56 protein-coding genes, 1 tRNA gene and 1 pseudogene (2 of these 58 cut by a window edge) are annotated in these 57671 nt (G+C 38.0%); 44 read left to right on the top strand and 14 right to left on the bottom strand.

Features of this window, described 5'->3' with window-relative positions:
• The 7 genes from J2Z82_RS04325 to J2Z82_RS04295 all read left to right on the top strand — a co-directional run.
• Positions 1-1228 carry the 3' portion of a S41 family peptidase gene (locus J2Z82_RS04325; RefSeq protein WP_209479558.1) on the top strand. 233 nt of this gene lie to the left of the window's left edge, so the window shows 1228 of its 1461 coding nt (coding positions 234-1461); its start codon lies beyond the left edge, outside the window; it ends in the stop codon at positions 1226-1228.
• 134 nt (positions 1229-1362) lie between these two features.
• Positions 1363-2553, top strand: coding sequence for a PDZ domain-containing protein (locus tag J2Z82_RS04320; RefSeq protein WP_209479557.1), 1191 nt, complete (start codon positions 1363-1365; stop codon positions 2551-2553).
• Positions 2554-2937: 384 nt separating this feature from the next.
• Positions 2938-3459 (top strand): cupredoxin domain-containing protein, encoded by a 522-nt coding sequence (locus tag J2Z82_RS04315; RefSeq protein WP_209479556.1) that lies wholly within the window; start codon positions 2938-2940, stop codon positions 3457-3459.
• Between the two features lie 23 nt (positions 3460-3482).
• Entirely contained in the window at positions 3483-4955 is a 1473-nt protein-coding gene (locus J2Z82_RS04310) for a cbb3-type cytochrome c oxidase subunit I (RefSeq protein WP_209479555.1), read from the top strand.
• Positions 4956-4978: 23 nt separating this feature from the next.
• Positions 4979-5536 (top strand): hypothetical protein, encoded by a 558-nt coding sequence (locus J2Z82_RS04305; protein ID WP_209479554.1) that lies wholly within the window; start codon positions 4979-4981, stop codon positions 5534-5536.
• Between the two features lie 481 nt (positions 5537-6017).
• A complete protein-coding gene (locus tag J2Z82_RS04300) occupies positions 6018-7037 on the top strand; it encodes a multicopper oxidase domain-containing protein (protein ID WP_209479553.1) in 1020 nt (339 codons plus the stop codon).
• Between the two features lie 129 nt (positions 7038-7166).
• A complete protein-coding gene (locus J2Z82_RS04295; protein ID WP_209479552.1) occupies positions 7167-7709 on the top strand; it encodes a YkoP family protein in 543 nt (180 codons plus the stop codon).
• Between the two features lies 1 nt (position 7710).
• Here the strand turns inward: J2Z82_RS04295 and J2Z82_RS04290 are convergent, their stop codons facing one another.
• Entirely contained in the window at positions 7711-8547 is an 837-nt protein-coding gene (locus J2Z82_RS04290) for a metallophosphoesterase (RefSeq protein WP_209479551.1), read from the bottom strand.
• Positions 8548-8638: 91 nt separating this feature from the next.
• Here J2Z82_RS04290 and J2Z82_RS04285 point away from each other — a divergent pair, with 91 nt between their 5' ends.
• The gene (locus J2Z82_RS04285; protein ID WP_209479550.1) at positions 8639-9751 is read left to right on the top strand and encodes an MGDG synthase family glycosyltransferase; all 1113 of its coding nucleotides are present in this window, start codon (positions 8639-8641) and stop codon (positions 9749-9751) included.
• A 116-nt stretch (positions 9752-9867) separates the two neighbouring features.
• On the opposite strand, the gene J2Z82_RS04280 is transcribed toward J2Z82_RS04285, so the two are convergent.
• Positions 9868-10605 (bottom strand): FixH family protein, encoded by a 738-nt coding sequence (locus J2Z82_RS04280; protein WP_209479549.1) that lies wholly within the window; start codon positions 10603-10605, stop codon positions 9868-9870.
• A 230-nt stretch (positions 10606-10835) separates the two neighbouring features.
• Between J2Z82_RS04280 and uvrB the strand changes: the two genes are divergently transcribed.
• From uvrB to J2Z82_RS04185, 19 genes and pseudogenes are all read left to right on the top strand, one after another.
• Entirely contained in the window at positions 10836-12818 is a 1983-nt protein-coding gene (gene uvrB, locus J2Z82_RS04275) for an excinuclease ABC subunit UvrB (protein WP_209479548.1), read from the top strand.
• Between the two features lie 7 nt (positions 12819-12825).
• Positions 12826-15702 carry an excinuclease ABC subunit UvrA gene (uvrA, locus tag J2Z82_RS04270; RefSeq protein ID WP_209479547.1) on the top strand — a complete coding sequence of 959 codons (2877 nt, stop codon included), beginning with the start codon at positions 12826-12828 and terminating at the stop codon, positions 15700-15702.
• A 421-nt stretch (positions 15703-16123) separates the two neighbouring features.
• Positions 16124-16477 (top strand): YojF family protein, encoded by a 354-nt coding sequence (locus J2Z82_RS04265; protein WP_209479674.1) that lies wholly within the window; start codon positions 16124-16126, stop codon positions 16475-16477.
• 23 nt (positions 16478-16500) lie between these two features.
• Positions 16501-17169 (top strand): bacillithiol biosynthesis deacetylase BshB2, encoded by a 669-nt coding sequence (bshB2, locus tag J2Z82_RS04260; RefSeq protein ID WP_209479546.1) that lies wholly within the window; start codon positions 16501-16503, stop codon positions 17167-17169.
• A gap of 23 nt (positions 17170-17192) precedes the next feature.
• On the top strand, positions 17193-17387 hold the full coding sequence (locus J2Z82_RS04255; protein WP_092491995.1) for a PspC domain-containing protein: 195 nt from the start codon (positions 17193-17195) through the stop codon (positions 17385-17387).
• Positions 17387-17743 (top strand): phage holin family protein, encoded by a 357-nt coding sequence (locus J2Z82_RS04250; protein ID WP_209479545.1) that lies wholly within the window; start codon positions 17387-17389, stop codon positions 17741-17743. The genes J2Z82_RS04255 and J2Z82_RS04250 overlap by 1 nt, the downstream gene beginning before the upstream one ends.
• Before the next feature lie 225 nt (positions 17744-17968).
• Positions 17969-18907, top strand: coding sequence for an HPr(Ser) kinase/phosphatase (gene hprK / locus J2Z82_RS04245; protein ID WP_209479544.1), 939 nt, complete (start codon positions 17969-17971; stop codon positions 18905-18907).
• Between the two features lie 11 nt (positions 18908-18918).
• On the top strand, positions 18919-19758 hold the full coding sequence (gene lgt / locus J2Z82_RS04240; RefSeq protein WP_209479543.1) for a prolipoprotein diacylglyceryl transferase: 840 nt from the start codon (positions 18919-18921) through the stop codon (positions 19756-19758).
• Between the two features lie 20 nt (positions 19759-19778).
• Complete coding sequence (locus J2Z82_RS04235) at positions 19779-20738, top strand: nucleoside recognition domain-containing protein (protein ID WP_209479542.1); 960 nt, start codon at positions 19779-19781, stop codon at positions 20736-20738.
• Positions 20713-21348, top strand: a complete 636-nt coding sequence (gene ppaX / locus J2Z82_RS04230; RefSeq protein WP_209479541.1) for a pyrophosphatase PpaX — start codon at positions 20713-20715, stop codon at positions 21346-21348. The genes J2Z82_RS04235 and ppaX overlap by 26 nt, the downstream gene beginning before the upstream one ends.
• A 3-nt stretch (positions 21349-21351) precedes the next feature.
• The gene (locus J2Z82_RS04225) at positions 21352-21864 is read left to right on the top strand and encodes an acyltransferase (protein WP_209479540.1); all 513 of its coding nucleotides are present in this window, start codon (positions 21352-21354) and stop codon (positions 21862-21864) included.
• Between the two features lie 20 nt (positions 21865-21884).
• Positions 21885-22430 carry a glycerol-3-phosphate responsive antiterminator gene (locus tag J2Z82_RS04220; RefSeq protein ID WP_209479539.1) on the top strand — a complete coding sequence of 182 codons (546 nt, stop codon included), beginning with the start codon at positions 21885-21887 and terminating at the stop codon, positions 22428-22430.
• 127 nt (positions 22431-22557) lie between these two features.
• Positions 22558-22879, top strand: a pseudogene (locus tag J2Z82_RS04215) (formaldehyde dehydrogenase, glutathione-independent); the annotation flags it as partial.
• A 234-nt stretch (positions 22880-23113) separates the two neighbouring features.
• Complete coding sequence (locus tag J2Z82_RS04210) at positions 23114-23944, top strand: MIP/aquaporin family protein (protein WP_209479538.1); 831 nt, start codon at positions 23114-23116, stop codon at positions 23942-23944.
• Positions 23945-23957: 13 nt separating this feature from the next.
• Complete coding sequence (gene glpK / locus J2Z82_RS04205) at positions 23958-25451, top strand: glycerol kinase GlpK (protein ID WP_209479537.1); 1494 nt, start codon at positions 23958-23960, stop codon at positions 25449-25451.
• An 86-nt stretch (positions 25452-25537) separates the two neighbouring features.
• Positions 25538-26530 carry a dihydroxyacetone kinase subunit DhaK gene (dhaK, locus tag J2Z82_RS04200; protein ID WP_209479536.1) on the top strand — a complete coding sequence of 331 codons (993 nt, stop codon included), beginning with the start codon at positions 25538-25540 and terminating at the stop codon, positions 26528-26530.
• Between the two features lie 13 nt (positions 26531-26543).
• The gene (dhaL, locus tag J2Z82_RS04195) at positions 26544-27167 is read left to right on the top strand and encodes a dihydroxyacetone kinase subunit DhaL (protein ID WP_209479535.1); all 624 of its coding nucleotides are present in this window, start codon (positions 26544-26546) and stop codon (positions 27165-27167) included.
• A complete protein-coding gene (gene dhaM, locus J2Z82_RS04190; RefSeq protein ID WP_209479534.1) occupies positions 27167-27541 on the top strand; it encodes a dihydroxyacetone kinase phosphoryl donor subunit DhaM in 375 nt (124 codons plus the stop codon). Before dhaL ends, dhaM begins: the two co-directional genes overlap by 1 nt.
• Before the next feature lie 203 nt (positions 27542-27744).
• Positions 27745-29403 (top strand): glycerol-3-phosphate dehydrogenase/oxidase, encoded by a 1659-nt coding sequence (locus J2Z82_RS04185; RefSeq protein ID WP_209479533.1) that lies wholly within the window; start codon positions 27745-27747, stop codon positions 29401-29403.
• Positions 29404-29474: 71 nt separating this feature from the next.
• On the opposite strand, the gene J2Z82_RS04180 is transcribed toward J2Z82_RS04185, so the two are convergent.
• Complete coding sequence (locus J2Z82_RS04180; RefSeq protein ID WP_245251095.1) at positions 29475-30509, bottom strand: nuclease-related domain-containing protein; 1035 nt, start codon at positions 30507-30509, stop codon at positions 29475-29477.
• 78 nt (positions 30510-30587) lie between these two features.
• Here J2Z82_RS04180 and J2Z82_RS04175 point away from each other — a divergent pair, with 78 nt between their 5' ends.
• From J2Z82_RS04175 to J2Z82_RS04135, 9 genes are all read left to right on the top strand, one after another.
• A complete protein-coding gene (locus J2Z82_RS04175; protein ID WP_209479532.1) occupies positions 30588-31037 on the top strand; it encodes a hypothetical protein in 450 nt (149 codons plus the stop codon).
• Positions 31038-31256: 219 nt separating this feature from the next.
• Positions 31257-32921 carry an acyl-CoA dehydrogenase family protein gene (locus J2Z82_RS04170; RefSeq protein ID WP_209479531.1) on the top strand — a complete coding sequence of 555 codons (1665 nt, stop codon included), beginning with the start codon at positions 31257-31259 and terminating at the stop codon, positions 32919-32921.
• A 256-nt stretch (positions 32922-33177) separates the two neighbouring features.
• Entirely contained in the window at positions 33178-34182 is a 1005-nt protein-coding gene (locus tag J2Z82_RS04165; protein WP_209479530.1) for a tetratricopeptide repeat protein, read from the top strand.
• Between the two features lie 85 nt (positions 34183-34267).
• Positions 34268-35221, top strand: coding sequence for a thioredoxin-disulfide reductase (gene trxB, locus J2Z82_RS04160; protein WP_209479529.1), 954 nt, complete (start codon positions 34268-34270; stop codon positions 35219-35221).
• Between the two features lie 324 nt (positions 35222-35545).
• Positions 35546-36010 (top strand): NUDIX hydrolase, encoded by a 465-nt coding sequence (locus J2Z82_RS04155; protein ID WP_209479528.1) that lies wholly within the window; start codon positions 35546-35548, stop codon positions 36008-36010.
• A 15-nt stretch (positions 36011-36025) separates the two neighbouring features.
• Positions 36026-36910, top strand: coding sequence for an RNase adapter RapZ (gene rapZ / locus J2Z82_RS04150; RefSeq protein ID WP_209479527.1), 885 nt, complete (start codon positions 36026-36028; stop codon positions 36908-36910).
• 1 nt (position 36911) lies between these two features.
• Complete coding sequence (locus J2Z82_RS04145; protein ID WP_209479526.1) at positions 36912-37871, top strand: gluconeogenesis factor YvcK family protein; 960 nt, start codon at positions 36912-36914, stop codon at positions 37869-37871.
• Positions 37872-37896: 25 nt separating this feature from the next.
• Positions 37897-38844, top strand: coding sequence for a DNA-binding protein WhiA (gene whiA / locus J2Z82_RS04140; RefSeq protein WP_209479525.1), 948 nt, complete (start codon positions 37897-37899; stop codon positions 38842-38844).
• A 239-nt stretch (positions 38845-39083) separates the two neighbouring features.
• Positions 39084-39338 (top strand): HPr family phosphocarrier protein, encoded by a 255-nt coding sequence (locus tag J2Z82_RS04135; protein WP_092492017.1) that lies wholly within the window; start codon positions 39084-39086, stop codon positions 39336-39338.
• 84 nt (positions 39339-39422) lie between these two features.
• Here J2Z82_RS04135 and clpP read toward each other — a convergent pair whose 3' ends face one another.
• The 9 genes from clpP to J2Z82_RS04090 all read right to left on the bottom strand — a co-directional run bounded on the left by clpP (position 39423) and on the right by J2Z82_RS04090 (position 49027).
• Positions 39423-40016: an ATP-dependent Clp endopeptidase proteolytic subunit ClpP gene (gene clpP / locus J2Z82_RS04130; protein WP_209479524.1), complete on the bottom strand. Its 594-nt coding sequence runs from the start codon at positions 40014-40016 to the stop codon at positions 39423-39425.
• A 160-nt stretch (positions 40017-40176) separates the two neighbouring features.
• On the bottom strand, positions 40177-40788 hold the full coding sequence (locus tag J2Z82_RS04125) for a response regulator (protein WP_209479523.1): 612 nt from the start codon (positions 40786-40788) through the stop codon (positions 40177-40179).
• A complete protein-coding gene (locus tag J2Z82_RS04120; RefSeq protein ID WP_209479522.1) occupies positions 40763-42154 on the bottom strand; it encodes a sensor histidine kinase in 1392 nt (463 codons plus the stop codon). The genes J2Z82_RS04125 and J2Z82_RS04120 overlap by 26 nt, the downstream gene beginning before the upstream one ends.
• A 26-nt stretch (positions 42155-42180) precedes the next feature.
• Entirely contained in the window at positions 42181-42774 is a 594-nt protein-coding gene (locus tag J2Z82_RS04115) for a DUF6305 family protein (RefSeq protein ID WP_209479521.1), read from the bottom strand.
• A gap of 79 nt (positions 42775-42853) precedes the next feature.
• Entirely contained in the window at positions 42854-43768 is a 915-nt protein-coding gene (gene nikC, locus J2Z82_RS04110; RefSeq protein ID WP_209479520.1) for a nickel transporter permease, read from the bottom strand.
• Positions 43769-43797: 29 nt separating this feature from the next.
• Complete coding sequence (locus J2Z82_RS04105) at positions 43798-44802, bottom strand: ABC transporter permease (protein WP_092492022.1); 1005 nt, start codon at positions 44800-44802, stop codon at positions 43798-43800.
• A 119-nt stretch (positions 44803-44921) separates the two neighbouring features.
• Entirely contained in the window at positions 44922-46589 is a 1668-nt protein-coding gene (locus J2Z82_RS04100; RefSeq protein WP_209479519.1) for an ABC transporter substrate-binding protein, read from the bottom strand.
• A 459-nt stretch (positions 46590-47048) separates the two neighbouring features.
• The gene (locus tag J2Z82_RS04095; protein WP_209479518.1) at positions 47049-48032 is read right to left on the bottom strand and encodes an ABC transporter ATP-binding protein; all 984 of its coding nucleotides are present in this window, start codon (positions 48030-48032) and stop codon (positions 47049-47051) included.
• On the bottom strand, positions 48029-49027 hold the full coding sequence (locus J2Z82_RS04090) for an ABC transporter ATP-binding protein (protein WP_209479517.1): 999 nt from the start codon (positions 49025-49027) through the stop codon (positions 48029-48031). Before J2Z82_RS04090 ends, J2Z82_RS04095 begins: the two co-directional genes overlap by 4 nt.
• 220 nt (positions 49028-49247) lie before the next feature.
• On the opposite strand from J2Z82_RS04090, the gene J2Z82_RS04085 reads away from it, so the two are divergent.
• The 3 genes from J2Z82_RS04085 (at position 49248) to J2Z82_RS04075 (ending at position 51508) form a co-directional block, all read left to right on the top strand.
• A tRNA-Arg gene (locus tag J2Z82_RS04085) sits at positions 49248-49321 on the top strand.
• A 303-nt stretch (positions 49322-49624) separates the two neighbouring features.
• On the top strand, positions 49625-49900 hold the full coding sequence (locus tag J2Z82_RS04080; RefSeq protein WP_209479516.1) for an atypical membrane-integrating protein (Mistic protein): 276 nt from the start codon (positions 49625-49627) through the stop codon (positions 49898-49900).
• 114 nt (positions 49901-50014) lie between these two features.
• Complete coding sequence (locus J2Z82_RS04075; protein ID WP_209479515.1) at positions 50015-51508, top strand: BCCT family transporter; 1494 nt, start codon at positions 50015-50017, stop codon at positions 51506-51508.
• Between the two features lie 134 nt (positions 51509-51642).
• On the opposite strand, the gene J2Z82_RS04070 is transcribed toward J2Z82_RS04075, so the two are convergent.
• Positions 51643-52563 carry a prenyltransferase gene (locus J2Z82_RS04070; protein WP_245251092.1) on the bottom strand — a complete coding sequence of 307 codons (921 nt, stop codon included), beginning with the start codon at positions 52561-52563 and terminating at the stop codon, positions 51643-51645.
• A gap of 15 nt (positions 52564-52578) precedes the next feature.
• Positions 52579-53076: a hypothetical protein gene (locus J2Z82_RS04065; RefSeq protein WP_209479514.1), complete on the bottom strand. Its 498-nt coding sequence runs from the start codon at positions 53074-53076 to the stop codon at positions 52579-52581.
• A gap of 383 nt (positions 53077-53459) precedes the next feature.
• Between J2Z82_RS04065 and rpoN the strand changes: the two genes are divergently transcribed.
• The 5 genes from rpoN to J2Z82_RS04040 form a co-directional block, all read left to right on the top strand.
• Positions 53460-54731, top strand: coding sequence for an RNA polymerase factor sigma-54 (gene rpoN, locus J2Z82_RS04060; protein WP_245251091.1), 1272 nt, complete (start codon positions 53460-53462; stop codon positions 54729-54731).
• Between the two features lie 16 nt (positions 54732-54747).
• The gene (locus tag J2Z82_RS04055; protein WP_209479512.1) at positions 54748-54990 is read left to right on the top strand and encodes a glutaredoxin family protein; all 243 of its coding nucleotides are present in this window, start codon (positions 54748-54750) and stop codon (positions 54988-54990) included.
• Between the two features lie 124 nt (positions 54991-55114).
• Positions 55115-56143 (top strand): sugar-binding transcriptional regulator, encoded by a 1029-nt coding sequence (locus J2Z82_RS04050; RefSeq protein ID WP_209479511.1) that lies wholly within the window; start codon positions 55115-55117, stop codon positions 56141-56143.
• Positions 56144-56182: 39 nt separating this feature from the next.
• Positions 56183-57193, top strand: coding sequence for a type I glyceraldehyde-3-phosphate dehydrogenase (gene gap / locus J2Z82_RS04045; RefSeq protein WP_209479510.1), 1011 nt, complete (start codon positions 56183-56185; stop codon positions 57191-57193).
• Between the two features lie 120 nt (positions 57194-57313).
• A protein-coding gene (locus J2Z82_RS04040; RefSeq protein ID WP_209479509.1) for a phosphoglycerate kinase crosses the window boundary here: on the top strand, positions 57314-57671 show its beginning. 824 nt of this gene lie beyond the right edge of the window; only the first 358 of its 1182 coding nucleotides appear in the window; it begins with the start codon at positions 57314-57316; its stop codon lies beyond the right edge, outside the window.

Below are 57671 nucleotides of genomic sequence, written 5' to 3'. Positions count from 1 at the left end.
AAAAGATAAGCAGTTAATTGAAGGTGCTATCCAAGGCATGCTCACAACGTTGGAGGATCCATATAGTTCTTATATGGATGTGGAAACAATGGAACGGTTTAACGAAACAATTGAATCTTCATTTGAGGGAATTGGTGCTGAAGTTAGTACAGTCAATGGGAAGGTGACAATTGTTGCCCCTATTAAAGATTCTCCTGCGGAAGAAGCAGGACTTAGGCCAAATGATAAGATCCTAAGCGTTGATGACGAAAGTGTCGTTGGTATGGATTTATATGAAGCGGTCGAAAAAATACGGGGAGAAAAGGGCTCAGAAGTTGTACTTGAAATTCAACGTACTGGTGTATCAGACCCATTTGATGTGAAAATTGTTCGCGATGATATTCCAGTGGAAACGGTGTATTCAGAGGTGAAGACAGTTGACGGCAAGAAGACTGGTGTTATTGAGATAACAACTTTCTCTGAAAATACTGCAAAGGATTTCTCCAAGGAGCTTAAAAAGCTGGAAGGTAAGAACATAGAAGGGTTAGTTATAGATGTACGAGGTAACCCTGGTGGACTATTGACAGCCGTTGAGGATATTCTGAAGTACTTTATTCCTAAGAATATGCCTTACTTACAAATTGAAAATCAAAAAGGTGAAAAATCTAAGTCATTTTCGGAACTAGAAGAGAAAAAACCATATCCAATTAGTGTGATTATTGATGAAGGAAGTGCCTCAGCATCTGAAATTCTTGCTGTTGCGATGAAGGAAGCAGGCTATGATGTAGTTGGTACTAAAAGTTATGGGAAAGGGACTGTTCAACAAGCAGTTCCAATGGGTGACGGTAGTACAATTAAACTGACTTTCTTCAAGTGGCTCTCACCGGACGGTACATGGATTCATGAAAAGGGTGTTAAACCAACAGAGAAAGTGGAGCAACCAGATTATTATTTCACAAATCCTGTTCAAGTTGAAGATTCTATCGCTTATAACCATACGGGTGATAAGGTGAAGAATGTCCAGGTAATGCTTAAAGGTTTAGACTATAAGCCTGGCAGAACAGATGGATATTTCAGTAGAAAAACTGAAAAGGCTGTTCAAGCGTTTCAAGCTAACAATGATTTGGAAGTTACTGGTGAAATAAATGAAAAGACTGCTGGGCAAATACAGGCAAAAATAGTTGAGAAAGTTCGGAATGGTGATGACGATCGACAAAAGGAAAAAGCATTAAACGTTTTATATGAATAGATATGCTGTCCGCGGGTAATGCCCGCGGATTTCCTTTTTTAACAAAGATTTAATTCTGGCAGGAATTGAATCGACAAATATCGAATATAGGTAAAGAAGACTATGTATTGCATCCGTGCTGGAAGGTGATTATATTGGCAGAATCTTGGTTTATAGAAATAGCAAAAGGTATAGGAAGGCTTTTTTTGAATCCCGTGTTCTACTGGACATTTGTATTGATTTTATTAGCTGGATACAAACGGATTCACAGAGAGCGAATTAATTTTGGGTTTAAATTATTTGATGTGTTTTCAGAATGGAAAAATACGTGGTTCCTATCCATTTTCTCAGGATTACTCATTTCCATCGTCCTTGTTGGTTCTGGTATGATTTTTTCCTATGAGACAATTATTCTCTTGAGTATAGTGACGATTGGGCTGAGTATAACTTTGCGATTCTCAATGCTTTCAGCAAGTTATACTATTGGTATTACATATATGATTCTTTTATTAATGCCATTTATACTTGAACAACAAAATATTGTAGAGGATGACATGTTTTCAAATACAAATTTTGTCGGTTTAAGTTTACTAGTTGCCATATTTTTATCTGTTGAAGCATTTCTTATGAAACGTATCACCCGCAATACAACCTTTCCGGATCTGGAACTTGGACGTCGTGGAGTATGGACAGGTATGCATCATATTAAAAAGTTAAGTATAATTCCATTCTTTGTTGTGATACCATCTGGACTTATTACACCAATTGTACCATTTTGGCCATATTTTGGAATGAATGGTGAAACTTATAGTTTGTTGCTTGTACCGTTTTTATTGGGCTTTGATCATATTGTAAGAGGATCTATTCCAGAAAAAGCTGCAGTACATATCGCGAGATCAATTCATATTCTGAGTTTGTTTGTATTGATGCTTGCGGTTGGAAGTATTTATGTAGGCTGGCTATCGTTAGTTGCAGTGGTAGTGGCGATATTAGGGAGAGAGTATATCAATTACAAGCATCGCATATCAGATAAAGAAAAACCTAATTATTTTAATAAAAATGAGCGTGGTTTAAAAGTGCTGGCAATCATTCCAGGAACTCCTGCTGATCGATTAGGAATTCTTGTTGGTGAGACAATTGTTAAGGTGAATCGCCAAAATATAAATAATATGGATGAGTTCTATTATGGGTTACAGGATAGTGGCGCATTCTTTAAGCTAGAAATTATTGGTGATAATGGAGAAATACGATATGTGCAAAGTGCATTATATGAAGAGGATCATCATGAATTAGGAATTATTAGTACAAGTAATCGCTACCAGAACAATCAGACAGAAGCAAATTGATTTTCAGTTGAATCTTAATAGAGGTAATGAAGTATATGCGCAAGTACTTCATTACCTCTTTTTTTCGCAATTAAAATTTATAAATACATAAGTGAACGAAGGAACTCGCCATTAAGAGTTGCACTCCAATGTATAAGGGGTTCTAAGACAGCAGAATTGATCTTCTAAGAAACCCCGTTAAAGAATGCTTGGATTTATAGTGAAATAAGAGTTAAACACTATTATAACAGTAAAAACAAATATAACTGTTTATTCACAAAATAGTTTTAAATCAGTGATTTGAATCACTCGTGAATGTCTTTAATTTTCGTATGATGAACCAGATCATAATACTAATGATTTAGTACTTTATGATTAGGTAACATATACGGGAGGTTATTTAATATGGTGCAAACAGTTGCGTGGATTGTTAGTTTATTCTTCATGCTTATGGTTGTAGCGGTTTTTAGCTTTGTAGCGTGGAAGTCCAAGGAAAAGAGAGAGTATGAACCAATTAAGAAGAAATGGTATAAGGCTCGTACATTTTATGGAATCACTTTAGTATCCTTAATGTTGATCATCACTATTTATACGTTAAGAGAATTACCTTATAATCAACCAGTTTATGGTGCTGGAAATGATCCAACAATAGTTGATGTAGAAGCACTTCAATTTGGCTGGAATATGAGTCAAACAAAATTCTTAGTAGGTGAACCTGTTGAATTTCACGTAACAAGTAAAGACGTTAATCACGGTTTTGGGATTTATGATGAAGAGATGAATATGATTGCTCAGACACAAGCTATGCCGGACTATACCAACAAAGTGTATATTACATTTGATGAACCCGGAACATATGAAATTTTATGTCTGGAGTACTGTGGTACAGCCCATCATTTAATGAAAACAAAAATTGAAGTTAAGTAATAAAAAGGTGGAGGTGCAAAAAGATGGAAACAACAATGAAGTCTCGTAGTAATTTGGTTGTAAGTTATATAACTGTTGGTGGAATTGTAATTATAGTCATGATGATTTTTGGAATTTTAATGCTATTAGCTCAGGGTGGAGTATTGGATTTACCTGCTACTTCATTTTATCAGTTTCTGACAATTCACGGGACTGGTATGGTTGGTGCTGCGGCATTAGCAGCTGCTGGTGTTATGTGGTATTTCCTTAGCCATTATGTAGATCTGTCAAAAAAGGTTATGTCAATTAACTTAGTACTGTTCCTTGTAGGAGTAGTTATGGTTATCATTGGAGTATTTTCATTTAAGTATGCTAGCTCATGGACATTCCTATACCCATTGCCAGCGCTTTCTGCAAGTGCCTGGGGGACTGTCGGAGCATTGCTTTACTTGTTCGGTATGCTTATATTGGGAATTGGTTTCTTATTATTTTATTTGGATTCTGGTAGAGCTATTATAAAAAAATACGGAAGCCTAGCAAAAGGTTTGGGATGGGATGTTATCTCTGGTAAAAAGTCAGAGAAAGATGCTCCATCAGGTGCTGTTGTGGCAAGTACAATGGTAACAATCGTTAACATAACAGCACTAACAGCAGGTGCAACCGTACTAATTATGAATATAATCAATGTGATTAATCCTTCGATTACATTTGATCCATTATTGGCGAAAAACCTGACATATGCATTCGGACATATTTTTGCTAACTCCATTATTTACATGGGTGTAATAGCGGTATATGAAATACTGCCACGATATACAAATCGTCCTTGGAAATCTAGTAAAGCATTTTTGATTGCATGGACAATGTCAACGGTATTCACGTTAATAATATATACACACCACTTGTTGATGGACTCGGTAATGCCTAATTGGATGTTAATTATGGGACAGATTCTATCGTATGCAAATGGGCTGCCAGTACTTGTTGTAACAGCTTATGGTGCATTAATGATTGTATACAAATCAGGTATTAAATGGGATATAGCTTCAGGTTTAATTTACATGTCTATGTTTGGCTGGATAGTCGGAGTTGTACCTGCAATCGTTGATGCTACCATCGTTGTTAACCATGTTATGCATAACACAAAATGGGTTCCGGGACATTTTCACATGTATATGGCACTCGGAGCATGTGCAATGATTTTTGGATTTATGTATTTTCTTGCAAAGGAAGATAGTAACATGAAGACAAATATGTTGGATAAAATTGCGTTTATTGCCTTTACCCTATCTATTGTTGGGTTAAGTGGATCATTCCTTGTATCTGGGGCATTAAGTACACCAAGAAGATGGGCAACGCACATTCCTGAGTGGATGGCTCCTGCTGTATTTGGAGCAGTTGCGGGTGTGTTTGCAGTTCTATCTGTTACCGTATTTGTAATTCACTTTGTTCGTTATATTAATAAGCGAAATAAAGTGGGCGCAAAAGAAGATTTTAAAGATAAAAAATTGGCGTGACTTGTAGGAGGGGGGATGATCTGATGTTACAGACAAAGTATGGGTTTCTATTGTTCGTATTATTGATCATTCCGCCTATACGTAATTTGATGGAATCCGTAATGGTAGTCCATATGCTTGTACAAATTCCGTTATTGATTATATCTGGTTTGTTGATATCCGGCTATTTTCAGTGCAAGTTTCCAGGCTTTTTTTCTAAGTGGAACAGTAATGGTGTTCCGGGAATTATATTGGTTGTATTTCTTATAACCTATTGGATGATCCCGCGTACATTGGACGAAGCACTGAATATGTGGAATATTGAGCTATTCAAATTTGTCAGTCTACCATTTTTAGTTGGAATTCCGCTTCAGGATAGCTGGAAAAAGCTTAATTCTCTTGGCAGAAGTTTTATTATTTTTACTTTCATCCCAATGTCTGGTTTAATGGCATGGCTGTATATAGACGCTCCTGTTCGCTTATGTAACAACTATTTGGAGGTCGAGCAAAAAGTGCTTGGGTGGGGATTTTTAATTATTACAGTGAGCATTGTTTTGTACATGCTTCAAAATGTGTTTACCGATCATTCGGAAGGCACATAACTAGGGAAATATCTTGGATGAACTATAAATAATAGACCTGTCGGGGTATTTTTTTATTTGGCTCTCTTCATGGATTTTGTTGCTCTTTAATTTGCGACGGTTATGAGGACGCAAAAGCTGTTTAAATTAATTGAAGTGGGTATTCGTAGGACGTAAAAGACCCTGTTGATTGTCGCGATTAATGCTTTTTTGTTAGAAACAACAATTTTGTAGACAATAGCCTTTATATTTTTATACGCGTTTCCATCAATGCTCATTTACGCACAAATTAAGCTTGCAATAATTATTATTAACACTTTCACACAAAGGATTTACACTATATTTACTATTGACATAGATTGTTCACAAATTCACAAGGATTAGTGATTTGAATCACATGTAGGGCTTTAGGTCTATCGTAAACTTAAATTGTAAGGGAGAGATAGTCACAGAATGAAAAGTGAATAGTCACTCCATATACTAAAACAGAGGGGTGTTTTGAATGTTTTTGAAAAAGTTTGGAGCAATTGTTATTGTACTGGTTTTATCCTTATTAATTACCGCATGTGGGTCAGATCTAGTGAAAAATGATGAATCAAATGTGGAACAACAAGAAGACATAACTGTTCAAGCTGCAGCTAAACAAAAGGCAAAAACACCAGAAATTGAAAACATCGGACCACATGAAGGTATTGACCAAGCCCCAGTACCAATTAACGTAGAGCGTGTTGGTGAACATGAAGTAAATATTGAAATGACGTCTCAGATTACCGATATTGAGCTTGATAAAGGAAAAATGTATAAAGCTTGGACATTCAACGGAACTGTTCCTGGACCAGTAATTCGTGTTCAGGAAGGCGACAAACTTACATTCACACTCAAAAACATGGACCCTAAAGTAGATCATTCAGTTGACTTTCATTCTGTATATGCTGCTCCAAATAAAGACTTCACAGACGTGAAACCAGATGAATCAGGAACATTTACTTATGAAGTGGGTTCTCCAGGTGTTTACATGTACCATTGTGCAACAGAGCCCGTTTTACAGCATATCGCAAATGGAATGTACGGAACAATGATTGTTGAGCCAAAAGATGGTTATCCAACAGATAATGAAATTGACAAAGAAATTACAGTTGTTCAAAGTGAGTTTTATAAAGATGGTAATTACAGTGACATGTTAGATGGTGAGCCTGAATATGTTTTATTTAACGGAAGCACACAAGCCGTAAAAGGGGAAATGATTCAAGCAAAAGTTGGCGATAAAATACGTATCAATTTCCTTGATGCTGGGCCAAACGAAGTTTCTAGCTTTCATGTAATTGGTTCTCAGCTTGAAACGGTTTATATTGATGGCGATCCTAGAAATGTACTTAATGGCTTACAAACAGCAATGGTTCCGGTTTCTGGCTCTATGGTTGTTGAATTCACAGTTAAGGAAGCAGGTATTTATCCTTTCGTAACACACGCGTTTGATCATGTTACAAAAGGAGCACTAGGAAAAATTGAAGTTACTGAATAATAGTTAACAAATATTGGTTATGCAAAGGCTCCTGCTCAGTTGAGTAGGAGTCTTCTTCATTGGATTAAAATTCCTTCTATAATATTGCTTTTACTTAAGCAAACTAGATAAAAAAGAAGGGGAAATAAGATGAAGAGCTATATATTGGGTGTATGGAATGCGATTGACCCTATTTATTATAATGTTTCAAGACTTCATTACGTACCTGATAACGACAAGCGCAATACCTTATTTCGGGTCAGACTTACGAGATACAAAGGGGCGACGGTTATACTTAAGGATGGAACAATTATTTATAAAAATGATCTGCTATTGAAGATACATTTGCATAATGTAAGGATGTTAAGCGATCTATTGCCAATCAGAAGTGATATAAAGCGAGCAGTTCTTTTTTACCACATGATTAAAGATGCGTTACCCATCCTTTCCCGTTATGTTTTATCTCATGACAAAAATAATGAGATAAAAGGAATAATAGGAATTACGACATTGTATCGAGGTGCAAATCGACTTGGCTTTGAAAAAGTTCCTATAAGAAATCCTTATTATCGTCTGTATAAGAAGGTGACATTTCTTCCTATAAACCACATAGCAAAAACATCATACCACGCATTACCTGCATATTTATTTATGTCGAAAGAGACATTGCATGAAAAGTATAATGTGAAATAAATTAACTAGCTTTTACTCCAACAGCTACATCATGAAATGTTATTTCGGGTCTGCTGCCAATACGGATATTGAGTCCTGTTTGACCAAGACCTTCACTTATATAAAATGGTGTGCTGTTATGCGAATGCAACCCTTTTATAACATTTTTACGCGCTAGTTTTCCCATTTTTGCAAGGTGATATGCCTTAGGGTAACAAATTTGTCCACCATGAAAATGCCCGGCCATTAAATAGTCAAACGAATATTCATGCATATCAAGTACAATAGTAGGATCGTGTGTTAACACAATATTTTTGCCTTGTTCGATATGCTTATATGCAAGGGATAAGTTGCTTCGGTTTGTACTATAGTCATCAATCCCAATTATATTTATTGCTTCTCCGTTTACTGAAATAGTCGCACTTTCATTCTGTAATACGTGAACATTATTATCCTCAAGCAATGTTTTTAGTTCATTCAAGTCGTCACCTTTTAGCACGTAATCATGATTTCCAAATACCGCATAGGTGCCATGTGTGGGTTCAAGGCGATTTAACACTCTCAGATACGGAAGTAATTTCGGTATAGAACGCTTGCGGTCTAGGAAATCACCGGTTAATGCAATGAGATCAACAGATTCATTCTCTAGCTTTCGTTCCAGTTGCATGGGGCTTAACGAGATGTTTTCGAGATGTAAGTCGGATAGATGAAGAATCGATAATGTAGAGTCATTGATTATGCCTGATTCGGAAGCTACGTTAATTTTATTTATTTTAATATCTTGGGTGTTTTTATAGGCTTTAAAAAGCAGAAAGCAAATGAAAAATATAATAATAGTAGTAATGAATAGATATGTCATCGCGATTACTCCTTTCTCTCACGAATAAAAGTATATCATGCTGACAGCGACTCTATCATTGGTAATTGAAGCCAAATGGAGGCAATGAAAAATGGATCAGAAAAAGGCTTTATTTCTACCCTTTATGCAAATCCCTACAGGGCACCATCATGTGGCAGATGCATTAATAAATGAGATTCATACGACTCATAAGGAAATCGTTTGTGATAAAGTAGATATTTTATCGTATAGCTATGGAGGAGTTGAGAAAGTCGTTTCGTCTACATATTTAGCATGGATTAGAAAGTTTCCAGATGTATATGACTGGCTGTATAAACAAGCAGCGTATAAGAAAACATCACCACATAACCGGCAATACCTGTATGAAACAATGTTTACTTATTTTTTAAAACGACTAACCAATCAACAAAATCCTAGCGTTCTATTCTGTACACATGCACTTCCATCGAATATTGCCGCAGTCTTAAAAAAGAAGAATAAATTGCAATCTATTACGGTAAACGTGTACACGGATTTTTTTATAAATCGAATATGGGGAATCGATGGAATTGATTATCACATGGTTCCAACAGTTTCTGTAAAGGAATACTTGTTAGAAAAAGGTGTTGCAGAAAGACGAATTTTCATCACAGGAATTCCAATTCATCAGGTATTTCACTCGGGGCAAGAACAACAAACGAAAGATGAAGGAATATCAGTATTAGTTACCGGTGGAAGTCTAGGGGTTGGTGCTATAAAGAAATTGCTTAACTATTCCCATTCGGACAAGATTCATTACTATGTGTTATGCGGAAAAAATGAAGCACTTTATGAACAATTATTACGGAAAGACAAACCAACCGTTACTCCGCTACCATATATAACAAGTAAAGAAGAAATGAATATATTATATAATAAAGTGGATGCGGTTTTAACAAAGCCTGGTGGGGTGACAGTCAGTGAATGCTTAATGAAGCGAAAGCCAATATTTGTTTATGACCCATTACCTGGACAGGAGAAAATCAACGTTAATCAGCTGAATCAAATAGGTGTGGTATCTACTGTTGATTTAGAAAATAATTTATTGGAACAGCAAATCCTTGAATTTTTTTGTGATGAGAGAAGACAGCGTATTTACAGGCAGAAGATTGATGCATATCACCGGAACTTAGACGAAAGGCCACTGTCGCTGTTAATAGAGGAAATAATACAAAAAAAACATTAGCAATTTCAGCAAATGTTTTTTTGGGCAGGTAAGAAAGTTACTGCATAAGCGCAACTAAGTCTTATCTATATTAAAACTTGGCGATAAGCCAAGTTTTCTAATGATAGTTTTCTGTTTTATTTTACATCTGCAGTGAACTCTTTATGGTCATGGATATCCTCTTTTTTAACATGAACATTAACATTATATATCCCGCTGTCGTTAAAGGTTGCAGTAGATTGATACGTGCCAGAAGAAGTCTCGCTCATATCGTTCCATTCATGGTTCTCTTTATTTTCTTGCCAAATTTCCAACGTTACGGAAGCCTTTTCTAGTAATTCCTCTTCTTTTAGCACCTTGACTGTAAACTCAGCTTCCTCAGTCGCTTTAATTGTATCGGGCTGTTGTAAGTCTATAGATAAGTGTGTATGGTTTTGGTCATCTTCTTTCTGGTTTTCACTTGTTGTGGTACTAGCTTTTGGATCGCCAATGGTTATTTCCTTTTTAGGCATCGTATGCATGGTACGGGCGGTAACGTGTGACTGAACATGATATAGACCATCTTCTTTAAATGATTTTTCTATAGTATATTTGCCGTCGCCAGTATGTTTTGCCTTGATCATTTCGCTATCATCTTTTAATCCATCTTTCCATATTTCAAACTCCACTTCACTTGCATCCTCAACTGGTTTGCTGTCCTGTGTAACTGTTACAGAAAAGGTTATATCCTGATTTTTATCACCTTTTTCAGGGACTTCCAAATTAGCTTCAATCGCCTTAACAGCATTATCAGTTGTCCCATTTTCAGTGTCTTCACTTTGACCACATGCTGCCAGAACTATTATGATGAATAGTAATGTCATCATTTTTTTCATGAATAAAATCCTCTCTAGAGCTATGTTACCCCGATTATAAGGCATTCAACTAAGCTAAACAATATATACGTGTGAAACCTTTGTGAATGATTTTCCGTTAATTAAAACGGGTAAAATGTAACAGTAGACAGGGAGAAGCATAATAATCGAATATTTGTTCGCTTATATGTTAAAATTAGATAATAAATATGGTAAACTAGTAAGCAGAGTGATGAACGGAGGTTTGCTTTGTGGAAAATCAATTTGATCTTGTTGCACAATATGAACCAAGTGGCGATCAGCCACAAGCTATTAAAGAAATAGTAGAAAAGGTGAAATCCGGGCAGCGCCATCAGACGTTACTTGGAGCAACGGGTACCGGGAAAACGTTTACGGTATCAAATGTAGTTGAGGAAATTAACCGTCCAACGCTTGTGATCGCACATAACAAAACATTGGCAGGTCAATTATATAGCGAATTCAAGGAATACTTTCCAAATAATGCAGTTGAATATTTTGTAAGCTATTATGATTATTATCAGCCTGAAGCATATGTACCATCAACTGATACTTTTATTGAAAAGGACGCAAGTATTAACGATGAGATTGATAAACTGCGCCACTCAGCAACATCAGCATTGTTTGAACGACGTGATGTTTTGATTGTTTCGAGTGTTTCCTGTATTTATGGCCTAGGTTCCCCTGAAGATTACGAAAGTCAGGTCCTTTCATTAAGAATGGGAATGGAAAAAGACCGGGATCAGCTGTTGCGTGACTTGGTTGATATACAGTATGCGCGAAATGACATTAATTTCCAACGTGGAACTTTCCGTGTTCGTGGTGATTCTGTCGAAGTAATTCCTGCCTCTAAAGAAGAACATTGTATTCGGATTGAATTTTTCGGTGATGAAATTGACCGAATCCGTGAAGTAGATGCGTTAACTGGTGAAATCGTTGGTGACCGCGAACATGTGGCAATATTTCCAGCTTCTCACTTCGTTACACGTGAAGAGAAACTAAAAAAGGCAATTGTTAATATAGAATCAGAACTTGAAGAACGTTTAAAGCAACTCCGTGCGGAAAATAAATTACTGGAAGCGCAACGGTTGGAACAACGTACAAATTACGATGTGGAAATGATGCATGAAATGGGATTCTGCTCAGGGATTGAGAACTACTCACGGCATTTAACATTTCGTGAAGAAGGGGCAACACCCTACACATTACTAGATTTCTTTCCGGACGATTTTTTAGCTATAGTTGATGAATCACATGCTACGCTGCCCCAGGTTCGTGGAATGTACAAAGGTGATAGAGCTCGTAAACAGGTGTTAGTTGATCATGGATTCCGCCTGCCGTCAGCGTTAGATAACCGTCCATTGATGTTTGATGAATTTGAGAAGGCGACAAATCAGCTAATTTATGTTTCGGCAACACCGGGACCATATGAGTTAGATCATTCACCAAAAGTGACCGAGCAGATTATTCGTCCGACCGGTTTATTAGATCCAGAAATTGATGTGAGACCAATTGAGGGTCAAATCGATAACTTGATTGAGGAGATTAATAAGCGATCTGAGCGAAATGAACGTGTTCTGGTGACGACACTCACGAAGAAAATGTCAGAAGACTTAACGGACTACTTGAAGGAAATTGGAATTAAAGTCGCTTATTTGCACTCAGAAATAAAAACGCTAGAGCGAATTGAAGTTATTCGTGATTTGCGTGTTGGTAAATATGATGTTCTTGTAGGTATTAATTTATTACGTGAAGGCTTAGATATACCTGAGGTTTCATTGGTAACTATTCTGGATGCGGATAAAGAAGGATTTCTGCGTTCTGAACGATCACTAATCCAGACGATGGGTCGTGCAGCGAGGAATGAAAATGGTCAAGTTATTATGTATGCCGATCGTATAACAAATTCGATGCAGTTAGCCATTGATGAGACAAACCGACGTCGTGAAAAACAAATAGCTTACAATGAAAAGTACAATATTAGGCCGACAACAATACGGAAAGATGTACGTGATGTTATCAAGGCAACTGTTGCATCTGAGGAAGAGGAAAGTTATACAGAGAAAACGAAGAGTATTGCAAAATTATCTAAAACAGAGAGATCTAAAGTTATCGAAAATATGGATAAAGAAATGAAGGAAGCAGCAAAAGCACTTGATTTTGAGAAAGCTGCTGAATTACGTGATATAATACTTGAACTTAAAGCGGAAGGATGACCTGTTCATGCCAAGTAAATCGATAAAAGTACAAGGTGCGCGTGCACATAATTTAAAAAATGTAGATATAACCATCCCTAAAAATAAACTTGTGGTCCTAACAGGTTTATCTGGTTCAGGTAAGTCATCGCTTGCCTTTGATACGATCTACGCAGAGGGACAACGACGTTATGTAGAATCACTCTCTGCATATGCACGCCAATTTTTAGGTCAGATGGATAAACCGGATGTGGATTCAATTGAGGGGTTATCACCAGCGATATCAATTGATCAGAAAACTACCAGCAAGAATCCCCGTTCAACAGTTGGTACCGTTACAGAAATATACGATTATTTACGATTACTTTATGCCCGTGTAGGACGGCCAATATGTCCAAAACATGGTATTGAAATCAGCTCACAAACCGTTCAGCAAATGGTTGACCGACTTTTAGAATACCCTGAACGTACAAAAATGCAAATATTGGCCCCTGTTGTTTCTGGACGCAAGGGTGAGCATGTCAAGGTAATTGAAAAGCTGAAGCAAGAAGGCTATGTTCGGATTCGCGTTGACAATGAAATGCGTGAAGTTACCGATGATATTCAACTGGAAAAAAATAAAAAGCATTCAATTGAAGTGGTAATTGACCGAATCGTTGTAAAGGATGGTGTTGCCGGAAGACTGAGTGATTCCATCGAAACAGCTCTTGGGTTAGGTGAAGGGAAAATTATTGTCGATGTCATTGGTGAAGAAGAATTGTTGTTCAATGAAAATCATGCATGTCCAATTTGTGGCTTTTCCATTGGTGAATTGGAACCTCGACTATTTTCATTTAATAGCCCATTTGGAGCCTGCCCGACATGTGATGGATTAGGGACCAATTTGGAGGTTGATCTGGAACTAGTTATTCCGGACTGGGATAAGACATTAAACCAACATGCGATTGCAGCATGGGAACCTATTAGTTCCCGATACTATCCGCAATTACTAAAGAGTGTTTGCAATCATTATGGTATCGATATGGATACACCGGTTAAAAAAATTCCATCTAGTCAAATGGATAAAATACTTCACGGAAGCGGCAAAGAGAAAATCCATTTTTATTATGAAAATGACTTTGGAAACATACGTGATAATAATATCCTGTTTGAAGGCGTCTTGAAAAATATAGCACGCCGATACCGGGAAACATCGTCTGATTTTATCCGTGAAACATTGGAAAAATATATGGCTCAGACGAACTGCCCAACTTGTGATGGATATCGACTAAAAGAGGGTGCTCTTGCCGTAATGGTTAATAACAGGCATATCAGCCAAGTGACCGACTACTCTATCATGGAAGCTAAGGACTTTTTCCAGAATCTTGACCTAACTGAAAAGGAAGAAAAAATTGCTCGTATGATATTGAAGGAAATAAGTGATCGATTGGACTTTTTAAATAATGTTGGTCTGGATTATTTAACGATGTCTCGTTCAGCCGGATCATTGTCTGGAGGCGAGGCGCAGCGAATTCGATTAGCTACTCAAATCGGTTCTGCACTTACAGGGGTCCTATATGTGTTGGATGAACCATCAATTGGGCTTCATCAGCGTGATAATGATCGGTTAATTAACACATTAAAGCAAATGCGTGATTTAGATAATACGCTGATTGTGGTGGAACATGATGAGGATACGATGCTTGCTGCCGATTATCTGATTGATATTGGTCCTGGCGCTGGAGAACATGGTGGTGAGATAGTTGCGAGCGGTACACCTGACAAGGTAATGAAAAATAAAAAATCATTGACTGGAAAGTATTTGGCAGGTGATAAGTATGTTCCATTGCCATCAAAGCGACGCAAGCGTTCAAAACGCAATATCGAAATAGTAGGTGCGGAAGAGAATAACTTGAAAAATGTTACTGCTAAAATCCCAATCGGACTATTGACTGTTGTGACAGGGGTTTCTGGGTCTGGTAAAAGTACGCTGGTAAATGATATTTTATACAAATCGTTAGCAAAACAGCTTAACCGTGCGAAACTTAAACCTGGAAACCATAAGAAAATCAACGGCATTAAACATGTTGAAAAGATTATCGACATTAATCAAGCACCGATTGGACGGACGCCACGTTCGAATCCGGCAACATATACAGGTGTATTTGATAATGTCCGTGATGTCTTTGCTCAAACAAATGAGGCTAAGGTTCGTGGCTATAAAAAAGGGCGCTTCAGTTTTAATGTGAAAGGTGGTCGCTGTGAGGCATGCCGTGGTGATGGCATTATAAAAATTGAAATGCATTTTCTGCCGGACGTATATGTACCTTGTGAAGTATGTCATGGGAAGCGGTATAATCGGGAGACATTGGAAGTGAAATATAAGGGAAAAAACATTTCAGAAGTGCTTGAGATGACTATTGAAGAAGCATTGGACTTTTTCGCAAATATCCCGAAAATAAAAAGGAAACTCCAAACAATTTATGATGTAGGACTTGGATATATTAAGCTGGGGCAGCCTGCAACAACGTTATCCGGTGGTGAAGCACAACGGGTTAAATTGGCGAGTGAACTCCACAAACGTTCAGATGGCAAGTCATTTTACATTCTGGATGAACCGACGACTGGTTTGCATGTTGATGATATCAAACGATTGTTAAGTGTACTGCAACGAATAGTCGATAATGGTGACTCTGTCTTGATTATCGAACATAATATGGATGTGGTGAAGACGGCTGATCACATAATCGACCTCGGACCAGAAGGTGGCGATCGTGGCGGAGAGATTATTGCAACCGGAACACCTGAAGAAATTGCCGATACCGAGCAATCATATACTGGACGATATTTGAAGCCAGTGTTAGAACGCGATCGAAAACGCATGGAAGCAGATGTCGAGAAGCTTGAAAAAGTTGGGTCGAATTAAAAACTGGAGGATAGCTAGACTGAAAACAGGCTGGCTATCTTTTTTTGGCAGTAAGAAAGCATAAATCCTTTCTTACTGCATAAGTGCAACTAAGGCTTATCTATATTAGGGCTTGACGATATGCCAAGTATTCTAACCAGACAGCATATATATATTCTAACCGTATAATGCAACTAAGAGGTTTCATCACTAGTCTGGCGATAAACCAGTTTTCTAAATGTAGGAGCGAGTATGAATACAAGTAGAGAGTTGAGAATAACATCAAAAGAGACGAAATATAAACAGAACAAGGACAACAATTTACACGTAAGTAAAAATGCCTCCCTTCCTATAATAAGACAAGTTTATGGTCAAAATTTTTGACGCATTCCTGTCGTTTAGGTAAGGTTAAATGAGAAGGTGCTAGGGAGGAAACATTTTGATGAAACCAATTCAGATTCAAAAAATGCAAGATTTATTAGAAAATTATTCGAATAAAGATGTATATGTTCATTTAGAAACAACTAATGGCGCTTATGCCAGCCATTTTGATGATAAGGCTTATAATGTCGGTGCGTATATACGTAATGCGAAAGTTAAGTTTTCTCAAGCGAAAATCGTTGGAAATGGAAAGACATACCGTGTGGGATTAAAAATGGAGATAGGCTGGATTTATGCGGAAGGTTTAACAGATTGGACAATTCATGGTGATAATCAGCTTTTACTTGCAGGACATGATCGTGAAGGTCGGTTAATGGTATCACTACAAATCAGTGAAACTCCATTTCGCTATTAATTTAAGGGCTAGGTGATTTTAATATGGAAAAACATGTTGTTGTAATTTATCCGCATCCTGATGATGAGTCATTTGGTGCGGCTGGGACGATCACGAAATATCGTGAGCAAGGTGTTCCAGTAACATATTTATGTGGAACTCTTGGTGAAATGGGAAGAAACATGGGTTCACCAACTTTTGCAAATCGGGAAACATTACCGGAAATTCGAAAAGAAGAGTTAAATAATGCTTGTGAGAGGCTTGATATTGACTTACAAATGTTAGGTTATCGTGATAAAACACTTGAGTTTGAAGATAGACACGAGGTTGCAGATCATTTAAAGGGTATTTTAGAAGAGATTAATCCGAGCTTAGTGATCACGCACTATCCAGAACGTGCAGTACATCCTGACCATGATGCACTTGGGGCTGCAGCTGTTGAAGCTGTTAAGTTGATGGCGCCTGAGAATCGACCAACAGTGTGGGTGCAGCCTATCACAAATAATTATGTTGAGGAGCTGGGAGAGCCAGATATCAAGAATGATGTTACCCCATTTTTTGACCAGAAGATGGATGCGATTTTAGCTCATGAGTCTCAGGCAAGTGGGATTTTAAGCAAATTCAAGGAAAATCCAGAATTGGATGATGACCTTAAAGAGGAAGCGAAAAAGCGTTTAGGGAAAGAACATTTTTATATTTGGAAATATGAATAACCACTAATAAAGGAGGATCCATAATGAGTAAGAAGTTATATCGTTCAGAATCTGATGTTATGATTGGAGGAATTTGTGGTGGACTTGCCGAATACTTTAATATTGACTCAACAATTGTCCGCCTATTATTCGTTGCAGGTGTATTTGTAGGTGCGGCGGCAATATTCATTTACTTAATAGGAATGATTGTTATTCCGAAAGAAGGGGAGGTGCGTTAATGCTGCTTCGCTGGTTTTTATCCATATTATTAAATGCAGTTGCGTTAATTGCAGTAGCACAGCTATTTGAAGGATTTCAGCTGGAAGGCTTCGGCACAGCTGTTTTGGCAAGTGTTATTTTGGCAATTTTAAATATGATCGTCAAACCAATTTTAGTAGTATTGACTCTACCGATTACTTTCCTAACACTTGGTTTATTTCTGTTCGTGATAAACGCTATAACGTTAATGATTACCCAAGCCATAATGGATGCTTCATTTGTTATCACAGGCTTTGGAACAGCAATTATTGCTGCTGTAATTATTTCGATATTGAATTTACTATTAAACAGGTTAGTGAAGGATACAATGAAATAAACCTTGAAATCGCAGGTGTTATCCTGCGATTTTTTATGTTAGCAGATAAGAAAGTATAAATCCTTTCTAACTGCATAAGTACAACTAAGGCACTCACCATTAGGCTTGGCGAATGCCAATTTTTCTAAGAAAACTGCGTTTATCAAACTTCCCAGATACTTCAACAAGCAAAAATATGCTACAATGAAAATCAGTAATTGTGCATATTATTGGAGGTTTATATAGATGGTAAAAGTCCGTACGAAAGATTTGCTGGAAAATTTTAATCTGACCTTGGTTGCTGGGGAGGATGGCATACATAGAGAAATTACTACGAGCGATATTTCCCGTCCAGGAATTGAGATGACAGGTTATTTTAAGTATTATCCTAAGGAACGGTTGCAGCTAGTAGGTAAAACGGAAATGGCATACTTTCTTGATTTAACTGATGAAAACAAAAGGAGTCGTGCGGAACAATTATGCACGGATATAACACCGGGTATTGTCGTATCTCGTGGAATGGATATTCCAGAGGTCTTACTTGAAGCTGCGAACGAATCCGGAGTACCAATTTTACACTCCCCGCGCAAAACAACACGAGTCATAAGCAGACTTACCAACTATTTGGAAGCAAAGTTTGCCCCATTCACTGCAATTCACGGCGTATTAGTCGATATTTATGGTGTGGGTGTGTTGATAACGGGCCAAAGTGGTGTTGGTAAAAGTGAGACAGCGCTTGAGTTAGTTAAACGCGGGCATCGTCTTGTTGCTGATGACAGTGTGGAAATTCGTCAAGAGGACTATGATAGTCTAATTGGTAATCCACCACCATTAATTGAGCATTTATTAGAAATTCGTGGACTTGGTATTATCAATGTCATGACTCTATTTGGTGCAGGTTCCGTACGAAGTTTTAAAAAAATATCACTGATTATTAATTTGGAATTATGGGATCAGCAGAAACAGTATGATCGTTTAGGTTTAGATGAAGAAACGATGAAAATAATGGATGTTCATCTTCCAAAAGCAACAATTCCTGTTCGTCCAGGGCGAAATCTAGCTGTAATTATTGAAGTTGCAGCGATGAACTTCCGGCTAAAGCGAATGGGTGTTAATGCAGCCGAGGAATTCTCTGATCGTCTTACAACGATGATTGATCAGGATAAAGATGAAACAGATGAATAGGAGTGATTGGATTGAGTTGTAGTGCACCAGCATTGGACCGTGTTTTTCTGGATATTGGTCCATTAACGATTTATTGGTATGGGTTAATTATTGCAGCGGGAGCATTTATAGGGTTGTACCTGGCCACTAAGGAATCAGATCGACTAGGTTTACAGAAAGATTTAATGGTCGATTTAATTGTGTTTGCTATCCCTATTTCGATTATATTTGCTCGTATTTACTATGTAATTTTTGAATGGGAACGTTATACAGGTGGACCTTGGTGGGACATTTTTGCAATCTGGGAGGGCGGAATAGCAATTCACGGTGCTTTAATCGGCGCTGTGCTAACGACAATTGTTTACGCTCGTGTTAAAAAAGTTTCATTCTGGCAGTTGACTGATATTGCTGCACCAAGTTTAATACTTGGACAGGCTATAGGCCGTTGGGGAAACTTTATGAATCAGGAGGCACATGGAGGTGCAATCTCAGAAGCTACATATAATAGTTTTCATCAATATTTACCTGATTTTATTATGAATCAAATGTGTATTGATGGCGTAATGTACCATCCAACATTTTTATATGAGTCATTTTGGAATATAGTTGTACTCATTTTCCTACTTATACTACGTCGTAAAAACCCATTACGTGGAGAAGTATTTATAAGCTATCTAATGGCATATTCTGTTGGCCGTTTCTTCATTGAAGGTATGCGTACTGACAGTCTATATTTCGGTCCTTTCCGTGTGGCACAGCTTATCTCGATTGCAATTATTCTGATCGGATTAGCGGTAATTGTTTATCGCCGTAGAACAGGGCTTGCTAATAAGCATTATGATGGCAAAAAAGTAACCAATAAGAAGAAGTAACTGAAAAGAGGGATGAACGATTGGCAGGGATTTTTAAGCGTGGTTTACAACAAGGACTTCAAGTCACATGGACATTAGGAAAAGTCATTTTTCCAATTACTTTGATTGTGACCATATTACAACATACACCGGTACTGCCATGGATTATTGACCAGATTAGCCCTATTATGGGTTTACTTGGATTAAGTGGAGAGGCAGCAGTGCCATTGGTATTAGGGAATTCACTGAATTTATACGCTGGAATTGCTGCCATTGTATCGTTTGATTTTACAGTAAAAGAAGTCTTTATATTAGCTGTAATGCTGTCTTTTTCCCATAACTTATTTATCGAATCGACTGTGGCTGCCAGGGTAGGCGTTAGCTGGTGGTTTATTTCAGGAATTCGGGTGTCATTAGCGCTTATTTCGGCAGTTACGATTAATCTACTTTGGAATGGTGGGGCTGAACAAGCGCAATATGGTCTTATTTCTGCATCAGGTGTCGAACTTAATGGCTGGAATGAAATTTTGCTGCAGGGATTTCAAACCGCTGTTGTAGCAGTCGTACAGCTGGCACTAATCGTTATTCCGCTCATGGTAGTTATGCAGTATTTGCGTGAAAAAGGCTGGCTAACTATTTTTTCAGATAAATTTGCTCCATTCACCAGGATGCTTGGTATGGAAAAGAATACATCCATGACGCTTGTTGCTGGACTGACAATCGGCCTTGCCTATGGTGCCGGGCTGATGATTCAGGCAGTGGAAGAAGATGGCGTATCGAGGCGTGATATGTATTTGGCGTTAATCTTTCTTGTTTCCTGTCACGCGGTAGTGGAGGATACGTTAATATTTATTCCGCTTGGTATTCCTGTCTTGCCGTTACTTTTAATTCGCTTGGTAACGGCAATACTATTAACAATGACGGTAGCATTTTTTTGGCGGCGCATTGATAACCAGAAAAGAAAGGACACATCTCATGAACATTCATACAATACTCTTTGATCTTGATGGCACCTTAATAGACACGAATGAATTAATTATTGCATCGTTCATGCATACATTTGAACAATATGGAAGAGAGCTTTCCCGTAGAGAAGCAATCGAATTTATCGGACCACCATTAAGGGATACATTCCATCAGGTTGATCCTGATCAGGTTGAGAAAATGGTTGAAACATACCGGGAGCATAATTTGTACCACCATAATAACTATGTAACAGCTTTTCCAAATGTCATCAAAACGATTGACCAATTACAAAAGAAAAATTTTAAGCTTGGAATCGTTACAACGAAAATGAATCGAACAGTAGAAATGGGATTAAAAGTTACAGGTTTGTCTAATTACTTTGAAACTATTATTACTTTAGATGATGTTGTCCATGCAAAACCTCATCCAGAGCCGGTCCTGAAAGCAATGCAGGAATTAGGAGCATCGGCCGATTCAACACTTATGGTCGGGGATAATCATCATGACATTGATGCAGGCAAAAATGCTGGTGTGCAAACGGCTGGCGTTGCCTGGTCATTGAAGGGTAAGGAGAAGTTATCCGAGTATAAGCCAACATATATGCTAGATGATATGCAGGATCTTCTTAAAATTTTGGGAGTGTAAGTTATGCGTAAAACCAATCGATACCCAGTTACCCATGCCAACTCGCTATGGCAAATATATAAAACAGTGTCATTCTGGAAGGTGGCAAAAAATTTTATTGTCATTCAGCTTGGTCGGTATACCCCGTTTTTAGGTATGAAAAATTGGCTATATCGCACGTTTTTACGAATGAAGGTAGGAAAAAAAACAGCATTTGCATTAATGGTAATGCCTGACGTTATGTTTCCGGAAAAAATAACCGTCGGAGCAAATAGTATAATCGGATACAATACGACTATTTTAGCGCATGAGTATTTGATAAAAGAGTACCGAATTGGTGAAGTTATCATTGGTGATGAAGTGTTAATAGGCGCGAACGCTACTATTCTTCCGGGCACAACAATTGGTGACGGAGCAGTGGTATCAGCAGGAACACTCGTGAATAAGGATGTTCCACCGGGCGTATTTGTCGGTGGCAATCCGATGCAGCTTATTTATACGAAAGAAGAGATGGGTAAGCAGTTGGAAAAAGAATAATGCCGATGGTGGTGTATAAAATGGAAATTCCTACAGGTGTCTTACCAGCGATTCGAAATATGAAGGATTTTGATAAGGCGTTGGAATCAAACCATAATTTTATTGTATTATTGGAAACTCGACTATCCCAATTAAAAAGCTTAGTGGATTATTCGAAGCGCTCAAATAAAAAAGTGCTCATACACTTTGATTTAATTCAAGGCTTAAAAGCAGATGAATATGGAATGGAGTATTTGTTACGTGATATAAAGCCAGACGGAGTATTATCAACCAGGGGAAACATTATTAAACTTGCAAAAAAACATAAGCTACTAGCCATTCAGCGTATGTTTTTACTAGATAGTATGGCACTAGATCATAATCTTAAGTTAGTTGATCGTTTCAGGCCTGATTGCATTGAGGTACTGCCGGGACTTATGACAAGTGTTATTACAAGCATTAGCCAAAAAAGCGATATCCCTGTCATAGCAGGTGGCCTTGTGGAAAAAGAGGAAGAAGTATCTGCAGCATTGGATGCAGGAGCAATTGCGGTATCCACTTCGAATACTAAACTATGGACTTTTTAAATTTATTTGTTAAATTATCAAAATATTATGTTATAAGTGCTTAAATTTACGGAAATTGATAAGGCAAACAAAAAGGACGTCATTATATAAACATAAGGAGGCACTTATAGCGAATGACAGAGTAATAGTGTTGAACTCTTTTATGGAAGCAACAAGGGCAGGAGGACGTCTAGGGATTCCAGGACTATATGTAACAGGTGATCCTGGTTCCGAGGATTCGGATGCCAAAGAGGGAACATTAAAAATTTACCTTGGTTTAGTTTCTGCAAAAGCACATACGCTTTACCATAGGGTATAATGAAGGCAATTTTAAGTGGTAACGCGCAAATTGCGAAGGCTGTAAACGCTACATTAATTTCACTTGATCAAGCTTCGAAAGGTTACAAACAGTTTGATAGCGAGACGTCAAAAAGTTTGTTAATGATCCGCATATGATGGTTTGGCTATAACCAAAATTACTCTAAATTTTAATGTAAAAAAACTATTGACAGCGGTTACATGTTGAGGTAAGATTACATGTAACAAGTTAAGAACGTGGTGGAGACATGGAGACCCACGCTGCAACAGTACTTTGAAAAAAGTACGCAATTGCGGTGTGGGTCTTTTTCGTGCTATCTATTAATCTACTGAATTCCACTTCTCGTTTTCTAGCTTAATAATTTAGTAAAAGGGAGTTGTTTAAATTGCCGGAATTTTTAGCTGAAGTAATTGGTACTATGATTCTTATAATCTTGGGGGGAGGAGTAGTTGGTGGAGTTGTATTAAAGAAATCGAAAGCAGAAGACGCAGGTTGGGTAGTTATTACTATTGGCTGGGGTCTTGGTGTAACAATGGGGGTATATGCTGTTGGTAGTTTTACTGGAGCACACATAAACCCTGCAGTTACACTTGGATTTGCGGCTGTAGGAGAGTTTCCTTGGTCTAAGGTTCCAATGTATATATCAGCTCAAATGGTTGGAGCGTTCATTGGAGCAGTTGTTGTCTTTTTAAATTATTTACCACATTGGAAAGAAACAAAGGATCAAGGCGCAAAATTAGCAGTATTCTCAACTGACCCTGCTGTACGAAGTCCCTTTTCCAATTTAGTTAGTGAGATAATTGGAACTTTTATTCTACTAATGGGACTAATGTTTATTGGTGCCAACGAATTTACGGAAGGTTTGAACCCATTAATTGTTGGTTTACTGATTGTCGCGATTGGTATGTCACTAGGTGGAGCTACTGGGTATGCTATTAATCCAGCACGTGACCTGGGTCCAAGAATTGCCCATGCACTACTTCCTATACCAGGAAAAGGCGGATCTGATTGGAAATATAGCTGGGTTCCAATAGTAGGACCGATTCTTGGCGGTGTTTATGGTGCAGTATTCTATAGAGCAATATTTTTAGGCGAATACTCAGTATTATTTTGGATTTTAAGTACAGTTATTGCTGTGATTTTATTCGGAGCTACTAGCGCAGAACTGAAAAAAGGGAATACAATTGCAGACAATGTAGAGAAGAAAATTAGCTAAGGAGGAATTTAAAATGAAAAAAGAGTATATTTTATCGTTAGATCAAGGTACGACAAGTTCAAGAGCAATTCTATTTGATCATGATGGTGCAATTGTGGAAACAGCTCAAAAAGAGTTTGAACAGTTCTTTCCAAAACCAGGATGGGTAGAGCATGATGCAAATGAAATATGGACCTCCGTTCTTGCTTGTATTGCAGAAGTACTACGAAAATCGGATGTTGATCCTAGCCAAATTGCTGGTATAGGTATAACAAACCAACGAGAAACAACGGTTGTTTGGGACAAAAATACTGGAAAGCCAATCTATAAAGCTATTGTTTGGCAGTCTCGACAGACAGAGGATATATGTAAAGAATTACGTGCGAAGGATTACAATGAATTGTTCAGAGAAAAAACAGGTTTGTTGTTAGACCCTTATTTCTCTGGTACAAAAGTGAAATGGATTTTGGATAATGTGGAAGGTGCAAGGGAGAAGGCGGAAAATGGTGATCTGTTGTTCGGTACAATGGATACATGGATTGTTCATAAACTTTCTGGTGGAAAAACACATATTACCGATTACTCGAATGCATCCAGAACTTTAATGTTCAACATATATGATCTTAAATGGGATGATGAATTACTCGAGATTCTAAATGTACCTAAAAGTATGCTGCCGGAAGTTAAACAATCTTCTGAAGTCTATGCCAACACAGTTGACTATCATTTCTTTGGACATGAAGTTCCGATTGCCGGGATTGCAGGTGATCAGCAAGCAGCATTATTTGGGCAGGCCTGTTTTGATAAAGGGATGGCGAAAAACACATATGGTACAGGCTGTTTCATGTTAATGAACACTGGCGAAGAAGGTGTGAAATCTGACAATGGTTTGCTAACAACATTAGCCTGGGGCGTTGACGGTAAAGTGGAATATGCGTTAGAAGGTAGTATTTTTGTAGCGGGTTCAGCAGTACAGTGGCTGCGCGATGGACTTAAAGTTATTGAAAGTGCACCCCAGACAGAAGAGTTAGCAAAAAAAGTAGATTCAACAGATGGGGTCTATATGGTGCCAGCTTTTGTTGGATTAGGTACTCCATATTGGGACAGTGATGCAAGAGGTGCTGTTTTTGGTCTAACACGTGGTACTACAAAGGAACATTTTGTTCGTGCAACACTTGAATCACTTGCATATCAAACAAAAGATGTATTGGATGCGATGATTGCAGATTCTGGGATCAATTTAAAAACACTTCGAGTAGACGGCGGAGCAGTGAAGAATAATTTCCTAATGCAGTTTCAAAGTGATGTTTTAGGTGTACCAGTTGAACGTCCTGTAGTTCAGGAAACTACTGCTCTAGGAGCAGCATATCTCGCTGGCTTGGCAGTGGGATACTGGAAAGACAAAGAGGAAATTGCGTCACAATGGAAGACTGATCAAATTTTCAATCATGATATGGAAAAAGAAGAACGCGACAAGTTATATGGTGGTTGGCAAAAAGCTGTAGAAGCAACAAGAAAATTTAAGTAATTTGTAAAAAGAGAGAGGTCATAATATCCAAATGGGGCTATGTGAATTCCTCTCTTTTTTTATCAAAATAGTGGAGGGTGTAAATTATGAAAAAAATTATTAATAACCCAGATTGGGCTTTGAAAGAGATGGTTGAAGGAATTGCAGCAGCATATCCAAACGATGTTAAACAGCTACCTGAAACAACTGTAATCGTCAGGAAAGACGCACCTGTATCTAATAAAGTTGGGATAGTGAGTGGTGGAGGAAGTGGGCATGAGCCCGCGCATGCTGGCTATATTGGAAAGGGAATGCTTGATGCTGCAGTATCTGGAGAAGTTTTTACATCTCCAACCCCTGATCAAGTGCTTGAAGCAATTAAAGCAGTTGATAGTGGAAAGGGTGTGTTTTTAGTGATTAAAAACTACACCGGTGATGTGATAAATTTTGATATGGCTGCAGAACTGGCAGAGGCAGAGGGAATTGAAATTGAAAAAGTAGTTGTCAATGATGATGTTGCAGTTGAAGATAGTTCATTTACTACTGGAAGAAGAGGGATTGCGGGAACTGTATTTGTTCATAAAATTGCAGGCGCGATAGCTGAACAAGGAGGATCTCTACAAGAAGTAAAAGCTGTTGCCGAAAAAGTGGTTGAAAATGTTCGTTCCATGGGTATGGCTCTTACATCTTGTATTGTCCCCGCTGCAGGGAAACCCAGTTTTCAACTGGATGATAATGAAATGGAAATAGGAATTGGTATCCATGGAGAGCCAGGTATTGAGCGAAAGGAAATGGCTACTGCACATGCAATTGCGAAAGAACTTACCGAGAAAGTTTTAAATGATAGAGATTTCTCAGGGAGTGATGTGGCAGTCCTGGTAAATGGGTTAGGTGCGACACCTGAGATGGAACTTTTTATTGTGAATAAAAGCGTGCAAGAGATCTTGAAAGAAAAAGGGATCAAGGTTTACAAAACATTTATAGGTGAATATATGACATCATTAGAAATGGCAGGCTGTTCAATATCATTATTAAAGCTAGATGACGAAATAAAGTCATTACTTAATGCAGAGTCGTCAGCACCTGCTTTTCGTATCTAAAGGAGTGTATGACATGGGGTTACAAGTAACCGAAGCAGTTGAATGGATGAAAAGAATTAATGAGAAAATCCATACCAATAAGGAATATCTAACATCACTTGATCAACCAATTGGTGACGGTGATCATGGGATAAATATGGCACGCGGATTCCAGGAAGTAAGCAATAAAATTACGATGAAGGATTATGATAATGTCGCTAATTTATTAAAGGATGTAGCTATGACATTAATGTCTAAAGTCGGTGGTGCATCTGGGCCATTATTTGGGACGGCATTTCTAAAAATGTCCTTGGCAGCAAAAAGGAGTGATACGATTGATCATGATAACATTACAAGGATGTTAGAAGAAGCGGTTAATGGTGTCAAACAGCGAGGAAAAGCTGTGGAAGGTGAGAAGACACTTATTGATGTTTGGTCACCAATGGTTGAGTACTTTAAAAGAGTAGATCGTTTTAAATCAGGTGAAATAGCAGGTGAAGCAAAGAAAGCCATGGAAAACACAAAGGATATTATGGCAACTAAGGGAAGAGCAGCTTATTTCAAAGAAAAATCAATTGGACACATCGATCCAGGAGCTGCTACATCCTTTTATATATTTGAGGCATTATCTGAAGTGATTAAAGAAGGTGAAAAGTAATGTCTTACGTTGGTATCGTACTGATTTCGCATAGTAATAAAGTGGCTGAGGGAATAAAAGATATTATCCGCCAGGTCATTAAGGAAGTACCTATTGAAATTGCTGGTGGTACGGACGAAAATGATATTGGAACAAGCATTGATAAGATACAGCTGGCTATAGATCGTGCAAATGACGGGAATGGAGTATTGCTGTTTTATGATATTGGAAGTGCAAAGATGAATGCTGAATTAGCTCTTGAAATGACGGGAATAGATAATATCAAAATAATAGAAGCCCCATTACTTGAAGGAGCATATGTGGCAGCTGTGGAATCCGGCATGGGTAAGGATATTGAAAATGTGTATTCCGCTATAATGAAGGAGTTTGGATAACATAATACTGGAGAAGTTTGCTTTACCTATTTTGAAGAATTGTGCTACAATATAAATAAGTTAATAGATGTGTCGGAGAAATGGAGAAACCACAAATTGCTGATGATTAGTATAGTTCATTAGTTTATTTTTGTGGTTTCTTTTTTTTCTAATATATATGTAAAAAGCCTTTATAATGATAGTAATGAGGAGAGTGAAGTGTTATGACAACTTTTTCAAGTTATCAAAGAGGAGAAGTCTTTCAACAGATTGAACGAAAAGAACTTGATATACTAGTAATTGGTGGTGGCATTACTGGAGCGGGAATTGCATTGGATGCAGTTACACGCGGGTTAAAGACTGCAGTTGTCGAAATGCAGGATTTTGCTGCTGGCACCTCAAGCCGCTCGACCAAGCTTGTTCATGGTGGCCTTCGATATTTAAAACAGTATGAAGTTAAGATGGTTGCTGAAGTTGGAAAAGAACGGGAGATTGTCTATGAAAACGGTCCACACGTTACAACACCTGAGTGGATGATGCTTCCGTTCTATCAAGGTGGTAACTTCGGACCGTTTACAACAAGTATTGGGTTACGTGTTTATGATTTTTTAGCAGGAGTAAAGAAAGACGAGCGCAGGAAAATGTTAAAGCCTGGTGAAGCACTGGAAAAAGAACCACTTGTTAAGGAAAAAAATCTTAAAGGTGCAGGGTACTACGTTGAATATAAAACGGATGATGCAAGGCTCACGATTGAAGTTATGAAAAAAGCAGTTGAAAAAGGTGCACATGCGATTAATTATGCGAAGGTTGTAGATTTTATTTATAAGTCCGGAAATATTGAAGGTGCAGTAGTCGAAGATCAGATCAGTGGCGAAACACATAATGTATATGCTAAAAAAATAATTAATGCTGGCGGACCGTGGGTGGATGACCTGCGAGAAATTGATGGATCCAGACAGGGGAAATCACTGCAGCTAACAAAAGGAGTACACTTAGTGTTTTCAAAAGAGAGGTTCCCTTTACAGCAAGCTATATATTTTGATGCACCAGATGGACGAATGATTTTTGCCATACCTCGAAATAAAGTTACTTACGTAGGAACCACCGACACAAGCTATGAAGGGGAAGTATCACATCCAACTATGACCGTCGATGACCGCGATTACTTACTTGATACCATTAATTTTATGTTTCCTTCGTTGGATATGACGAAAGAGGACGTTGAATCAAGTTATGCTGGATTACGGCCATTAATTGCTGAAGACGGTAAGGATCCAAGTGAAATTTCTCGTAAGGATGAAATTTTCATTTCTGAAACAGGTCTTATTTCAATGGCAGGTGGAAAATTAACCGGATATCGAAAAATGGCCGAAGAGGCCGTTAACACCATTGTTGAACAGCTGAAAGAGGAGAATGGGATTTTATATTCTGAGTCCGATACAGAAGAATTACCGATTTCTGGTGGTGAAGTTGGCGGCTCAAGAGGGTTCCAGCGCTTCAAAGATCGTAAAGTTGCCGAAGCAATAGCATTGGGAATTGGAGAAGAAACAGCACTATTTTTAATTCAAAAATATGGAGCAAATATTGATAAAGTCTTTGAACTTTATCAAGGAGAAAAGCCAACTGCTGATGAAGCTGGGATTGATCACGTTGTTTTTGCCGAACTAACATATGCGCTTGAGCATGAAATGATTTTTAAACCAGTTGACTTTTTCGTGCGGCGAACCGGAGCATTATTTTTCGATATTGACTTCGTACGAACACATAAGGATAAGGTTATTAATTATATGGCAAAAGCATTGCACTGGGGTGCGGCCCAGGAAGAGAGCTATACGGCCGAACTGGAACAGTTATTATATGAAGCAGTAAATCCGGTTGAGTAAATTTATCTCAGCCGGATTTTTAAATTGGGCTGGGAGGGCGGATGGGGCTACCAAAAAGCTTAACAGTTTCTTCAATTGGGATTTTCCTGTTGTATTCTCATGAGTCTGTTTGCTGGTATATAAGATTTCTGTGGGTAACCTTGTGAGGGCGGGGCATGATACTTTCTTGTCCTGTTATTACCAGACTGTCTAAGTTCCATACCTGTTAGTAATGTATGAGGCGTCCGCGGCGATTTAATCTTAAGAATATGCTGGCATTGTCTGTTAGTAATTGTGTCTCCATGAATTAGGAAATAATCATATATGACTTGTTCATGGGCTTTTGTATCTGTGTTTTTACATTCTGAGCAAAGCCATTTTTTATACAGCCTTTTCATAGGAAACTTGTTGCATTTTGTGCATAGAACCCCATCTATAAAATGATGCTCAGCTAAACCGAGCTGTTGCAGGATATTTGTTCGAAGCGGCTCATCTGCCTGTTGAAGTTGTCTGCCAATTTCCTGTACTGCTGGCATAGTCAGTGAATCTTTTGAATAAAGGTTATTTAGTCTCTCTATTTGGAGCTGCAGACTTGCTGTATGAATGATTTTATTATATACCGATGCATCCTGATGAATATTCTCAACGATAGTGGAAGGATACGCAACTACGACAAGCGTTTCAATTGGTATGTTAAAAAATCCGCGATGTACAAGCCATGTCTTTAAATGGTTCTTTTGAGCTTCCGCCTGCAAAATAGGATCTTTATAAGAATTTATCCGACCATTTACTTTTTGAGTTAGCTGATGTTGTTTGGAATCATAGCTAAATATGCCTTTATAGTTTTTTATCTCCAGGATACAAATGAACTTTTTTGTGAGGATAAGCGTGTCAATTTGAAAATAAAATGGAGGATTTTTCAAACGTAACCCTCTAAGGATAACAAAGTCATTACTCCGAAATGTGGAAATTGTATAGTCAACAGCGCTTTCACCGTCATATCCTGCCTTTTCCTTTTTATACCCAGCAATAATTTTTTCATTAAACCAGAGATCTCCTTTAAGCTGCCTCAGCAATGCCTCGTAGATTAACAGATCATATGATTTCTTTCTATAATTTTCGAACAAAATTTCACCTCCTTATATATCTAATAATAGAATTTCTCCAACAATTTGCTGAATCCTTCTGCAATGTGTGTCTAAAATATGAACAAAACATTTGAGAAGTATAAGTGCTGGCTGAACGGTGTGAATCAACAGAAGGGGGGGCGCGAATCGCCAGAAGGAGAGCGTGAATCGCCAGAAGGAGAGTGTGAATCGCCAGAAGAAGGGGGTGAATCAACAGAAGGAGAGCGCGAATCGCCAGAAGGAAGGCGTGAATCGCCAGAAGGAGGGTGTGAATCGCCAGAAGGAGGGTGTGAATCGCCAGAAGGAGGGCGTGAATCGCCAGAAGGAAGGCATGAATCAACAGAAGGAGGGCGTGAATCAACAGAAGAAAGGCGTGAATCAACAGAAGAAGAGCGTGAATCGCCAGAAGGAGAGCGTGAATCGCCAGAAGAAGGGCGTGAATCAACAGAAGGAAGATGCGAATCAACAGAAGGAAGAGGTCAATCAACAAAAGGAAGCCATGAATCAATACTTCACCGCACTAGCTAATAGAAACCTTCGAAAAAATTTTGTTGCACTTTAAGTTAATGTTAATGGTAAACTATATTTAAAGAATATTGCGATTACATGAGAAGGGAGTGAATGGAAAAGGCATATCAGGATGCATATTTTCCTGTCAAATAAATTTTGGAAGCGCTGCCACGAAATATGACCGGTAAATTATTAAAGAATAAGCTACGTGAACACAATAGCGGGGAGGTAAGTTAAGTGAGAAATTTTTACACGGCAGATAAAAAAATTCAGGCCATTCTAAAGAATAATTTGCCTGTGGATTTTTTTCGGTATGCTGATGAATCGCTGACCGAATTTGGAGAAAGAGTCTCTACAGACATTGATGAACGTGCTGCTCACACGGATCGTGAGGGTCAGCCAAAATTAATCAAATACGACAAAATGGGCAATGATATTTCGCACGTTTGGGTAAATGAAGGCTATAAGCAGACTGTGAAAGAAACCTATTATACTGGTATTGTCGGTTATGTTCATAAGGAGATTCCACAACTGGGTCGTCAGGGTAATTATCTATTTTCATTTGCTCAAGGATATTTATTATCCCAGGCAGAACCAGGCTTTTATTGTCCTGTCACACTAACAATGGCAACTGCTTATTTGATTGATCATTATGCTGATCAGGTATTAAAGGATAAATTCCTTCCACATGTCCTTGCAACGGGTGACGTGGAATTATTTGAAGGGGCCACTTTTCTGACAGAACGGCAGGGTGGATCTGACGTAGGTACAAATGAAGTTGAAGCGATTGAACACGATGGTTATTACACACTTCAAGGAGAGAAATATTTTGCAAGTAATGCCGGCATGTGTGGCGTAGCAATGGTGCTTGCAAGAGTGAAAGGAGCAGAGCCTGGAACAAAAGGTTTAAGTTTATTCCTTGTACCATGGAAGGATAACAATATAACAATTCGCCGGTTGAAAGATAAACTTGGTGTAAGAGCAGTACCGTCAGCTGAAGTTGAACTTGATGGTGCAAAAGGATATCTAGTAGGTGATGCCAAAAAGGGATTCAAGTATATGATGGAAGCATTGAACCTCTCACGTGTCTGTAATGCTGTAGCATCACTAGGAATTATGCGCAGAGCATATACAGAGGCAAAAGATTATGCAATGGACCGGGAGGCTTTTGGAAATAAGCTGACTGCATATCCGATGGTTCAGGAAACATTAGTTCAACTGGCAGCGAAATTGGAAGTGGAGACTAGTTCTACATTTAAGTTAATTAATTTGTTTGATAAAGTTATGCAAAAAAATTCAAGTGCGACAACAAATGAACAAGCGCTCTTACGTTTGTATATTGCTATTTTGAAAAAAGAAACAGCAGAACAATCGATTGCTTTTTGCCATGAAGCGATCGAAATGCATGGTGGTAATGGATATATTGAAGACTTTGTAACACCAAGGCTGTTGCGTGATGCTCAAGTGCTGACAGTTTGGGAAGGAACTGCTAACATACTTGGATTAGAAGTCATGCGACTTATGGAGAAATTCCGTATTCACGATGTATTCATACAGGAAATGAAGGAGCAGCTGGAAACACTTCCTAGTGGTGAACTCACAGAGCCATTAATTGCTGCAATTTACGATTTGGAAAACTTTATTGAAAAAATTCAACAGATGGATGAACGAACCCGTCTTATGTACCCTAAAAAAATTGCTAAGAAAATGACAGCTATATTTGAAGGAATTAGTGCGGTGGCAGACGCCTATGGTTCAGGAGAGAGTCAGGCACGTGACATGGCAATTGCAAAAGTATTCTTAAATATGACGTTTGAAACCAGGGAGGACACACTGCCACTTGATTATTTTGATTTGATTGTAGGAGAAGATGTAATAGAAAAGTCTGTATCAAACAGCTAATCGGCTGAAGAATCATAAAATGAATGTCAGTTTAATAATAATTGTTGTAGATGCCATGATAAACAATAAAATGGCATCTTTTTTATTTGCAGTAAGAAAGTAATTATAGATTTTAAACCTTTTCCCACATTAAGCCGAAGTTATATCTAAGACCAACAAACTTTTCAGAAAACAACCTTTATTTTTACATATATAAATCTCCTAAAAACTGTGATATACTTTGTTCGGTAAGTTTCGACAAATAAGGGGGGTACACATGCATCATATTGAGAATAAATCAGATAGAAGACAACATAATGTTATCCCTTTTATACCAGATGGCGAATTTTATTTCACAAAAGGTGTAGAAGCATTTCAGAAACGGAAGTTCAATTCTTCTATAAAATGGCTTGTTAAAGCGGTTGAAATGACACCTAAAGATAATTTGTATAAATGTCAATTATCAATAATATATACTGAAGTTGGTTCTTATCATGAAGCAAATCAGCTCTTAACTAAGGTATTGCAATCATCAGATGGTCAATATACGGATTGCTATTATTTATTGGCAAACAATTACGCACATTTAGGATTATTAAATGATGCAAAAAAATATGCGAAATCATATCTTGATAAAGAGCCCGATGGTGACTTTTCTGATGAAGCAGAACAATTACTGGAATTAATCGATTTCGATGAAGATGAAAATAACGATTGGGAGCTCGAGGAAGAAGATGAGCTGCTTATATATCAGGAAACAATATTTTACCATATGGACAACATGGAATGGGACAAAGCAATTCCATTACTTGAAGAAATGATGACACTATTTCCAGAACATAAATTAACAAAACATGACTACACACACGCCTTATTCTTTTCTGGATATAAAGATGATGCGGTAGAAATGGAATTGGACATATTAAATGATCAGCCAGATTCGTTGCACAGTCATGTGAATTTAGCAGTTTTTTACTATGAATTGGGTCGAATACAGGAATATGAACGCCATATTAAGGGATTACTAAACGTATACCCAATGCATGAACAACAAAAATTGCGAATAGCGGTTACACTTGCAAGAACAGGTGTATATCATGAAGCATATGCACGTTTCTGTAAACTTTCAAAAAGTATTGTTAAAAATCACTTATCCTATTATAAATGGTATAGCGTAACAGCTTACAAGCTCGGTGAACCTTCCAAGTCACTATCATTATGGGAAGAAGGCTGTAAAAAGCATCCTAACTTGTCACAAGAGGAAGGTCCGTGGAATGTTTGATCTGAGCAGAAAAATAGACTAATTCGCTAACTTTTTATACGATTGATGTGGCTTAAATATAATAGTGAAGAAAGGGCTGATTTTAATGTCCGAAGAGCGTATGTATGATGTGATTATTGCGGGTGCTGGACCTGCTGGCATGACGGCAGCAGTTTATGCATCACGTGCGAATCTGGACACGTTAATGATTGAAAGAGGAATTCCGGGTGGCCAAATGGCAAATACCGAAGATGTTGAAAACTTTCCTGGTTTTGAACATGTATTAGGACCGGATTTATCAAATAAAATGTTTGAACATGCCAAAAAATTTGGTGCAGAATATGCGTATGGTGATATTAAAGATGTTGTAGATCATGGTGATTACAAAACTGTAATTGCCGGAAAAAAAGAATATAATACAAGAACTCTGATAATAACGACTGGTGCTCAATTTAAGAAGCTAGGCATTCCTGGAGAAGATGAATTAGGTGGACGTGGTGTTTCTTATTGTGCAGTATGTGATGGTGCCTTTTTCAAGCAGAAGAATCTTGTCGTAATCGGTGGTGGTGACTCTGCTGTTGAAGAGGGGATCTATCTTACACGGTTTGCTGACAAAGTAACAGTTGTACACCGCCGTGATGAACTTCGTGCGCAAAAGATCATTCAGCAACGTGCATTTGATAACGATAAAATTGACTTTATCTGGGATACAGAAGCAGAAAAGATTAATGGCCCAGATGGGAAAGTTAGCAGTGTTTCATTAGTTAATAATAAGACTGGTGAGGAATATGATTATCCAATTGACGGTGTCTTTATCTATATCGGCATGGTACCGTTGAGTGAACCATTTAAATCAATCGGTATCACAAATGAAGAAGGATATGTACCAACAAATGAGCATATGGAAACATCAATTCCAGGCGTTTTTGCTGCAGGAGATATCCGTGAGAAAACACTTCGACAAATTGTGACTGCGACTGGTGATGGAAGTATTGCTGCTGAATCTGCACAGAAATATATTGAAGAATTAATGGAAGAATTAAAAGCGACAAAATCCTGACATGGCAATTGTAAAAAGTAACTTTTCAGAAAGTAATTACTTCTTAACGCTGTTGTAACACGCACGAAATATTTATCAGTTACAATGTAGTTAACTAATTGACCCCCTTTTAATAGATAAATTAGTTTATTGCGCAGGTGAACTTTCACCTGCGCCTTTTTTTGTACTTAGCGACAAGTCGAGTAATTCTAATGATAAAGAGTTTTTGTAAATACTTGTCCAAACGTGTCGAATAGAATTCATTTCCTTGTTGGTTTTTATTTATTCATTGTATAATAGGGATGGTATGGACGAATTCCTCTTAACGATTGGGGTGAATTAGGAATGCAACGTGTAACAAATTGCATATTATTAGATAAAGAGAAAGTTTTATTATTAAAAAAACCACGTCGAGGTTGGTACGCAATACCTGGTGGTAAGATGGAACAAGGTGAATCCATTAAGGAATCAGTAGTTCGGGAGTATCAGGAGGAAACTGAACTTCAATTGATAAAGCCATCATTAGCTGGCGCATTCACATTCTCGGTTTTTAACGATAACTCTGTTGTTCATGAGTGGATGATGTTTACATTTATTTGCAAGGATTTCACTGGTGAATTGACGGAACATTGTAATGAGGGAGAATTGGAATGGGTTGCGTTAGATAATATTAAATACTTACCAATGGCTGAAGGGGATAGGAAGATTTTTGAGCATGTACTGTCCTCAGAAGCAATGTTATATGGATCTTTTTCGTATACTGAAAATTATGAGCTGATTAAATTACGCCTTGATCCAACCAGACCTTGAGGGGAGAAATACGTAATGTCGAATAATGAACAAGAAACAAAGTTAGTTGTTATAACTGGAATGTCGGGGGCAGGAAAGACGGTCGCAGTTCACAGCTTTGAAGATTTGGGGTATTACTGTGTAGATAACTTGCCTCCCGCTTTACTTCCAAAATTTTTAGAGCTCATGAAAGATTCTACAAACAATATTCATAAAGTGGCACTTGTAATGGATCTGCGTGGTCGGGAGTTTTTTGATTCATTATTTGAAGCACTGGATATTTTAGGTAAAGAAGATTGGCTCGACGAACATATTCTATTTCTAGATGCCCAGGATGAATCATTGGTAACAAGATATAAAGAAACGAGGCGTTCACATCCACTAGCTGTTGGAGGATTACCGCTTAATGGGATTCAGCAGGAACGAAAAATTCTAGATGAATTAAGGGGAAGAGCGCAACGTATAATCGATACGAGTAATTTGAAGCCGAAAGCATTGCGTGACAAAATACTGAAAGCATATACAGAAGATAAGCAAGAAATTTTCTCCGTCCATATGGTCTCTTTTGGATTTAAATATGGTGTTCCAATTGATGCGGATTTAGTATTTGATGTACGGTTTTTGCCGAACCCGCACTACGTGGCACATATGCAGCCGTTAACAGGACTGAATCCGGAAGTTTCATCCTATGTCTTCAAGTGGGGAGATACCAAGAAGTTTAATGAAAAAGTACTGGACTTACTAGAGTTTATGCTTCCTCAATATAAAAAGGAAGGTAAGTCTCAGCTTGTTGTAGCAATTGGCTGTACTGGTGGACAACATCGGTCGGTCGCAATAGCTGAATACTTTGCCAAACAGCTTTCTTCCAATTACATTACCCATATTAGTCATCGAGATATCGACAAAAGAAAGGGACATTAATATGAGCGATAGTCAACATCCAAGAGTCGTTGTAATTGGTGGTGGCACGGGTATGCCTGTCCTTTTAAGGGGATTGAAGAATTTACCTATACATTTAACAGCACTTGTGACAGTAGCTGATGATGGTGGAAGTACTGGAAGATTGCGTAACGAAATGGCAATTCCTGCACCTGGAGATATTCGGAATGTAATCGCGGCATTGTCTGATGCCGAGCCTATGCTGTTGGAGTTATTTCAACATCGATTTACGATGGGGAATGGTCTTTCAGGTCATTCAATGGGGAATTTACTCTTGGCAGCAATGACGTCTATTACAGGGAACTTCTATACGGGTATTAAAGAAATATCACGTGTATTAAATGTGAAAGGGAAAATTTATCCAATTTCTAATGAAAGTATGTCATTGCATGCAAAAATGACTGACGGAATGGTCGTTTCAGGAGAGTCCAATATCCCATTAGCTAATAAGAAGATAAATCGTGTTTTTTTAAGCCCTCAACCGGTGCAGCCACTTCCAAATGCCGTACGAGCATTAGAAAAGGCTGATTTAATCGTAATTGCACCTGGAAGCCTGTATACCAGTATTTTGCCAAACATGATTATTCCGCAAATTGATGTAGCGATTCAACAATCTAAAGGTAAAGTTGTATATGTCTGCAATGTGATGACCCAGGCTGGAGAAACTACCGGTTACAGTGCTGCAGATCATGTGCAGGCAATTCATGAGCACGTTGGTCATTGCATCGATTCGATTGTCGTGCATAATGAACCAATTAACGAAAGTGTACGTGATGTATATGCAGAAGAAAATGCAGCACCTGTTGTTTATGATACTGATCGTCTACTGGAGATGGGACTGCAGATTATTGAAAGTGATATAATTAATCCATCCAGAACTGCTTTACGTCATGATACACATAAGATAGCTGAATTACTTTATTCGATAATTAATAAATCATAAGCCGGTCTAACGAGGAGGTGTGGGGTTGTCATTTGCATCGGAAATTAAAAAAGAACTGACAGGAATCGAGTTGGATACATGCTGTAAGTACTCAGAGCTTGCTGCTTTGGTGCGCATGAATGGCGCAATATCCATGTCAAGGCAAAGTTACACAATTGATGTCCAAACCGAAAATGCTGCAATTGCACGCCGTATTTATACGTTGATTAAATCATTATATTCTATTCCGGTAGAATTGTTAGTACGTAAGAAAATGAAACTGAAAAAGAATAACGTTTATATTGTACGTATGAAAGAAGAAGTACAGGATCTTTTGTACGATTTGGGTATATTAAAAGATTCTCATTCATTTGTACGAACAATTCCAGCTAAATACTTGAAAAAAGATTGTTGTAAAAGGTCCTACTTGCGAGGTGCCTTTTTGGCAGGAGGTTCCATTAATAATCCGGAAACTTCCTCTTACCATTTAGAGATTTTTAATTCGTATCAGGAGCACAATGCTGCACTTTGTGATTTGCTAAATGATTTCAAACTTCGGGCTAGAGAACTTGAACGTAAAAAAGGCTATATAGCATATTTGAAGGAAGCAGAAAAGATCACAGAGTTTTTAAGTATTATTGGCGCTCATAATGCGCTATTTAAGTTTGAAGATGTTCGGATTGTCCGAGATATGCGAAATTCCGTTAACAGACTCGTTAATTGTGAAACTGCAAATTTGAATAAAACAATAGGGGCGGCATTTCGTCAAATCGAAAATATAAAATTAATTGAAAGGGAAGTCGGACTTGACGCTCTTCCAGAAAAACTACGTGAAATTGCGGTATTACGTGTTCAGCATCAAGATATCTCTCTAAAAGAACTGGGAGAACAGGTTTCAAGTGGAAAAATATCTAAGTCCGGTGTTAACCACCGTCTAAAAAAGATAGATGAGTTCGCTGAAAAAATTCAACATGATGGTACGTTTTCGGAATGAGTGAATAAGTTACAGAACAATTCGCAGTATGATATACTAACCATCAATATAATACTATTTTGGAGACATTGGCAGTTAGATAAAGAGAAATTTACTATGCTGCTGTCTTTTTAGCCGTTAAGAACTATGATTACTTTCTCAACGGCATAAGTGCAACTAAGGCATTTGCCAAAAGCATAGCAAATGCCAAGTTTTTTAACAAAAATTGAAAACGATTTCAATTGAGGAGGATGAGGGATTTGGTTGAGAAATCGGTGAAAGTTGAGCTAGATGCGGGGCTACAGGCCAGACCAGCCGCCCAATTCGTTCAGGAAGCTAATCGCTATTCAGCACATTTATTTCTTGAAAAGAATGGTAAGCGGGTTAATGCGAAAAGTATTATGGGCTTGATGAGCTTAGCTATTACTTCTGGAGAGACTATTACGTTACTTGCAGAAGGTGCAGATGAAGAGATAGCATTAAATCATTTAACTGCATTTGTTTCAAAAACATAGAATGAAAGATAGGTTACCAAGACTACTATTAAAGTCAAAAAAAGAGGTTATCCCAAAATGAAATGGATAACCTCTTTTTTTAATTTATTTTTTATCTGTGTTTCTTTCCAAAATCTTATCAATCAAGCCATATTCCACAGACTTCTCAGCTGACATGAAATTATCACGATCTGTATCACGTTCAACAACTTCAATTGACTGACCTGTGCGTTCAGCAAGAATTTGATTCATTTTTCGTTTCATTTCAACAATTCGTTTTGCGTGAATTTCGATATCTGTTGCTTGACCTTGGGTTCCACCTAATGGCTGATGGATCATTACTTCACTATTTGGAAGTGCATAACGTTTACCTTTTTCACCAGCTGCTAGCAGGAATGCCCCCATTGATGCAGCCATACCAGTGCAGATTGTTGAAACATTAGGCTTAATGAACTGCATTGTATCATAAATTGCCATACCGGCAGTAATAGATCCTCCTGGTGAATTAATGTATAATGAGATATCCTTATCCGGGTCGTCCGCTTCTAGGAAAAGTAGCTGTGCAACGATTGAGTTTGCGACATTGTCATCAATCCCACTGCCAAGCATAATAATGCGATCTTTTAATAAACGTGAATAGATATCATATGCGCGTTCTCCACGGTTTGTTTGTTCAATAACTGTAGGTATTAAATTCATGTGAAAATCCTCCTCATTTCATCTCGTATTCATCCATAAATGTTGGATATTTTTATCATAACTAATAGGTCAAAAAAGGTCAAACAAAAACGTTCCACAAGTTTTGCAATTAAATCTCTGTCCCCATCTTTCCCTTTACAATAGAATATAAACGTTTCAGTTAAACAAGTTTATACTTATTTTTTGGGCGCCCTTGCTTACCGTATTGTGAGATAGCTTCAACCTCGCCTTTGCTTTCTAGATAGTTTAGATAACGGTGTACTGTTTGATAGGCGATGGGTAATGATTGTTGAATTTCATTAATGGATGAGGGCGTGTCTTGCTGAATCAGAAAGCTTTTTATCGAATTTAATGTAGATTGGCTAATTCCTTTTTCAACAAACACGTTATCTTTATCACCAATTAATTTTCCAACCTTTAAGTTGATTCGAATTCTTGAAATTAGATCTGGTGCTTTAATTGGCTTTAATGCAAAATCAGTTGCCTCAGCATGTAAAAAGGTATTTGCAATTTCTTGCCGTTCATCAACCGTTAAAATGATTATCGGAATTCTAGTATTATGTTTTCGCAATTCTTTTGTTGTTTTAAGACCATCCCAATCAGGCATATGATAATCAAGTAAAACTAGGTCAGGTTCTATCGTCTTGAATAGTTCGATAGCCTGCTTTCCCGTAGATGCTTCTACTACACTCCATCCAGCATACGCACATATTTCTTTTAGTGTAAAGCGAATGTCTTCATTATCATCAACTATTAATATGGTAATGCTCATCGATTTCGTCACCTACTTTTAGTGTTGGCAGAGTGATGTTCATTTGGGTATGGCTGCCTGGTATACTTTTGACCGTTATAGTACCACTGTGATTCTCTACAACTCGTTTTACAAAGGAGAGACCAATCCCGGATGAATTTTTCGTGCTGAAGCCATCTAGCCAAATATCTTTTATATGCTCTTCTTTTATCCCTGGACCATTGTCTTGAATTCGAAACAAAATACCATTATCTATACTTTTGACATTGATATGTATAAATCCTTTTTTTCCTTCAAATGAACTTATTGCATTTTCCAAAATATTTGATATTGCACGGGAAAAGCGAATTTTATTTACTTGAATAGAAGGGAGGTTGTCTTCAATTTCAACCTCCATATGTACAAGCTGTTCATCCAAACTCAGATGACTTGTTACGTATTCAAGCAATTCCTTTACGGAGAGCTTCTGTTTAATATTTTCATAAAGGATTTCTGTAATCATGTCTTTCATTTTTTCAACCGAATGATCCATTCTTGTAAAATAATTATACAAAGGAGACCCGTCTATCGGTTGCATTTTCATGGTGATTAGGGAGATTAGTCCTTCGACTGTTACGAGTGGTGTTTTAAGATCGTGTACCAGCATATTTATCTCTTCATAAACCTTTGATTCTACTAAAGCTGTTCGTGTTTCCTTTAGTTCTTCTTCTTGAACCTGATATTTTTTGAGTGTATGAGTTTGTTTGTTTACTAGGTGTATTAAAAAAGTAAAAATTATAGCAATTGTAAGGAACGCGATAAAGAAAATTGTTGCAATCGTATTAAAAAGGCTATTACCAGTTAAGAAATTATCGGCTATTTTAATACTTGCAGCTATGTCATTTGCTCCAAACCCAAACTCTGTAAGTGCTGGAATGAGATGTAGCCATTGTACCGCTAGTAATACCAGAAATAGGATAATAGAAAATATAAAGTGAAAGTGCTTGTGTTTAGGTATGTATAATTGCAGAAGTACAATAATTCCTATTGAAAAAATATGACCAAGATACGAAAAATGCTCGAGGTAAAATTGACTGTATAAAGATAACGTTAATAAAACAACCCCAATAAACGTTACCGAAAAAGCTATGGAATCCAAATCTTTTGAAAGTGCATGAGCTATTAACATAGAGCCAAAGTAAATCAGAAAGAAAACCAGAAGATATCTGGCAATATAAGCAAAAGATGTAATTAAAAGTAATCCACTGTCAGGCTTTATGATGCTTTCATTAATGCTATCAACAATGAATAATGACCAGTCATCAAGAAATGGGGGAAGAATCTCACCATATGTAACCAACAACAAGCCCAAACATCCGATAAATAAGTAGCTTTTTCTATTAGTCATCTGATTTCAGCCTTTCTGACAGCAAATTAACGGAATACAGAATTAAACGGGGTATGCAGATCGTCTAATTCAGTCACTAGGGTAACTGGCACTGAATTTTCCCGCAGCATCCGTATAGAACTATCCGTTTTTTTCATATTTTTTAACCCGATAAAATAATCAGCGAATGGAGCAGTATGTTCAAATAATTGCCATGTTTGAGCATTATCACGAAATACACCTGATATATTTACAAGAATAATAGGTAAGTTTTCTAACCTCGCCTCCTTAACCAGTTGTTTTGTTCGAGTCAATTCTTCCTGAAAGGATCTGTTAGTATGCGAGAGTCCGTTAGCACTAAATCCAAGTATAATGACAACACTTTTATAATCATATAAATCTGTTCCTAGAGCCCTGGGGCGATAATCTGCTTCTAAATTAAGGTTATCTGCAATACTTAACATAATGCTGCTCTCTGTAGCCTGTCCGGCTGAAGTGATAAGAACTTTTTCTTCTGCGATCGGAGCTGGGAGGTTGGGGTAGGTATTAATATGCTTTGATTGTGACTTTCCTATTGAACTAAATGTAAAAAGAATGACAATAGAAAAACATACAATTACAGGAATATATTTTTTAAACACTTGAATATCCCCCTTAGAAAATAAAATAAGGTGAAGCAGTTGCTCCACCTTATCATACTACAAATTGCCACTATTGTAATTATTGCTTTAATCTTGGGTCTAACGCATCACGTAATCCGTCGCCGAATAAGTTGAATCCAAGTACAACAAGAAAAATTGCCATGCCTGGGAATGCAACTACCCATGGCGCGTTTTGTAATGCTGCTCGGCCATCACTTAACATTGCTCCCCATTCTGGTTTGGGCGGTTGTGCTCCTAATCCTAGAAAACTAAGTCCGGCAGCATCCAGAATAGCTGTACCGATACTTAATGTCGCTTGAACAATTATTGGTGCAAGACAGTTAGGCAGCACATGTTGCATTAAAGTTCTTCCGTGTTTTGCCCCGATTGCTCGAGCAGCTTCGATATACTCTGTTTCTTTTACAGATAAGACAGCTGAACGGACAATCCTAGCAAACTGAGGGATACCTACAATTCCAACTGCAATCATGGCATTTCGGAGGTTAGGGCCCAATACGGCTACTAGCGCGATAGCTAATAGAATACTAGGAAAAGCCATCATAATGTCGATTATACGCATGATAATCTGGTCAATCCATTTGCCAAAGTAACCGGCAATTCCACCCAAAAGTACACCGATTATCATGGAAATCCCAACTGCTATTACCCCGATTTGAATTGAAATTCGAGAACCAAAAACTATTCTGCTAAAAATATCACGACCAAGTTCATCGGTGCCTAATATATGCTCAGATGATGGCGATTGATATCGATCTGTTAATGAAGCATAGTCGGTAGGGCTGTGTGTTGCAATTAATGGTGCAAATATGGCAGTAATTATCAAAATGAGTATGATACATAACCCAATTAATGATGTCTTACTTTTAACAATACGGGAAAAGGCATCACCCCATAAGCTACTTGACTTTGACTGGTTCGTTTCTTGTGCTTCTGCTAATTTAGGGTCTGGTAACGGATTTGGCTGCAATGACATCGGATGCACATCCTTTCACTAGAAATCTATTATTCATATTTAATCCTTGGATCGAAGTATTTATAAAGTAAGTCAGTTAGCAAGTTAACCATGACAAAGATAATTGCTATGATTAATATTGTACTTTGAACAACTGGATAATCTCGTCCAAGAACAGCCAAGTATACGTATCTTCCCACACCAGGCCATGAAAAAATTGTCTCAGTTAATACAGCACCACCAAGCAATAAACCAAACTGCAGACCTATTACTGTCAAAACAGGCAAAAAGGCATTTTTTAATGCATGTTGGAATATAACTAAATGCTTCTTCAGTCCTTTGGCGTCAGCAGTACGAATGTAATCCTGCTTCATTACCTCAAGCATGCTTGAGCGTGTCATGCGGGCAATAATTGCCATTGGAATTGTTCCAAGAGCAATTCCAGGCATTAATAAGTGGAAAAATGTATCTTTAAATGCTGCCCAATTCAAGGTTAGAATACTATCTAGTAAAAAGAAGTTTGTTATAGTTTCCAATTCAATACTTGATGACATTCTCCCCGATGGAGGCAGGAGTTGAAGCTGGACAGAGAAGACGAAGATCATCATTAATCCGAGCCAGAAAATGGGCATGGAAACCCCAAACAAAGCGCCTGTCATACTGATGTTATCGAACCAGGAATATTGTTTAACTGCTGCTATTACACCAGCAACAATACCTACAACGACGGCTAAAATCATAGCAAAGATTGTGAGTTCAATGGTCGCTGGCAATTTATGTAGCAATTGGAGAGCTATATCTTCCTTAGATTGAATCGACGTCCCTAAATCACCTTGTACAATATCACCTAAGAACCTCCCATATTGAACAATATATGGATCATTTAAACCCAATTCCTCCTGCAAGGATTCCAATTGTGCTTCAGTTGCTTTATCACCAAGCATACTTCTTGCAGGATCACCGGGGATTAGATGAATTAGAGAAAAGGTGAGGATTGAGACGCCAATTAATACGGGGATAAGCATGAATAGTCGTCGGACAATGTATTTCAGCATCGTTGTACCTCCCGTTAAAAAATATGTATTGCTATAATCCTGAAGTTACATCCGGAGACTGTATTAACTAACCAGTCTCCAGGTATAACTTCTAACTACATTGAGTGAATCATAGTAGTCTATTGTTTTATATCTAGTAAATTAAATGGTTCACTGCCTGTTGGATGTGGAACGTAGTCAGTAACATTTTGACTAGCCGCAAGTGGCGGTGTCGTATGTGCAATCGGGAACCATGGTGCATCTTCATGAATTAGCTCTTGTGCTTCCATATAAAGCTCAGTACGTACTTCCTGATCCATCTCGGTTTGTGCTTCTTTTAATAGGTCATGAACTTCATCATTTTTATAAAATGCAATGTTCCCTGCAGATCCAACTTTTGCATTATCTTTATCTAAAAGAACATACATGAAGTTGTCAGGGTCACCATTATCACCAGTCCAGCCAAGGAATGCCATATCATGCTCGGCATTTTCGGTAGCTGTCAAGTGTGTATCCCAGTCACTTTCAGTAATTTTCACGTTTACATTTATATCTTTAAGCATTTGCTGAATAGCTTGTGCAGTTACTTTTGGCTGAGGCATATATGGTCTCGGGTTTGCCATCGTATAAAGTGAGATATCAAAGCCATCTGCATAGCCCGCTTCAGCTAGTAATGCTTTTGCTTTCTCAACATCGTATCCATAATCTTCTACTTCATCATTATATCCCCATAGAGAAGGCGGGATAGGGTTTTTAGCTGGTTTGCCAATACCTTCGTACAATGTTAAAAGCTCTTCTTTATCTATTGCTAAATTAATAGCCTGACGAACTAGCTTTTCTGACATTGGACCTTCCTTACTAGTGTTCATAGCCATATAACTAATATTCATAGAAGGTCTGCGGATGATTTGTAAATTTGAGTCATCTTCAGTAGTTCCAATATCCTGTGGATTTAACCCAGTCATCAAATCAATAGAGCCTGCCTGCAATTCCAGAAAACGTGCACCATTATCTGGTATTGTACGGAAAATGACTTTATCTACATTAGCAGTTTCACCAAAGTAGTCTTCATTTTTTGTTACAGTAATACTGTCATCTGGAACCCATTCCTCAAATACGAAAGGTCCAGTTCCAACAGGGTTTTTAAAATAATCCTCTCCATGCTCTTCAACAGCAGCAGGGCTTGCGATCCCAAATGGAGGCATTGCTAGTGTTTGAAGGAATGGTGCATTTGGCTCTGATAAAGTGAATGTCACTTCATAGTCACCAGTTGCTTCAACACTTTCAATAATTCCACCAAGATCTTCCTCTGATGCACCGAACATGTAACCATAGTAAATAAATTCACCAGACGTTGCCCAACGTTCGAAGTTGAATACAACATCTTCTGCTGTAAAGTCGTTTCCATCATGGAACTTAACATCTTCACGGAGTTTGAATGTCCAAACTGTGCCATCTTCACTTGTATTCCAGTCTTCAGCAAGTGCTGGTTTCACTTCGGTATTTTCTTCTTTATATCTTACAAGTGTGTCATAAATCTGATTGGTAACATAAATGGACTCACCATCAGTAACTTTTGACGGATCTAATTGAATCGAGTCAGCACCACGACCAAATACGAGTGTTTTATCACCAGTATCCTCGGTAGCCTGATCTTCGGATGAATCATCTGAAGAATCGGTAGAGTCATCTTCTGACTGATTATCATCAGAAGAGCCTGTGCCAGCATCTTCTGTACAAGCTCCTAAAAAGAATACTACTGCAAAAAGTAAAGTAAACAACAATAATAAATTACGCTTCTTCAACATAAGGTCCCCCTTTAATTAATTTTGATAAAAAATACAAATCTAGTGGTTTTTTAATTCTTTAGAGAATAAATCAATTTCTTAATTCGAAGCAGTAAATCCAAACTATTTGTAAATGTGCTAGGCCTGTTGATTTCCACTGCAGGCGGACGCTTTCCGCGGGCATGGCTTGAGCCTCCTCGTGCTAACGCACTGTGGGGTCTCAAGGCTCATGCTATTCCCGCAGGAGTCGCCGCCTTCCGTTCCAATCAACGATCGTAGTACTTTGAATTAACGAGCATAAAACACTAGTTCGCAAAATCGCTCGGATAAATGATGAATATAACTATTTATGAAATTGACTCGAATAAGAAACTATTGTTCCAAAGAATAAAACAATTACCGAAGCAGCCACGTCCAGCTCCATTGCCCAGCAAGGTCGATACACCTGCGATGCGCGGGCGCAAAACGGGCATTTCCGCTTTAGGTTTCAACCACCTCCTTAACGAAGTGACAAGATGCCATTTGTCCATCTGAAGAAACTTTTTTAAGCTTTGGTACCTGGGTGCGGCAAATTTCTTCTGCATAAGGACATCGTGTATGAAATTTACAGCCTTGTGGTGGATTTGCAGGTGAAGGCAGATCACCCGATAATATAATGCGCTGCTTTTCCTGATTTGGATTTACTTCGGGAACTGCCGATAATAATGCTTGTGTATAAGGATGCTTCGGATTTTGATAAACCTCAGCAACTTCACCTATTTCAACGAGTTCACCTAAATACATAACTGCTACCCGATCACTGATATGGTGGACAACACTGAGGTCATGTGCAATGAAAATATATGTAAGGTTGAATTCATCCTGCAGATCTTCCATTAAATTAATGACCTGTGCTTGAATGGATACGTCAAGTGCTGAAACGGGTTCATCGCAAATGACAAGTTCAGGCTCAAGCGCCAGTGATCTTGCAATACCAATTCGTTGGCGTTGTCCCCCACTGAATTCGTGTGGATAACGGGACTTGTGATAAGAACTTAAACCAACAACATCCAGCAGTCGTTTTAATTTCTTCTGCCTCTCTTCTTTAGGTATATTAAAAATTTTCATAGGCTCTGTAATCGTTTGTTCAATTGTCTTACGGGGATTCAAGGATGCATATGGATCCTGAAAAATAATTTGCATGTCCTTCCGCAATTTACGAAGCTTTTCTCCACGAAAAGATGTAATGTTTTCTCCTTTAAAAAATATTTCGCCCTCAGTTGGTTCCAGAAGTTTAAGCATAACCCTGCCTGCGGTGGATTTACCGCATCCGCTTTCCCCGACTAAACCTAGTGTTTCGCCCGCTTCGATTGAAAAGGAAACTCCATCAACCGCTTTTAATACAGGCTTTTCTCTTGAGAAAAAGTTTTCGTTCTTTAATGGAAAGTGTTTTTTTATATTTTTTACTTCTAATAATGTACTCATGTTGTAACCGCCTTTTTGGAATCCTCGTATAATAAGCAACGTACGAAATGGTCATCATCAACTTCTCTTATGTCGGGATCGTTAGTGAGACAGCTATCCATTACGTGTTTGCATCTTGGTGCAAAACTGCACCCCTTTGGAAGAGATCTCAAATCAGGTGGAACACCATCAATTGCTTCAAGCTTTTGTTTGTCGTGAGTAATTTTAGGAATTGAATTCATGAGACCCAGTGTATATGGGTGCTTGCCCTTTTCGAATAAATGTTTTGTTTCTGAGAATTCGGCTGGTTTGCCGGCGTACATTACCATAACACGGTCGCAAACTTCAGAAACAACACCTAAGTCATGCGTAATCATGACAATCGCCATATTAAGTTCTTTTTGCATTCGTTTAAATAACTCAAGTATTTGGGCTTGAATCGTCACATCTAGCGCTGTTGTTGGTTCGTCAGCAATTAGGAGAGAAGGGTTACACGATAATGCAATTGCAATCATTACGCGCTGGCGCATTCCTCCACTAAATTCATGTGGATAGTTTTTCAGTCGATTTTCTGGGTCAGGGATACCAACCAAATTGAGCAATTCCAGTGCACGTTCTTTTGCTTGTTTTTTCGACATATTTTCGTGTGCTAAAATAGTTTCCAGCAATTGCTTCTCAACAGTAAATACAGGGTTTAGTGATGTCATTGGATCCTGGAACACCATAGCAATCTCTGGGCCACGAATTTTACGCATCTGCTTTTGTGATTTGTTAAGCAGATTTTCGCCTTTAAAATTTATTTCACCCTCAACAATTTTTCCGGGTGGGGAAGGGATCAAGCCAAGTATAGACATTGCTGTAATACTTTTACCTGAACCTGATTCTCCTACAATACCAAGTGTTTCACCAGGGTTGACTTTAAAATCAATACCATCTACTGCTTTTACAACCCCTGCTTTGGTAAAAAAATGAGTATGTAAATTTTTCACTTCGAGGAGTGGAGCATCCTGAGTCATATGTAGCCTCCTTTGTTGTGTTATATTTTGTAATAGTTTGACTGTTTTGAATTAACTTTCAGTATACAACGAAAACAGACATTTTGGGGTTTTTCTCTTTTTTCTCAAAAATAATAATATTTAAAATACATATTCTAAAAGGATAGATTATATGAAAAGACTTGTTTCTAAGGGGATGTGGAGTTATAATATCGTATGTGTCAAAAATACTTTTTAATATGCGCCCATAGCTCAGTAGGATAGAGCTTTGGTTTCCGGTACCAAGTGTCGGGGGTTCGAATCCCTCTGGGCGCACTTAAAGAACAAAAGCAAGGCTTACAGTTAATGTAGCCCTTGCTTTTTTTTAGTTATTTTCTTACAGCCTAGATCTAACTAACCTTAAAAATGGCGGAAAACTGAATTAAAGTGGATGAGTACTGAATAATGTGCATCGGAGACTGATAAAACAGTATTGGAAACTGAATAACTACATAATTATCGAAGGAAGACTGAATAATTGGCCGAGAAGACTGAATAAATCCGGTCGGACATATGTACTAAGCTAACTTCTAATATTGTAATACTTTTTGGATATTCTAAGTAATGGGTGATACATATATGAAGGCAAATGGAAAAGACTACCAAAAATATAGCGACGCCATCGACCAGATTCAACAGGGGAACGATGCTATGATTGATTTATTTAATGAAATGGAAGATGATACTGAACTGATAGGTTTTGACCAAAATGTCGTGGACCAGATTGAAAAAGCAAAGATTAAATTTGGTGATGATGCAGTCAATGAAAAAATCAATACGGTTGTACGGGAAATGCTCTCTTGGCTTGATCTTGAAGGCGTTAACTCAAAAGATGAAGAAAGTGATGGCTCATAATATGTTAAAAATATAATCCAATAACAACCCTCAGTCTGAATATCACTATAAAAATCAGAGATACTAACACTAGTGTTTACATGGTGTTTAAGGGAAAGCAGAAAGGGGATTGAAATGAAACAGGTAACTACCGTTTTTTGGATTACATTGGCCATAACATTAGGTATGTCTTTTTTGGGAGTAATGGCTCCTGAAGGGTTTGAAAATATCTCGAAAACAATAATGAATTATATATCTGTTAGTTTTGGCTGGTATTATTTATTAATTGTAACGTTGTTTGTGTTATTTTGTTTATATTTAATTTTCAGCCCTTATGGCAAGATCAGACTTGGAAAACCGGGCGAAAAGCCGGAATTCAGTTATCCCACGTGGCTTGCTATGCTTTTTAGTGCTGGTATGGGGATAGGTCTTGTATTCTATGGTGTAGCATCGCCTGTTTCACATTATATTAATACCCCTCCCACAGCGGAGCCTGGTACTAGAGAAGCGCTTGAGGATTCGCTGCGAGTTACATTTTTTCACTATGGTATCCATGCGTGGGCGATCTATGCTGTAATTGCTTTAGTGTTAGCCTATTTTACATTTCGTCACGGAAAGCCAGGTTTAATAAGTGCAACACTTGAACCTATTTTTGGGGATAAAATGGAAGGCGGCTGGGGAAAGTTAATTGATGTTATTGCCGTCTTTGCCACAATAGTTGGTGTAGCTACAACTCTTGGCTTTGGTGCGACGCAGATAAATGGAGGGTTAACTTATCTCCTTGGTATTGAGAGTTCGTTTTGGGTTCAGCTTGTTATTATCCTCATTGTAACTGTATTGTTCATGCTATCTACGTATACAGGTCTTAGCAAAGGTATCAAGTATTTAAGTAATGCTAATATGACGTTAGCAGGGATATTATTGATTGGTACATTAATACTGGGACCAACACTGTACATTTTTAATTCATTTACGGATACAATTGGCGCATATCTTCAACAACTGCCTACTGAGAGTTTTCGCATCGCTCCCCATGATGATGAGGAGAGACAGTGGGTTTTGGACTGGACTGTTTTCTTTTGGGCATGGTGGATAGCGTGGGCACCGTTCGTTGGAATCTTTATTGCCCGTGTATCGAAAGGACGATCAATCCGGGAATTCCTGGCGGGTGTTCTCCTTGTACCTTCCGTTGTCAGTTTCCTTTGGTTTTCAACATTTGGCATAACAGGCATTGATGAACAGAATAAAGGGGCAGATATTGCTGGGCTTCCTGATGAGCAGGCCTTGTTTGGAATGTTTGGAGAAATTCCATTTGGTATAGTCTTATCGATAATTGCCTTAATGCTAATTGGAACTTTCTTTATTACATCAGCGGATTCAGCTACATTTGTATTAGGTATGCAAACAACAAATGGTTCTTTATCTCCTCCAACAACAGTTAAGTTTGTATGGGGATTTGCCCAATCAACAATAGCAGCTGTGCTCTTATATACGGGAGGATTGCAAGCTTTGCAAAATGCTTTGATTTCAGCAGCATTTCCGTTCTCAATAATCATGCTGCTTATGATTTTCTCTTTTTATAAAGCATTGTTAAAGGATAAAAAAAGTGGTCCGGATAAAATAAAGTAATGAAATGCAGACAAGGGATATATACTCCCTTGTCTTTTTTTAGGCTGATTTCTAAAAGGTTAATGTTCGTGCGACAACACATGCAACTCGCGCGCCTCCCCGTGCTGTAATGTGGAATCTCATCATATATTTCTTCAGCTAATCAAAAAACCGATCCAAACCCCGCATGAAAATAGCAGGCCGAATGCCCAATGGTGCCATGCTGCCCATTTCATGCCTTTAATCTCTTCAGAACGTTTAGCACCACGCCGCAAAGACCACCGTAATCGAAAGGCAAGCGGCAATGCCAGTAAGACAGCGAGGGCCTGCCAAGCGATAACGTTGTATAAAACTAGACCAACTACTGTTAAATAAGCAATTGAGAGGAGTGTAACGAGTATATTGATAGCTCTGGCACGTCCTAATATTGCCGGAAGCGTTTTTCGGAAGGTGCTGTCTTTTTCCATATCCCGAATATTATTTGTTAATATCATCGAGGCGATAAGCATGGCAAAAGGCAAAGAAATTGCAGCTATCTGAATATCAACCGTATGTCCTTGAACACTGTAGCCAAGAATTGTTATAACGGGACCAAGAAAAATAAATGCTACTGTTTCACCTAATCCAATCGAACATAATGGACGTGGACCAGCTGAATAGAGAAATCCAAAAGAGATCCCTAAAATTCCTGCTAGTATGACCCAAAAACTGCTCATAAAAGCAAGCCATGCTCCAATTATGATGGTTATACCAAGCATTGATCCTGCTGCATAAGGCACCACTGCATGTGACGGACCGTGGGCATCAGCATGATTAAGTGTCCATTTGTCCTGGTCCTGCCCATTCCGGAAATCATAATAATCATTGAAAAGATTTGTTGCTGCTTGTATTAGCAGTGCTGCGAATAACAGGGCAAAAAACACATCAAACTGAATAGGTCCTTGTGTCGCAGCTACCCCTGTTCCAACTAGCACAGGAGTTAATGTGCCAGTGAGTGTCATTGGTCTTACGAGTTGGAACCAGGAAGAACGGTAATAATATTTATCAGATCTAAAATCCATTGCAATTTGTGTCATGTGTACCACTCCTTCTTATAATAAGACCATACAAATAATAAGCGCAATAAAGCCGCTAATCTCCACCGATTCTAGAAGTATTGTTTTACTTAGAGCTTTTGAAAGAGGCTTTTTATCACCTGAATCCGCATTTTCCCATAGCGAAATATTTGAAAATACCTTAATGGATTGCCTATACCCAATAAAAACACCCCATAGTAAAGTGATAAGTGCGATCAGCAGTGCTGTTAGCCAAATGTTTCCGTATGATGTATGCCATATGTCATCTAAAATCTTAATCGGTCCACCAATCGTCCCAAGTACTATTCCTGTCAAAATAACACCAACGCCTGCTGCTGTTAGGAGTCTGTGTGACCATTGCATAAGTGCCAGAAAGAATTTTCTTTGCTGAGCAAATGCCAGTTTTCTGACTGATGGAAAAACGCCCCAGCCAATGAACATAACCCCGCCAATCCAATTTACTGCTAGAAATATATGAATTCCTAATATGATTTGCCGGACTTCCCATGGCATAACTATCACCCGCCCTGCTTTAATTGCTTTTTTACCTGCTTATATTGTAATCTTCCAACCCGTGTAATAATGTGATATATGTCACTAAATTGAATGAAATGGTGAATACTTTTAAAACATTTCACTAAAACGTCTATAATGGAAAAATGTAAAAGTCTAATGCATAGATGTGTGGCCTTGAGGGTATGGCGGAAATTGGTTTTAATATGAAAAGTTCTGATCAACTGAAATCATCTATTTCAATAGAACTGGAGTTTTTTCCAAATTGGCAGATAAGAAAGTATAAATCCTTTCTTACTGCATAAGTGCAGCTAAGGCATTCGCAATTAAAGGCTTGGCGAATGCCAAGTTTTCGAATAAAATGGAAGTAGACTGGAGGGATTATGGTGCAGCAAAAACTAAAGCAAGAACAGACACTACAATTAAAAATGAACCAATCCCTACTGCAATCAATCCATTTACTGCAATTTACTGGAATTGAAATAGTTGAATATATTAAGGAAATTTCCAAAGAAAATCCATTGATAGAAGAAGTGAACTATGATTATGAAATAACAAATTATAAAAATTCGAATGCGGACCAGCCTTCAATTGGAGAGATAAATCAGGCAACATTATCCATGTACGCGCAATTGAAAAACCAGCTGTACATGCTGAATGTACCGAATGACCTGGAACCAGTTGTTTCGTTTGGGATTGATTCGCTGAATGATGATGGCTATTTGGATATTGAATTGGATATATGGGCCGAAAATTGCAATACAACAATAGAGAAGGTTGAACAGGCTTTAGCATTAATACAATCACTTGAACCTGCTGGAATTGGAGCTAGAACATTGCAGGAATGTATTCAGTTACAGATGGACGATTCCTATCCATATATTGGAGAATTGTTGCAGGAACATTTGGATTGGGTAGCTGAAGAGAATATTTCTGCTATAAGCGTTCAATATAATTTAACTGAGGATAAAGCTGGTGTTATGTTAGAAGAGATAAAATCCTGCCACCCAAAGCCTGGTAAACTTCTTTCACAAACCAGCACGGAATATATTATTCCAGAAGCAAACATATATGAAGAAGATGGCAAATGGAAGATTTCTTTTTATAAATGGAATTCACCCGCGATTGAAATAAATGAATCCTATGCTAATCTTATGGCAAACGAAAAAGAAGCGGAGGACTATCTGAAAGATAAATTAAAGCAAGTCGACTGGCTCAAGCATGCAATTTCATTTAGGTCAAATACATTAGAGAAAGTAATCCGAAATATTGTAAACAAGCAGCAGATGTATTTTGAACATGGTTCTTTTATGCTGCAGTCATTAACTTTAAAGGATATTGCCACAGATTTAAGACTTCATATTTCAACTGTTAGCCGTGCGATATCCAATAAATATGTTCAGACAAAACATGGTGTCATTCCGCTGAAATTTTTCCTGCAGTCAGGGGTGAAGCAAGCGAACGGACAGCAGACGTCATCGTTTGTCATTAAGCAGTTAATTTTTGAACTGCTTAAACATGAAAACAAGCAGAAGCCATTATCCGATCAGATGATTAAAAATCGTCTATACGAAGAGTTCAGTATATCGATTGCACGAAGAACAGTGATGAAGTATCGTGAACAGCTAGGGATAGCTGCATCAACGAAAAGATAGTAATGGGGGATAATGCATGCAAAACGTTATTTTTTATACAAAAGAAAATTGTTCAATTTGTGATGATGCACGATCTTTACTTGATTTGTTAAAATATGATTATACTTTTCAAGTGGAAGAACGGGATATTTACTCAAAAGATGAATGGCTCGAGAAATATCAATTGATGATTCCAGTTGTTAAAATAAAAAGTACTACACTTGATTGCGAGCAAATCAGTTATGAGGCGTTGGAAAAAGCATTAAAAGAAGCAAATTGATTGAATAAAAATATGTGTATGGTAAAATAATAAGTGGAGTAAAATCATCCACATATTTTTTTTGCCTGAGGTGGGACGTAAAATCGCCAGGCGGGACTAATTTCGTCCACAGAGGAGCATTTTCATGCGAGATTTAATTGATATACAGAAAAAATTATATCCTGATCTCCTGGAAATTATGCAGCAGCGTTATGTTGTTTTGCAGAATATTGAGCTCCTGCAGCCGATTGGGAGACGTGGTTTGGCTGAAAACACAAACCTAACCGAACGTAATGTGCGTGGCGAAATCGATTTTCTTCATGAGCAAAGTTTAATTGATATCACTTCAAAAGGAATGCAAATTACAAAAGAGGGAAAATTAGTAATTAAGCAATTGTCCGATTTCATGCAAGAAGCAATGGGTTTAAGTGTTTTGGAAAGGCAATTGAAGGATAAATTACAAGTAAATAATATTATAGTTGTTCCTGGTAATAGCGATGACTATGATTGGGTAAAACAAGAGATGGGTAAAGCTTGTGCTTCCTTTTTAAAGGAAAGAGTGAAATCTCCAAAAACAATTGCAGTTACTGGTGGAACAACAATGGCTGCAGTTGCCAGCATGATGGTTCCTTTTGATAATGCAGCAAGTAGTTTATTTGTTCCAGCAAGAGGTGGTATTGGTGAGAAAGAAGAAAACCAGGCCAATACGATTGTTGCCAAGATGGCAAGGGAGGCGAAAGGTGATTATCGGTTACTTTACGTTCCTGATCCATTAAGTGAAACATCGTATCAGAATATCATCAAGGAACCTTCGATTAATGAAACACTTCAGCTGATTAAGGGTTCCAGTGTTGTTTTACATGGAATAGGCGATGCGTTAACAATGGCTGAACGAAGAAAGACACCAGAGGAAGTTACGCAGCAATTAAAGGAGAAGAAAGCGGTAAGTGAAGCATTTGGTTATTATTTTGATAAGTTCGGTGATGTAGTCCACAAGGTAAGGACTATTGGTATACAGCTGGATGATTTATCGACAGTAAATCAAGTGATCACAATAGCTGGAGGACATTCGAAGGCAAACGCAATTGCTTCTTATTTTAAAAAAGGTAAAAGTGACCTGCTTATAACAGATGAAGCAGCTGCTGAACAGATTTTAAGAGATGAGTCTCTTTAAATATAGAAAAAAATATAAAAATCTTAGGAGGAATTATACATGACAGTAAAAATGGGAATTAACGGATTTGGACGGATTGGACGTAATGTTTTTCGTCAGGCACTTAAGAATGATGAGGTAGAGGTTGTTGCAGTAAATGACTTAACAGATGCTGATATGCTTGCACATTTATTAAAGTATGACTCAGTGCACGGCAAACTGGATCAGGAAGTATCAGTAAACGGCTCCAATATTGTTGTTGGCGGAAAAGAAATTAAAGTGCTATCTGAAAGAGATCCTGCTGATTTAGGCTGGGGAGATCTTGGAGTAGAAATTGTCATTGAATCTACTGGACGTTTTACTCAACGTGATGATGCCAAAAAACATATTGATGCAGGCGCGAAGAAAGTAATCATTTCAGCACCAGCAAAACAAGAGGATTTAACAATGGTAATGGGTGTTAATGAACAGGATTATAATCCTAGCGAGCATCACATTGTATCCAATGCATCTTGTACTACAAACTGTATTGCACCACTAGCAAAAGTATTACAGGAAAAATTCGGATTGAAACGTGGTCTAATGACAACTGTTCACTCCTATACGAATGACCAGCAAATTCTTGACTTGCCACACAAGGATTATCGTCGTGCACGTGCTGCAGCGCAAAATATTATACCAACATCAACAGGAGCAGCAAAAGTAGTTGGAAAAGTATTACCTGAATTAGATGGTAAATTGAATGGCATGGCAGTACGCGTTCCTACTCCAGATGGTTCATTAGTTGACTTGGTAGCAGAACTGGATAAGAACGTTACAGAAGAAGAAGTAAATAAAGCATTCCAGGAAGCAGCAGCTGATGGAGACTTGAAAGATGTACTGGAGTATAGTGATGAAGCACTCGTTTCATCCGATATTGTTGGCAATCCACATTCATCTATCTTTGATAGCTTATCAACTATGACACTTGAAGATAACATGGTTAAGGTCATTTCATGGTATGACAATGAAATGGGATATTCAGCACGTTGTGTGGACATGGCAGTATTTATCCAAAAGCAAGGACTATAAAATATATTTAAAGGGGAGAGGGCAATCCTCTTCCTTTTCTTGTATAATAGTTAGTGGTTAATAGCAGTAATTTTGGGGAATTTAATAAGATACATAAGTTTAAAAGCAGGAGGTATAGCCATGAACAAAAAAACGCTTCATGATCTTGAAGTAGAAGGCAAGCGAGTGTTTTGCCGCGTAGACTTCAACGTGCCAATGAAAAATGGTGAAGTTACGGATGATACAAGAATCAAGGCCGCATTACCAACGATTAATTATCTATCGGAAAAAGGTGCAGTTGTTATTTTGGCGAGCCACCTTGGCCGTCCAAAAGGAGAAGTTAATGAGGAATTGCGTTTGGACCCTGTAGCGGAACGTCTAAGTGATCTCATTGGCAAAGATGTCGTGAAAACTGACTCCGTATACGGGAAAGAAGTTCATGAAGCTATTTCACAGATTAGTGATGGGGATATTTTACTAATTGAAAATGTTCGTTTTG

Source organism: Virgibacillus litoralis (assembly GCF_017873675.1).
In the GTDB taxonomy this organism is placed as follows: domain Bacteria; phylum Bacillota; class Bacilli; order Bacillales; family Amphibacillaceae; genus Lentibacillus; species Lentibacillus litoralis.
This window is presented reverse-complemented; position numbering and strand designations above follow the sequence as displayed.

Bases quoted from the DNA above. Each gene is read 5' to 3' on its own strand.
- J2Z82_RS04080 (WP_209479516.1), top strand. From the start codon at position 49,625: ATGAAGGCAAATGGAAAAGACTACCAAAAATATAGCGACGCCATCGAC.
- J2Z82_RS04305 (WP_209479554.1), top strand. From the start codon at position 4,979: ATGTTACAGACAAAGTATGGGTTTCTATTGTTCGTATTATTGATCATT.
- ppaX (WP_209479541.1), top strand. From the start codon at position 20,713: ATGAACATTCATACAATACTCTTTGATCTTGATGGCACCTTAATAGAC.
- J2Z82_RS04315 (WP_209479556.1), top strand. From the start codon at position 2,938: ATGGTGCAAACAGTTGCGTGGATTGTTAGTTTATTCTTCATGCTTATG.
- J2Z82_RS04175 (WP_209479532.1), top strand. From the start codon at position 30,588: ATGAACAAAACATTTGAGAAGTATAAGTGCTGGCTGAACGGTGTGAAT.
- J2Z82_RS04255 (WP_092491995.1), top strand. From the start codon at position 17,193: ATGAGTAAGAAGTTATATCGTTCAGAATCTGATGTTATGATTGGAGGA.
- rapZ (WP_209479527.1), top strand. From the start codon at position 36,026: ATGTCGAATAATGAACAAGAAACAAAGTTAGTTGTTATAACTGGAATG.
- J2Z82_RS04220 (WP_209479539.1), top strand. From the start codon at position 21,885: ATGGAAATTCCTACAGGTGTCTTACCAGCGATTCGAAATATGAAGGAT.
- hprK (WP_209479544.1), top strand. From the start codon at position 17,969: ATGGTAAAAGTCCGTACGAAAGATTTGCTGGAAAATTTTAATCTGACC.
- J2Z82_RS04100 (WP_209479519.1), bottom strand. From the start codon at position 46,589: ATGTTGAAGAAGCGTAATTTATTATTGTTGTTTACTTTACTTTTTGCA.
- dhaL (WP_209479535.1), top strand. From the start codon at position 26,544: ATGGGGTTACAAGTAACCGAAGCAGTTGAATGGATGAAAAGAATTAAT.
- J2Z82_RS04300 (WP_209479553.1), top strand. From the start codon at position 6,018: ATGTTTTTGAAAAAGTTTGGAGCAATTGTTATTGTACTGGTTTTATCC.
- J2Z82_RS04095 (WP_209479518.1), bottom strand. From the start codon at position 48,032: ATGAGTACATTATTAGAAGTAAAAAATATAAAAAAACACTTTCCATTA.
- J2Z82_RS04055 (WP_209479512.1), top strand. From the start codon at position 54,748: ATGCAAAACGTTATTTTTTATACAAAAGAAAATTGTTCAATTTGTGAT.
- J2Z82_RS04125 (WP_209479523.1), bottom strand. From the start codon at position 40,788: ATGAGCATTACCATATTAATAGTTGATGATAATGAAGACATTCGCTTT.
- J2Z82_RS04290 (WP_209479551.1), bottom strand. From the start codon at position 8,547: ATGACATATCTATTCATTACTACTATTATTATATTTTTCATTTGCTTT.
- trxB (WP_209479529.1), top strand. From the start codon at position 34,268: ATGTCCGAAGAGCGTATGTATGATGTGATTATTGCGGGTGCTGGACCT.
- glpK (WP_209479537.1), top strand. From the start codon at position 23,958: ATGAAAAAAGAGTATATTTTATCGTTAGATCAAGGTACGACAAGTTCA.
- J2Z82_RS04285 (WP_209479550.1), top strand. From the start codon at position 8,639: ATGGATCAGAAAAAGGCTTTATTTCTACCCTTTATGCAAATCCCTACA.
- J2Z82_RS04120 (WP_209479522.1), bottom strand. From the start codon at position 42,154: ATGACTAATAGAAAAAGCTACTTATTTATCGGATGTTTGGGCTTGTTG.
- J2Z82_RS04105 (WP_092492022.1), bottom strand. From the start codon at position 44,802: ATGCTGAAATACATTGTCCGACGACTATTCATGCTTATCCCCGTATTA.
- dhaK (WP_209479536.1), top strand. From the start codon at position 25,538: ATGAAAAAAATTATTAATAACCCAGATTGGGCTTTGAAAGAGATGGTT.
- J2Z82_RS04295 (WP_209479552.1), top strand. From the start codon at position 7,167: ATGAAGAGCTATATATTGGGTGTATGGAATGCGATTGACCCTATTTAT.
- J2Z82_RS04165 (WP_209479530.1), top strand. From the start codon at position 33,178: ATGCATCATATTGAGAATAAATCAGATAGAAGACAACATAATGTTATC.
- uvrA (WP_209479547.1), top strand. From the start codon at position 12,826: ATGCCAAGTAAATCGATAAAAGTACAAGGTGCGCGTGCACATAATTTA.
- J2Z82_RS04310 (WP_209479555.1), top strand. From the start codon at position 3,483: ATGGAAACAACAATGAAGTCTCGTAGTAATTTGGTTGTAAGTTATATA.
- J2Z82_RS04155 (WP_209479528.1), top strand. From the start codon at position 35,546: ATGCAACGTGTAACAAATTGCATATTATTAGATAAAGAGAAAGTTTTA.
- J2Z82_RS04250 (WP_209479545.1), top strand. From the start codon at position 17,387: ATGCTGCTTCGCTGGTTTTTATCCATATTATTAAATGCAGTTGCGTTA.
- clpP (WP_209479524.1), bottom strand. From the start codon at position 40,016: ATGAATTTAATACCTACAGTTATTGAACAAACAAACCGTGGAGAACGC.
- gap (WP_209479510.1), top strand. From the start codon at position 56,183: ATGACAGTAAAAATGGGAATTAACGGATTTGGACGGATTGGACGTAAT.
- J2Z82_RS04090 (WP_209479517.1), bottom strand. From the start codon at position 49,027: ATGACTCAGGATGCTCCACTCCTCGAAGTGAAAAATTTACATACTCAT.
- J2Z82_RS04065 (WP_209479514.1), bottom strand. From the start codon at position 53,076: ATGCCATGGGAAGTCCGGCAAATCATATTAGGAATTCATATATTTCTA.
- J2Z82_RS04185 (WP_209479533.1), top strand. From the start codon at position 27,745: ATGACAACTTTTTCAAGTTATCAAAGAGGAGAAGTCTTTCAACAGATT.
- J2Z82_RS04050 (WP_209479511.1), top strand. From the start codon at position 55,115: ATGCGAGATTTAATTGATATACAGAAAAAATTATATCCTGATCTCCTG.
- J2Z82_RS04280 (WP_209479549.1), bottom strand. From the start codon at position 10,605: ATGAAAAAAATGATGACATTACTATTCATCATAATAGTTCTGGCAGCA.
- rpoN (WP_245251091.1), top strand. From the start codon at position 53,460: ATGGTGCAGCAAAAACTAAAGCAAGAACAGACACTACAATTAAAAATG.
- J2Z82_RS04145 (WP_209479526.1), top strand. From the start codon at position 36,912: ATGAGCGATAGTCAACATCCAAGAGTCGTTGTAATTGGTGGTGGCACG.
- bshB2 (WP_209479546.1), top strand. From the start codon at position 16,501: ATGGAAAAACATGTTGTTGTAATTTATCCGCATCCTGATGATGAGTCA.
- nikC (WP_209479520.1), bottom strand. From the start codon at position 43,768: ATGTCATTGCAGCCAAATCCGTTACCAGACCCTAAATTAGCAGAAGCA.
- J2Z82_RS04265 (WP_209479674.1), top strand. From the start codon at position 16,124: ATGAAACCAATTCAGATTCAAAAAATGCAAGATTTATTAGAAAATTAT.
- J2Z82_RS04225 (WP_209479540.1), top strand. From the start codon at position 21,352: ATGCGTAAAACCAATCGATACCCAGTTACCCATGCCAACTCGCTATGG.
- J2Z82_RS04075 (WP_209479515.1), top strand. From the start codon at position 50,015: ATGAAACAGGTAACTACCGTTTTTTGGATTACATTGGCCATAACATTA.
- J2Z82_RS04070 (WP_245251092.1), bottom strand. From the start codon at position 52,563: ATGACACAAATTGCAATGGATTTTAGATCTGATAAATATTATTACCGT.
- dhaM (WP_209479534.1), top strand. From the start codon at position 27,167: ATGTCTTACGTTGGTATCGTACTGATTTCGCATAGTAATAAAGTGGCT.